General features: G+C 73.8%; 50 protein-coding genes, 1 tRNA gene, 1 other RNA gene and 2 pseudogenes (1 of these 54 only partly in view). 25 read left to right on the top strand and 29 right to left on the bottom strand.

Translation table 11 applies throughout. The annotated features are described in order from the left end of the window. The 8 genes from ABD299_RS04840 to aceE all read right to left on the bottom strand — a co-directional run. Positions 1-610, bottom strand: the beginning of a protein-coding gene (locus tag ABD299_RS04840) for an acyltransferase family protein (protein ID WP_344259118.1). The gene continues 629 nt to the left of window position 1, outside the view; 610 of the gene's 1,239 nt are visible here — the first part of the coding sequence; it begins with the start codon at positions 608-610; the stop codon falls past the left edge of the window. Further along, the gene (locus tag ABD299_RS04835; RefSeq protein WP_344259116.1) at positions 600-1,685 is read right to left on the bottom strand and encodes an alpha/beta hydrolase; all 1,086 of its coding nucleotides are present in this window, start codon (positions 1,683-1,685) and stop codon (positions 600-602) included. Before ABD299_RS04835 ends, ABD299_RS04840 begins: the two co-directional genes overlap by 11 nt. A gap of 157 nt (positions 1,686-1,842) precedes the next feature. Continuing rightward, on the bottom strand, positions 1,843-2,520 hold the full coding sequence (locus ABD299_RS04830) for a response regulator (RefSeq protein ID WP_344259115.1): 678 nt from the start codon (positions 2,518-2,520) through the stop codon (positions 1,843-1,845). Further along, positions 2,517-3,911, bottom strand: coding sequence for a sensor histidine kinase (locus ABD299_RS04825; RefSeq protein ID WP_344259113.1), 1,395 nt, complete (start codon positions 3,909-3,911; stop codon positions 2,517-2,519). Before ABD299_RS04825 ends, ABD299_RS04830 begins: the two co-directional genes overlap by 4 nt. An 88-nt stretch (positions 3,912-3,999) precedes the next feature. Continuing rightward, on the bottom strand, positions 4,000-4,872 hold the full coding sequence (locus ABD299_RS04820) for a DUF4429 domain-containing protein (protein ID WP_344259111.1): 873 nt from the start codon (positions 4,870-4,872) through the stop codon (positions 4,000-4,002). 115 nt (positions 4,873-4,987) lie between these two features. Further along, positions 4,988-6,121, bottom strand: a complete 1,134-nt coding sequence (locus ABD299_RS04815) for an alpha/beta hydrolase (RefSeq protein WP_344259109.1) — start codon at positions 6,119-6,121, stop codon at positions 4,988-4,990. A gap of 196 nt (positions 6,122-6,317) precedes the next feature. Then, complete coding sequence (locus ABD299_RS04810) at positions 6,318-7,145, bottom strand: potassium channel family protein (protein WP_344259107.1); 828 nt, start codon at positions 7,143-7,145, stop codon at positions 6,318-6,320. Positions 7,146-7,279: 134 nt separating this feature from the next. Next, entirely contained in the window at positions 7,280-10,012 is a 2,733-nt protein-coding gene (aceE, locus tag ABD299_RS04805; RefSeq protein ID WP_344259105.1) for a pyruvate dehydrogenase (acetyl-transferring), homodimeric type, read from the bottom strand. Positions 10,013-10,462: 450 nt separating this feature from the next. Here aceE and ABD299_RS04800 point away from each other — a divergent pair, with 450 nt between their 5' ends. The 5 genes from ABD299_RS04800 to ABD299_RS04780 all read left to right on the top strand — a co-directional run bounded on the left by ABD299_RS04800 (position 10,463) and on the right by ABD299_RS04780 (position 14,301). Beyond that, a complete protein-coding gene (locus tag ABD299_RS04800) occupies positions 10,463-10,897 on the top strand; it encodes a DUF3052 domain-containing protein (protein ID WP_344259103.1) in 435 nt (144 codons plus the stop codon). A 108-nt stretch (positions 10,898-11,005) separates the two neighbouring features. Beyond that, complete coding sequence (locus ABD299_RS04795) at positions 11,006-11,464, top strand: peroxiredoxin (RefSeq protein ID WP_344259294.1); 459 nt, start codon at positions 11,006-11,008, stop codon at positions 11,462-11,464. Between the two features lie 100 nt (positions 11,465-11,564). Continuing rightward, positions 11,565-12,149: a TerD family protein gene (locus tag ABD299_RS04790; protein ID WP_344259101.1), complete on the top strand. Its 585-nt coding sequence runs from the start codon at positions 11,565-11,567 to the stop codon at positions 12,147-12,149. A gap of 102 nt (positions 12,150-12,251) precedes the next feature. Further along, positions 12,252-13,397: a DUF475 domain-containing protein gene (locus ABD299_RS04785; RefSeq protein ID WP_344259099.1), complete on the top strand. Its 1,146-nt coding sequence runs from the start codon at positions 12,252-12,254 to the stop codon at positions 13,395-13,397. Between the two features lie 145 nt (positions 13,398-13,542). Continuing rightward, complete coding sequence (locus ABD299_RS04780) at positions 13,543-14,301, top strand: Tellurium resistance (protein WP_344259097.1); 759 nt, start codon at positions 13,543-13,545, stop codon at positions 14,299-14,301. Between the two features lie 16 nt (positions 14,302-14,317). Here the strand turns inward: ABD299_RS04780 and ABD299_RS04775 are convergent, their stop codons facing one another. After that, positions 14,318-15,037, bottom strand: coding sequence for a TerD family protein (locus tag ABD299_RS04775; RefSeq protein WP_344259096.1), 720 nt, complete (start codon positions 15,035-15,037; stop codon positions 14,318-14,320). 104 nt (positions 15,038-15,141) lie between these two features. Here ABD299_RS04775 and ABD299_RS04770 point away from each other — a divergent pair, with 104 nt between their 5' ends. The 3 genes from ABD299_RS04770 to ABD299_RS04760 all read left to right on the top strand — a co-directional run bounded on the left by ABD299_RS04770 (position 15,142) and on the right by ABD299_RS04760 (position 19,666). Beyond that, positions 15,142-16,305, top strand: a complete 1,164-nt coding sequence (locus ABD299_RS04770) for an HpcH/HpaI aldolase/citrate lyase family protein (protein WP_344259094.1) — start codon at positions 15,142-15,144, stop codon at positions 16,303-16,305. A gap of 83 nt (positions 16,306-16,388) precedes the next feature. Beyond that, on the top strand, positions 16,389-18,800 hold the full coding sequence (locus ABD299_RS04765; protein ID WP_344259092.1) for a phosphoribosyltransferase: 2,412 nt from the start codon (positions 16,389-16,391) through the stop codon (positions 18,798-18,800). Continuing rightward, on the top strand, positions 18,797-19,666 hold the full coding sequence (locus tag ABD299_RS04760; protein ID WP_344259090.1) for an HAD family hydrolase: 870 nt from the start codon (positions 18,797-18,799) through the stop codon (positions 19,664-19,666). The genes ABD299_RS04765 and ABD299_RS04760 overlap by 4 nt, the downstream gene beginning before the upstream one ends. Here ABD299_RS04760 and ABD299_RS04755 read toward each other — a convergent pair. From ABD299_RS04755 to ABD299_RS04745, 3 genes are all read right to left on the bottom strand, one after another. Continuing rightward, positions 19,611-20,258: a DUF4383 domain-containing protein gene (locus ABD299_RS04755; protein WP_344259088.1), complete on the bottom strand. Its 648-nt coding sequence runs from the start codon at positions 20,256-20,258 to the stop codon at positions 19,611-19,613. The two genes, ABD299_RS04760 and ABD299_RS04755, sit on opposite strands and share 56 nt — an antisense overlap. Positions 20,259-20,362: 104 nt before the next feature. Beyond that, a complete protein-coding gene (locus ABD299_RS04750) occupies positions 20,363-20,578 on the bottom strand; it encodes an FmdB family zinc ribbon protein (protein ID WP_344259086.1) in 216 nt (71 codons plus the stop codon). Between the two features lie 31 nt (positions 20,579-20,609). Beyond that, the gene (locus ABD299_RS04745) at positions 20,610-21,899 is read right to left on the bottom strand and encodes a hypothetical protein (RefSeq protein WP_344259292.1); all 1,290 of its coding nucleotides are present in this window, start codon (positions 21,897-21,899) and stop codon (positions 20,610-20,612) included. A gap of 179 nt (positions 21,900-22,078) precedes the next feature. Here ABD299_RS04745 and ABD299_RS04740 point away from each other — a divergent pair. Then, positions 22,079-22,150, top strand: a tRNA-Val gene (locus ABD299_RS04740). Positions 22,151-22,346: 196 nt separating this feature from the next. Here the strand turns inward: ABD299_RS04740 and ABD299_RS04735 are convergent. Then, positions 22,347-23,318 (bottom strand): N-acetylmuramoyl-L-alanine amidase, encoded by a 972-nt coding sequence (locus ABD299_RS04735; RefSeq protein ID WP_344259084.1) that lies wholly within the window; start codon positions 23,316-23,318, stop codon positions 22,347-22,349. A 102-nt stretch (positions 23,319-23,420) separates the two neighbouring features. Further along, the gene (locus tag ABD299_RS04730) at positions 23,421-24,038 is read right to left on the bottom strand and encodes a DedA family protein (RefSeq protein WP_344259082.1); all 618 of its coding nucleotides are present in this window, start codon (positions 24,036-24,038) and stop codon (positions 23,421-23,423) included. A gap of 291 nt (positions 24,039-24,329) precedes the next feature. On the opposite strand from ABD299_RS04730, the gene ABD299_RS04725 reads away from it, so the two are divergent. Together ABD299_RS04725 and ABD299_RS04720 are read left to right on the top strand one after the other, a co-directional pair. Beyond that, positions 24,330-24,953, top strand: a complete 624-nt coding sequence (locus ABD299_RS04725; protein WP_344259080.1) for a superoxide dismutase family protein — start codon at positions 24,330-24,332, stop codon at positions 24,951-24,953. 222 nt (positions 24,954-25,175) lie between these two features. Continuing rightward, the gene (locus tag ABD299_RS04720; protein ID WP_344259290.1) at positions 25,176-25,766 is read left to right on the top strand and encodes a TMEM165/GDT1 family protein; all 591 of its coding nucleotides are present in this window, start codon (positions 25,176-25,178) and stop codon (positions 25,764-25,766) included. A gap of 17 nt (positions 25,767-25,783) precedes the next feature. Here ABD299_RS04720 and ABD299_RS04715 read toward each other — a convergent pair whose 3' ends face one another. Beyond that, positions 25,784-27,247: an LVIVD repeat-containing protein gene (locus ABD299_RS04715; protein ID WP_344259288.1), complete on the bottom strand. Its 1,464-nt coding sequence runs from the start codon at positions 27,245-27,247 to the stop codon at positions 25,784-25,786. Between the two features lie 208 nt (positions 27,248-27,455). Here ABD299_RS04715 and ABD299_RS04710 point away from each other — a divergent pair, with 208 nt between their 5' ends. Both ABD299_RS04710 and ABD299_RS04705 read left to right on the top strand, forming a co-directional pair. Then, positions 27,456-28,118, top strand: a complete 663-nt coding sequence (locus ABD299_RS04710; protein ID WP_344259078.1) for a DUF305 domain-containing protein — start codon at positions 27,456-27,458, stop codon at positions 28,116-28,118. 329 nt (positions 28,119-28,447) lie between these two features. Then, the gene (locus ABD299_RS04705; RefSeq protein ID WP_344259076.1) at positions 28,448-29,320 is read left to right on the top strand and encodes a peptidoglycan-binding domain-containing protein; all 873 of its coding nucleotides are present in this window, start codon (positions 28,448-28,450) and stop codon (positions 29,318-29,320) included. A 16-nt stretch (positions 29,321-29,336) separates the two neighbouring features. On the opposite strand, the gene ABD299_RS04700 is transcribed toward ABD299_RS04705, so the two are convergent. From ABD299_RS04700 to ABD299_RS04675, 6 genes are all read right to left on the bottom strand, one after another. Beyond that, positions 29,337-30,173: an ECF transporter S component gene (locus ABD299_RS04700; RefSeq protein ID WP_344259074.1), complete on the bottom strand. Its 837-nt coding sequence runs from the start codon at positions 30,171-30,173 to the stop codon at positions 29,337-29,339. Beyond that, the gene (locus ABD299_RS04695; protein WP_344259072.1) at positions 30,170-31,828 is read right to left on the bottom strand and encodes an ABC transporter ATP-binding protein; all 1,659 of its coding nucleotides are present in this window, start codon (positions 31,826-31,828) and stop codon (positions 30,170-30,172) included. Before ABD299_RS04695 ends, ABD299_RS04700 begins: the two co-directional genes overlap by 4 nt. Next, positions 31,825-33,003: an energy-coupling factor transporter transmembrane component T gene (locus ABD299_RS04690; protein WP_344259070.1), complete on the bottom strand. Its 1,179-nt coding sequence runs from the start codon at positions 33,001-33,003 to the stop codon at positions 31,825-31,827. Before ABD299_RS04690 ends, ABD299_RS04695 begins: the two co-directional genes overlap by 4 nt. 16 nt (positions 33,004-33,019) lie before the next feature. Next, complete coding sequence (locus ABD299_RS04685; protein WP_344259068.1) at positions 33,020-33,724, bottom strand: SCO2322 family protein; 705 nt, start codon at positions 33,722-33,724, stop codon at positions 33,020-33,022. Further along, on the bottom strand, positions 33,724-35,055 hold the full coding sequence (locus tag ABD299_RS04680) for an SCO2321 family membrane protein (protein WP_344259066.1): 1,332 nt from the start codon (positions 35,053-35,055) through the stop codon (positions 33,724-33,726). The genes ABD299_RS04685 and ABD299_RS04680 overlap by 1 nt, the downstream gene beginning before the upstream one ends. A 311-nt stretch (positions 35,056-35,366) precedes the next feature. After that, positions 35,367-36,140 (bottom strand): class I SAM-dependent methyltransferase, encoded by a 774-nt coding sequence (locus ABD299_RS04675; protein WP_344259064.1) that lies wholly within the window; start codon positions 36,138-36,140, stop codon positions 35,367-35,369. 213 nt (positions 36,141-36,353) lie between these two features. Here ABD299_RS04675 and lanKC point away from each other — a divergent pair, with 213 nt between their 5' ends. The 4 genes from lanKC (at position 36,354) to ABD299_RS04655 (ending at position 42,950) form a co-directional block, all read left to right on the top strand. Further along, complete coding sequence (lanKC, locus tag ABD299_RS04670) at positions 36,354-38,996, top strand: class III lanthionine synthetase LanKC (RefSeq protein WP_344259062.1); 2,643 nt, start codon at positions 36,354-36,356, stop codon at positions 38,994-38,996. 20 nt (positions 38,997-39,016) lie between these two features. Then, positions 39,017-39,139 (top strand): SapB/AmfS family lanthipeptide, encoded by a 123-nt coding sequence (locus tag ABD299_RS04665; protein WP_344259286.1) that lies wholly within the window; start codon positions 39,017-39,019, stop codon positions 39,137-39,139. Between the two features lie 174 nt (positions 39,140-39,313). Beyond that, the gene (locus ABD299_RS04660) at positions 39,314-41,014 is read left to right on the top strand and encodes an ATP-binding cassette domain-containing protein (protein WP_344259060.1); all 1,701 of its coding nucleotides are present in this window, start codon (positions 39,314-39,316) and stop codon (positions 41,012-41,014) included. A 1-nt stretch (position 41,015) separates the two neighbouring features. Next, positions 41,016-42,950 carry an ATP-binding cassette domain-containing protein gene (locus tag ABD299_RS04655; protein ID WP_344259059.1) on the top strand — a complete coding sequence of 645 codons (1,935 nt, stop codon included), beginning with the start codon at positions 41,016-41,018 and terminating at the stop codon, positions 42,948-42,950. On the opposite strand, the pseudogene ABD299_RS04650 reads toward ABD299_RS04655, so the two are convergent. Together ABD299_RS04650 and ABD299_RS04645 are read right to left on the bottom strand one after the other, a co-directional pair. Further along, positions 42,876-43,256: pseudogene (locus ABD299_RS04650) on the bottom strand (LuxR C-terminal-related transcriptional regulator); the annotation flags it as partial. The gene ABD299_RS04655 and the pseudogene ABD299_RS04650 sit on opposite strands and share 75 nt — an antisense overlap. 367 nt (positions 43,257-43,623) lie before the next feature. Then, positions 43,624-44,223, bottom strand: a complete 600-nt coding sequence (locus ABD299_RS04645) for a TetR family transcriptional regulator (RefSeq protein WP_344259057.1) — start codon at positions 44,221-44,223, stop codon at positions 43,624-43,626. A 190-nt stretch (positions 44,224-44,413) separates the two neighbouring features. Here ABD299_RS04645 and ABD299_RS04640 point away from each other — a divergent pair, with 190 nt between their 5' ends. The 3 genes from ABD299_RS04640 to ABD299_RS04630 are packed head-to-tail and all read left to right on the top strand — an operon-like array spanning position 44,414 to position 47,582. Continuing rightward, entirely contained in the window at positions 44,414-45,766 is a 1,353-nt protein-coding gene (locus tag ABD299_RS04640) for a glycosyltransferase family 4 protein (RefSeq protein ID WP_425581252.1), read from the top strand. A gap of 5 nt (positions 45,767-45,771) precedes the next feature. Next, positions 45,772-46,503: a class I SAM-dependent methyltransferase gene (locus tag ABD299_RS04635; protein ID WP_344259054.1), complete on the top strand. Its 732-nt coding sequence runs from the start codon at positions 45,772-45,774 to the stop codon at positions 46,501-46,503. Continuing rightward, complete coding sequence (locus tag ABD299_RS04630; RefSeq protein ID WP_344259052.1) at positions 46,500-47,582, top strand: prenyltransferase/squalene oxidase repeat-containing protein; 1,083 nt, start codon at positions 46,500-46,502, stop codon at positions 47,580-47,582. The genes ABD299_RS04635 and ABD299_RS04630 overlap by 4 nt, the downstream gene beginning before the upstream one ends. Before the next feature lie 138 nt (positions 47,583-47,720). Here the strand turns inward: ABD299_RS04630 and ABD299_RS04625 are convergent, their stop codons facing one another. From ABD299_RS04625 to ABD299_RS04615, 3 genes are all read right to left on the bottom strand, one after another. After that, positions 47,721-48,557 (bottom strand): DUF5336 domain-containing protein, encoded by an 837-nt coding sequence (locus tag ABD299_RS04625; RefSeq protein ID WP_344259050.1) that lies wholly within the window; start codon positions 48,555-48,557, stop codon positions 47,721-47,723. A 163-nt stretch (positions 48,558-48,720) separates the two neighbouring features. Beyond that, positions 48,721-49,323, bottom strand: a complete 603-nt coding sequence (locus tag ABD299_RS04620; protein WP_344259284.1) for a class I SAM-dependent methyltransferase — start codon at positions 49,321-49,323, stop codon at positions 48,721-48,723. Positions 49,324-49,496: 173 nt separating this feature from the next. Next, the gene (locus tag ABD299_RS04615; RefSeq protein WP_344259049.1) at positions 49,497-50,696 is read right to left on the bottom strand and encodes a hypothetical protein; all 1,200 of its coding nucleotides are present in this window, start codon (positions 50,694-50,696) and stop codon (positions 49,497-49,499) included. Positions 50,697-50,879: 183 nt separating this feature from the next. On the opposite strand from ABD299_RS04615, the gene ABD299_RS04610 reads away from it, so the two are divergent. From ABD299_RS04610 to ABD299_RS04600, 3 genes are read left to right on the top strand one after another with little or no spacing between them, the layout of a single operon-like run. Continuing rightward, positions 50,880-51,740, top strand: coding sequence for a Nif3-like dinuclear metal center hexameric protein (locus ABD299_RS04610; protein WP_344259047.1), 861 nt, complete (start codon positions 50,880-50,882; stop codon positions 51,738-51,740). Then, complete coding sequence (locus ABD299_RS04605) at positions 51,737-52,480, top strand: zinc ribbon domain-containing protein (RefSeq protein WP_344259282.1); 744 nt, start codon at positions 51,737-51,739, stop codon at positions 52,478-52,480. Before ABD299_RS04610 ends, ABD299_RS04605 begins: the two co-directional genes overlap by 4 nt. Beyond that, the gene (locus ABD299_RS04600; RefSeq protein ID WP_344259046.1) at positions 52,477-53,655 is read left to right on the top strand and encodes a bifunctional RNase H/acid phosphatase; all 1,179 of its coding nucleotides are present in this window, start codon (positions 52,477-52,479) and stop codon (positions 53,653-53,655) included. Before ABD299_RS04605 ends, ABD299_RS04600 begins: the two co-directional genes overlap by 4 nt. Before the next feature lie 23 nt (positions 53,656-53,678). Here ABD299_RS04600 and eda read toward each other — a convergent pair whose 3' ends face one another. Both eda and yaaA read right to left on the bottom strand, forming a co-directional pair. Beyond that, on the bottom strand, positions 53,679-54,335 hold the full coding sequence (eda, locus tag ABD299_RS04595) for a bifunctional 4-hydroxy-2-oxoglutarate aldolase/2-dehydro-3-deoxy-phosphogluconate aldolase (protein ID WP_344259045.1): 657 nt from the start codon (positions 54,333-54,335) through the stop codon (positions 53,679-53,681). 81 nt (positions 54,336-54,416) lie between these two features. Continuing rightward, positions 54,417-55,232, bottom strand: a complete 816-nt coding sequence (gene yaaA, locus ABD299_RS04590) for a peroxide stress protein YaaA (protein WP_344259043.1) — start codon at positions 55,230-55,232, stop codon at positions 54,417-54,419. Positions 55,233-55,337: 105 nt separating this feature from the next. On the opposite strand from yaaA, the gene rnpB reads away from it, so the two are divergent. Next, positions 55,338-55,742, top strand: an RNA gene (gene rnpB, locus ABD299_RS04585) — RNase P RNA component class A. 61 nt (positions 55,743-55,803) lie between these two features. Here rnpB and ABD299_RS04580 read toward each other — a convergent pair. Then, complete coding sequence (locus ABD299_RS04580) at positions 55,804-55,962, bottom strand: ATP-binding protein (protein WP_344259042.1); 159 nt, start codon at positions 55,960-55,962, stop codon at positions 55,804-55,806. A 68-nt stretch (positions 55,963-56,030) separates the two neighbouring features. On the opposite strand from ABD299_RS04580, the pseudogene ABD299_RS04575 reads away from it, so the two are divergent. Beyond that, a pseudogene (locus tag ABD299_RS04575) lies at positions 56,031-56,658 on the top strand (transcriptional regulator); the annotation flags it as partial.

Genomic DNA, 56,658 nt, shown 5'->3' with positions numbered 1-56,658 from the left:
ACGGGCCGTAGCGCAGGAAGTCGACCACCGCCACCGACAGCAGCAGCGGCAGGGCCGACCAGGCCCCGAGCCGGCCGGCCGCCCGCAGGCAGAGCGGGGTGAGCGCGGTGACGGCCGCGTAGACGCCGACGAACCACAGCGGCTGGACGACCAGCACCACCGCGGTGCGCAGCGTCGCGTCCGGGGCCCCGGCGAGGGACAGCAGCGGCAGGAGCACGGCCCACACGGCGGTGACGCCCACCACCGGGCGGCCGAGCCGGGCCAGCCGCGCGCGCAGCCAGTGCGCGGCGCTCTCCCCGCGCCCCGCGGCGCGCCGCCAGGACAGCGCGGAGGAGTAGCCGCCGACCAGGAAGAAGATGCCCAGCAGCTGGAACAGCCAGCTTGCCGGGGCCAGATACTCCAGAGCGGCCAGCGGGCTGGCGTTGTGCAGGGCGGGGAGCGCGGACCCGGAGCCGGCCGCCTCGCCGCCGGTGGCCCCGAGGGTGAAGCCGCCGACCAGCCAGTGGCCCGCCGGTACGGACAGCAGGGCCAGGGCGCGCAGCCCGTCGACGGCCCGGTCGCGGCCGGCCGGGGTGCGGGCCTCGACGGCGCGTATCAGTTCAGTGAGCATCGGCGCACTCCTGGCCGTGCGGGGCGCAGACGACGGCGCCGTGGTCGTTCAGTGCGATGGCCGCGACGTTGCGCAGCGAGTCGGTGCCGGTGTCGAGATAGCCCGAGTGGCCCTCGGCGTCGTCGGCGCTGATCAGCCGGGCGCCGAAGCCGGCCGATGCCGGGTCGGTGCCGTGGCCGAGCCCCAGCAGCCGGACGTTCGGCACGTGGGCGATCCAGTCCGAGGGGCCGCGGGCCGCCCAGACCCGGGCGGGGGTGCGAAGGCCCGCGGTGTCCCGGGCCCCGGTGCCGGGGCTGCCCAGGAGGACGAGGTCGCCGGCGTCCGCCGGGGCCAGGCCGGGGGCTGCCGTGCCGCAGACCACCGAGCCGTAGCTGTGGCACACCAGCGTGGGCGGAGCGCTCCCGGTGGTGACGGCCAGCCCGGTCAGCAGCCGGACCAGGCGGGGTGCCCCGGCGGCGGCCAGCCGGTCGGTGGCCACGTCGGGGCCGTAGCCGTCGGGGGTGGTGTAGCCGACCCAGGAGATGACGGCGGCCGGTGCTCCCCCGGGGTCCCGCGTCATTTCCCGGTGCAGGCGCCGGGCCATGCCGGCCGGGCCGCCGTGGCGGGCGAGGTCGTTGTCCATGCCCGGCACGACGACGGCGGTGTGCCGGGCGGCGGACAGGTCCCCGAACACCTCGGCCAGGGTGCCCCGGCCGCGCGGGTCGAAGGCCAGCAGCTGCCGGCCGGGGGTGGGCGGCGTGCCGGTGTGCCGGGTGTAGGACTCGGCGTTGGCCGCGTACCGCAGGGCGATCGGCGCGCCGTCCAGGTTGCCGACGGTCAGCGGGTGCCGCTCGGTCAGCTCCTGCCGCTGCCGCGGGCTCAGGGCGGCGAAGAACGCGGCGACCTCGTCGGGCGTGGCGTCGGCGGGGTCCGGAGGGACGGTCCCGGTGGAGGTGTCGGCGAGCCAGGCGGCGGCCCCGGGCGGCGGGCCGGTGACGACGGTGGTCCGGGTGCCGTCCGCCCAGCCGCCGGTGCCGGCGACGGCCGCCAGGCTGAGCAGAACGGTGGTCAGGACGCGCGGGACGCGGCGCGGCATGGTGTCTCCCCTCCTGTGGCCGCCGTTTCGGCCGGGCGGCCAGGTGGGAGGAGAGTGCGGGCACGGCTCGGCGCTCCGCGTCACCCCGGGGAGCCAACCGTGGGGTGGTACCGGGGTAGGGGGTGGGTGACGCGGGCGGCCCCCGCCGGCGCGGGGGTCAGTCCTGGCCGGGGGAGACCACGCCGGCCTCGTAGGCCAGGATCACCGCCTGTGCGCGGTCGCGCAGGCCCAGCTTGGCGAAGATGCGGCTGACGTGCGTCTTGACCGTCTGTTCGGCCAGGACGAGGGCGCCGGCGATCTCCGCGTTGGACTGGCCGCGGGCGATCAGCTCCAGGACCTCGGACTCCCGGGCGGTGAGGCCGTTGAGCCGCAGTGCCGGGTCCCGGCGCGGCGCGGGGCGGCGCGCGAAGTCGGCGATGAGCCGGCGGGTGACGGACGGGGCGAGCAGCGCCTGCCCGTCGGCGACCACCCGCACCGCGGAGATCAGGTCGGCCGGCGGGGCGTCCTTGAGCAGGAAGCCGCTGGCACCCGCCCGCAGCGCCTCGTAGACGTAGTCGTCCACGTCGAAGGTGGTCAGCATGAGCACCTTCGGGCGGTGGGTGACGCCGGGCGGGGGATCCTCCAGGAGCCGGCGGGCGGCCTCCAGGCCGTCCATGACGGGCATCCGGACGTCCATCAGGACCACGTCGGGGCGGGTGCGGCGGGCCAGGGCCACGCCGTCTTCTCCGTTGCCGGCCTCTCCCGCGACATCGATGTCGCTCTGGGCGCCGAGCAGGGCGGCGAACCCCGCCCGGACCATGGTCTGGTCATCGACGACGATCACGCGGATGGTCATGTGGCGGCCGGGTCCTTTCCGGACGGGGCGGGGTCGAGGGGGAGAGTGGCGGCGACCTTGAAGCCGCCGCCGGGAACCGGCCCGGTCTCCAGCGTTCCGCCGGCCAGCCGTGCCCGCTCCCGCATGCCGACCAGACCGTGGCCGGTGCCGGAGGTCTCCAGGGGGGCTCCGGGCCCTTCCGGCCGGTCGTTGAGCACTTCCAGGCGCAGAAGGCCGTTCTCGCCGGTGACGGAGATCCGGGCGGTGCTTCCGGGCGCGTGGCGCACCACGTTGGCCAGTGCCTCCTGCACGATGCGGTAGGCGTGCAGGCCGATGGCCTGCGGGAGCCGGGACGGCTGCCCGGTGCGGGTGAGCCGCACCTCGATCCCGGCCCGGACGGCGGACTCGACCAGGGTGTCCAGGTCCTCCAGGCCGGGCTGCGGGGCACGCTCGCCACCGCTCTCCTCGCTGCGCAGCACTCCCAGCAGCCGGCGCATCTCGGACAGCGACTGCCGGGCGGTTCCGGCGATGGCGGAGAACTCCCGGTGGGCCTCCTCTGGGAGGCCGTTGATCCGGTAGGGGGCGCTGTCGGCCTGGACGGTGATCACGGACATGTGGTGGGCGACGACGTCGTGCAGTTCGCGGGCGATCCGGGCGCGTTCCTCCAGCACGGTGCGCCGGGCGCGTTCGGCCTCGCTGATGGTCTCCTGCTCGGCCAGGCGCCGCTGCGCCTCGGAGCGCTCCTGGATCGAGCCGCCCAGGAAGAGCACCGCGGCGCTGACGGACACCATCACCAGGGTGGGGGCGAGGTCCGTGCCGGGAGCCGGCACGGCCAGGGCCAGGCCGGCCAGTGCGGTGGCGACCCAGACGGCGATCAGCACGGAGCGGCGTTCGCGCAGCGAGAGGGCCAGGCACAGCAGCAGGTACCCGACGATGGTCATGGGCGGCCACGGCCAGGGCAGGCCCGCCTCGGTGACGCCGGGCGTGCCCAGCAGGAGCAGGGCCGTCAGGACGCCGGCGGGGAACACGATCCGCCACACCCGCAGGGGGTGGGCGGCGGCGAACAGCAGGGGCGCGGTCTGGGCGGTCCCGAGCAGCGCGGCGAAGGTCCCCGGCAGCCGGTACTCGGTGGCCAGGAACACGATGGTGACCGGCAGCAGAGTGGCGGTGGCCGCCAGTGCCAGGACGTGCGGCAGCAGACGCGCCCACAGCGGACGCGGTCCGGAGGGCCTGGCCGGCGGGGCGGGCGCCGAGGCCAGGGGGCCGGTCAGCCGGCCCACCGCCCTCAGCAGGGCACGGGCGGCGCGCCCGGCCCGGGAGGCGGAAGCCGGTGCCGGGGACGCGGCGGGGCCGTGCGGTGGGGCGGGCGGTGCGGACGGCCGCGGTGGCGGGGGCGTGCTGGGCGGGGTCATGGGTGACGGGAGACCTGGAGGGCACACGGCGGCCGGAGCCGTCCGGACGGGCGGGGGGACGGTAACCGGCGCGCGCCGGGTCGGGGGCTCACAGCAGGGCGAGGAGTTCGGACTTCTTGGAGGTGAACTCCTCGTCGGTGAGGAGCCCGGCGGTGTGCAGTTCACCCAGGTGGCGGATACGGGCGGCGATGTCCGCCGGGTCGAAGCGTTCGCCGCAGCCGTCCCCGGGCACGGCGGGGCCGGCGGCATGCACCGCCTCGAGAACAGCGGCGGCCAGCGGCAGCGACTCGTGCACCATGCCGTAGCCGCGCCCGAACACGACGGAGGCCGGGTCCTCGCCGGGGTCGTCGACCGGGGAGGGCTCGGGCAGGCCGTCGGGGCCGCGGCGGCGAAGCCGCAGGTGGCCCTCGCCGTTCTCCGGTGAGCGCCACTCGATCTCGGCGAGTTCGCCGGCCGTGAAGGACTGGTCGCCTGCTTTCCACTTCGTGGACGGGGCGCCCGTCCACGACCAGCGGAAGGAGACCGTCTCGCCGTCGAAGGAGACCTTGCCGTCGTAGGCCTTGAACTGCAGCGGTGCCTGCGGGGCGGTGACCAGATGGCGCTCGGCCGGGTGGTCCGCCTGCGGGCCGAGCAGGGTCTGGAGCTCGGTGGCGTAGTAGTCCGCCTGGCTCGCGCGCTCGTCGGGCAGCACGAGCCGGTAGGGGTCGGTGGCCTCGCGCAGCTGGCCGCAGGCGGCGTCCAGCAGCGGGTCGGCCCCCGGCCGTGGAACGGCACGCAGCGCCATCGTGCCGCGTCTGGTTCCCGGACCCAGCTGTACGGAGCTCAGCGCCTCGTAGGGGATCCGGCGCTCACCCAGCACGTGGAAGAGCTTCGGCGTGCGTATTCCCCGTTCGAAGCGGATGAGCACGGAGTCGGTGTCGAACTCCCAGGAGGAGTGCATTCCGGCCAGTACATCACCCATACGGGTCATCGTATGCGCCTCGGGCCGTCCGTACAGTCAAGCCGCGTGGGGCGTGCGCGTTCCGGCGGCCGGGGCGCGCTCCCTGCGGGGCGGGGCCGGGAGGCCGCCCGGCGCCTCACACCCGCGCGCCGGCGGTGCACCGGATCGCGCCGATGGCACCGGTGCCGATCTGCGCGAAGCTGGTCAGGCTGCTGGCGCCGGGCTCGAAGTATCCGGCGTGCCCGCGGCTGGTGCCCGCACTGAGCCTGCGCGCGCCGAACTCGGGGGTGACCGGGTCGGTACCGTGGCCGATGGGGCCGAGCGCCAGGTGCGGCACGCCCGAGATCCAGTCGTCCCGGGCCCGCACCGCCCAGACCCGTGCTGAGGTGCCCAGCCGGTCGGCGCTGGACGCCCGCATGCCCGGACTGCCCGCCACCGCGATGTCGGTGACGTGGTCCGGCAGCTCGGCGGCCGCCAGACCGCACACCACCGATCCGTAGGAGTGGCAGAAGAGCGCCACCGGGACCTCGCCGGGCAGCGCGTGCACCGTGCCGGCGAGCCGCCGGGCGCCCTCGGCGGCGAGTTCACCGGTGGCCGCGGACATGCCCAGGCCCTGGGGCGCGGTGTAATCGGCCCAGGCGATCACGGCGGTCCGCAGTCCCGGATCGGCCTTGCGCTGCGTCCGGTACAGGGCCTGGGCCATGCCGACCGGGGCCCGGTACTTCAGCCGGGTCCGTTCGAAGGTGAGCAGCTCGGTGTCCACACCCGGCACCACCACGGAGATCCGCTCGGCGTGGTCGAGGTCGCCGAAGACCTCAGCGGCCCGGCCGCGTCCGGTGGGGTCGAAGGCCAGGATCTGCCGGCCGCTGCGCAGCAGCGAGGTGAACCGGTTCATCCGGCGGCCCGCCTCGTACTGGCCTGCGGGGGTGAGACGCTCGTCGGTCATCCGTTCGCGCTCCGCCTCCCGGGCCTCGGCCAGCGCCAGCCGGTTCGCCCGGTACCGCAGGGTGACGGGAGCGCCGGCGAGGTTGCCGACCACCAGGGGGTACCGCTCGGCCAGCCGTTGCTGCTGGGGGCGGCTGAGCCCGGAGAAGAACCGGGCGACCTCCCGGGGCGGGGAGGAGGGGCCGGGCAGCGGCTGCCCCGCGACAGCGCCGCGCTGCCAGTCCCGCAGCTCGGCCGCGTACACGCCGGGCTCGGGAACGTCGCCGCGGCCCACCCACCCGGAGGTCGCCAGCACGGCGATGACCACTGCCAGCGGGAGCAGCACGCGCCGGGCAGTGGCGGGACATACAGGCGAACGGAGCCTTCGGGTGGTGAACACTACTGACGCATGATAAGAGCACTTCGCCGCAAATCTGGTGATGAGACATCGGACGCGTGACGCGAATCTCATCACGTTCCGTGAGCACCCTGTGGGTCGGATGCTCGCGCGGGCGGGCGGATGCCCGCGCGGCGTGCTCGGTTCAGCCGGACGTGGACGGCTTCGCGCCGGGCGCAGGGGCGGGCGCATCCGCCTGGTCGCCGGTGCCGGACAGCCGTTGCACCTCGGCGCGCAGCAGCCGCACCTCGGCCGTCAGTTCGACCAGGGCGGCCCGCTGCAGTTCGGCGTCGGCCTCCTCCCGTTCGAAGCGCGCGATGAACCAGGCGGCGATGTTGGCCGTCACCACACCCAGCAGAGCGATGCCCGACAGCATCAGGGCGACGGCCAGCACCCGGCCCAGCCCCGTGGTCGGCGCGGTGTCGCCGTAACCGACGGTGGTCATGGTGGTGAACGCCCACCACACGGCGTCGCCCAGGTTGTGGATACCGGAATCCGGGGCGCTCCGCTCCACCTCCAGGACGGCCAGTGAGCCGAACATCAGCAGGCCGGCGCAGCTTCCGGCCACATAGACCGTCACCCTGACCTGGGAAGCGAGCCGGGCCCGGTGGCCGGCCAGCAGCAGCGCGGAGACCAGCCGCAGCAGCCGCAGCGGCTGCAGCAGCGGCAGCACCACCGCCGCCAGCGCGAAGGGGTGACCGCGGATGAACGCCCAGCGGCGCTCCGCCAGATACAGCCGGATGCCGTAGTCCAGGGCGAAGGCCGCCCACACCCCCCACTCCACCGCCTGGCAGGTGTTCCGCACCACCGGGCCCGCCTCCGGCAGCACGATCGGCACGGCGTACGCCACTCCGAAGAGCAGGGCGAGTGCCAGCAGCGGCCCCTGGCTGCGCCGCTCCCACCGTTCGCTTGCGTTGCGCGGGGGTGCCCAGGCGGGCGGGGGAGCGGGGGCGGGTATGGCGTCGCGGCTCATGCGGGCATCGTAGGTACCCAGGCCGGGCCGCGGTCCCGGCGGGGGTGGGCGGCGGCGCACGCGACGGCGCCCCGGAAGGGAACCCTTCCGGGGCGCCGCGGGTCCCGGGCGGCGGCACCGCCCGGGACCGGTGATCAGGCGTCGCCGCCCTCGGGGCCGGGGTCGGCGGCCGTCACGTCGAGCAGCTGGTAGCGGTCGATGGCCTGCTTCAGCACCGACCGGTCGACCTTCTGCTGCTTGGCGAGCTCGGTGAGTACACCGAGGACGATCGACTCGGCGTCGATGTGGAAGAACCGGCGGGCGGCGCCGCGGGTGTCGGCGAAGCCGAAGCCGTCCGCGCCCAGCGACTGGTAGGGCGCGGGCACCCAGCGCGCGATCTGGTCCGGGACCGAACGCATCCAGTCGGAGACGGCCAGGACCGGGCCCTCGCCCTCCTGGAGCTTGCGCGTCACGTAGGGGACGCGCTGCTCCTCCTCCGGGTGGAGCAGGTTGTGCTCCTCGGCGGCGACGGCCTCCCGGCGCAGCTCGTTCCAGGAGGTCGCGGACCACACGTCCGCCCGTACGTCCCACTCCTCGGCCAGGATCTCCTGGGCCCGCAGGGCCCAGGGCACGGCCACACCGGAGGCGAGGATGCGCGCCGGGATCGAGCCCCGCCCGCCCTCCCGGAAGCGGTGCAGACCCTTGAGGATGCCCTCGACGTCGGCGTTCTCCGGCTCGGCCGGATGCTTGACCGGCTCGTTGTAGACGGTGAGGTAGTAGAAGACGTCCTCGGCGTTCTCGCCGTACATCCGGCGCAGGCCGTCACGCACGATGTGCGCGATCTCGAAGCCGAAGGCCGGGTCGTAGGCGACGCACGCCGGGTTGGTGGAGGCCAGCAGCTGGGAGTGGCCGTCGGCGTGCTGCAGGCCCTCGCCGGTCAGCGTGGTGCGGCCGGCGGTCGCGCCCAGTACGAAGCCGCGCGCGAGCTGGTCGCCCATCTGCCAGAACTGGTCGCCGGTGCGCTGGAAGCCGAACATCGAGTAGAAGACGTAGACGGGGATCAGCGGCTCGCCGTGGGTGGCGTAGGCGGATCCGGCGGCGATCAGCGACGCGGTGCAGCCGGCCTCGGTGATGCCGTCGTGCAGCAGCTGCCCGGTCGGCGACTCCTTGTAGGACAGCAGCAGTTCGCGGTCCACCGACTCGTACGTCTGGCCCAGCGGGTTGTAGATCTTCGAGGACGGGAAGAAGGAGTCCATCCCGAAGGTCCGGTACTCGTCCGGGGCGATCGGCACGAAGCGCCTGCCGATCTCCTTGTCCCGCATCAGGTCCTTCAGCAGCCGGACGAACGCCATGGTGGTGGCGATCTCCTGGTTGCCCGAACCCTTGCGGACCGCGGCGTAGGTCTTCTCGCCGGGCAGCGTGAGCGGCTTGGAGCGGTCCACCCGCGTCGGCACGTAGCCGCCCAGCTCGCGCCGGCGGTCGTGCATGTACTGGATCTCCTCGGAGTCCGGGCCCGGGTGGTAGTAGGGCGGCGCGCCCGACTCCAGCTCCTTGTCCGGGATCGGCAGGTGCAGCCGGTCGCGGAACATCTTCAGGTCGTCGACCGTCAGCTTCTTCATCTGGTGGGTCGCGTTGCGGCCCTCGAAGTTGGGGCCGAGCGTCCAGCCCTTGACGGTCTGCGCCAGGATCACGGTGGGCTGGCCCTTGTGTTCCTTGGCCGCCTTGTACGCCGCGTAGACCTTGCGGTGGTCGTGGCCGCCGCGGCCCAGATGCAGGATCTGGTCGTCGGTCATGTCCTCGACCATCTTGCGCAGCCGCTGGTCACTGCCGAAGAAGTGCTCGCGGATGTACGCCCCGGTCTCGGTGGCGTAGGTCTGGAACTGGCCGTCCGGGGTGGTGTTGAGCTTGTTGACCAGCAGGCCGTCCCGGTCCTGGGCCAGCAGCGGGTCCCAGGAGCGGTCCCACACCAGCTTGATCACGTTCCAGCCGGCGCCGCGGAAGGCGGACTCCAGCTCCTGGATGATCTTGCCGTTGCCGCGCACCGGGCCGTCGAGCCGCTGGAGGTTGCAGTTGACCACGAAGGTCAGGTTGTCCAGACCCTCCCGGGCCGCGATGGACAGCTGGCCCAGCGACTCGGGCTCGTCCATCTCGCCGTCGCCCAGGAACGCCCAGACGTGGGAGCGGGAGGTGTCGGCGATGCCGCGCGCCTCCAGGTAGCGGTTCATCCGCGCCTGGTAGATCGCGCCGATCGGGCCCAGGCCCATCGACACGGTGGGGAACTCCCAGAAGTCCGGCATCAGCCGCGGGTGCGGGTAGCTGGGCAGCCCGTAGGGCGCCTTGGACTTCTCCTGCCGGAAGCCGTCCAGGTGGGCCTCGGTCAGCCGGTCCAGCAGGAACGCGCGGGCGTAGACGCCCGGTGAGGCGTGCCCCTGGAAGAAGATCTGGTCGCCGCCGTCGCCCTGGTCCTTGCCCCGGAAGAAGTGGTTGAAGCCCACGTCGTACAGGGAGGCCGAGGAGGCGAACGTCGCGATGTGCCCGCCGACCCCGATGCCGGGGCGCTGCGCGCGGGAAACCATGACGGCCGCGTTCCACCGGGTGGCGTTGAGGATCTTGCGTTCGATCTCCTCATTGCCGGGGAAGAACGGCTCGTCCTTGGTGGCGATGGTGTTGACGTAGTCGCTGCTGCGCATCTCGGGGACCGCGACGCGCTTCTCGCGGGCGCGCTCGATCAGCCGGAGCATGAGGTAGCGAGCTCGTTCCCGCCCCCGCTCGTCGACGGCCGCGTCGAGCGAGTCGAGCCATTCCCGGGTCTCCTCGGGATCGAAATCCGGGACCTGGCTGGGAAGGCCGCCAATGATGATCGGGTTGCGATCGGATCCGGAAGCCACGCTGTTCCTTCGCTTGAGGTGTGTGCTGGTGTCGCGCCGCCTTCCATCGTGTACTGCCGGCGGCGATACGTCATCTCTACTCAGCGGTAACGGCCACGTCGTGAGACGGTCTCTCCGGGCGGACGCCACCGGGCGGACGTCTGGGGCCGGGCACCGTTGCCATACCGGCCGACCGGCAACCCTACGCCCACCTGGCCGCGCCCCGGCGCACATCCGTTCGGGGCGACGGGGTACCCGGTAGGCCATGAACCGTGGACAGCGGGCACGAACCGCGCGAAAATGTGACACAGATCACGCAACCGAGGGTGTTGCGGGGCTGGACGTCAACGCACGGACCGGCGCGAGCGCCGGGTACTTGCGCGAACGGGCCCGCCCGTGTGGACTACGGCCCAAGCCGCGTGCACGCGCGGACCGACCCGTACTCTCCCCATACAGGACAGGAGGCCATCCGTGAGCGCGACCGCGGACCACGCGGAGGAGCGGACCAACCCGGCCGCGAGGCTGGGTTTCCAGCCCGGGCAGGTGGTCCAGGAGCTCGGCTACGACGAGGACACCGAGCAGGAACTCCGCGAGGGAATCGAGGCCATCACGGGCCAGGAGCTCGTCGGTGAGGACCATGACGACGTGGCCGATGCGGTGGTGCTGTGGTTCCGCGAGGACGACGGCGATCTGACCGACGCGCTGGTGGATGCCACCACGATGATCGATCCAGGAGCACCGGTCTGGCTGCTGACCCCCAAGACCGGCCGGGACGGGTACGTCGAGCCCAGTGAGATCGGCGAGGCGGCACAGACCGCCGGCCTGGCCCAGACCAGCAGTGTCAACGCCGGGAAGGACTGGTCGGGCAGCCGTCTGGTCACCCCGAAGACGGCGGGCAAGAAGTAGCCCGCCGCGCATTATGCGCACCCGGTCCCCGGATGGCCCCCCGGCCGCCGGGGACCGCGTCGTAGGCTGGACGCCGTACTGTCCGCCGAGGAACGGATGCGCATTCCCATGGCCATCGAGCCGGGTACCAAGGCCCCCGATGTCGAACTCAGGAACCAGCACGGCGAGCTGATCAGGCTGTCGGACTTCCGGGACCGGAAGAACGTCGTCCTCGTCTTCTACCCGTTCGCCTTCACCGGCGTCTGCACCGGCGAGCTGGCGGCCCTGCGCGACCAGCTGCCCGCCCTCCAGAACGATGACGTCCAGCTTCTGGCGGTCTCCACCGACCCGATGCCGGCCCTGCGGATCTTCGCGGAGAAGGAAGGGCTGGAGTTCCCTCTGCTGTCGGACTTCTGGCCGCACGGAGCCGTGGCCCGCGCGTACGGCGTGCTGGACGAGGAGAAGGGCTGTGCGCTGCGCGGCACCTTCGTCATCGACGCCGGGGGCACCGTCCGCTGGTCGGTCGTCAACGGCCTGCCGGAGGCGCGCGACGTCAAGGAGTACCTGAAGGCCCTCGACGCCCTGTGAGCCGCCCCGCCGGTGTCCGGCACCGGTCACCCGGCAGGGGAGCCCGACCACCGCAATGACATATTGGGGCCGACCGAGCCCCTGGAGAACTGGAGGACCCGTGGGAGTCAGCCTCACCAAAGGCGGTAACGTCTCGCTCACGAAGGAAGCCCCGAACCTGACGGCGGTGACCGTGGGTCTGGGCTGGCAGGCGCGCACCACCACCGGCGCGGACTTCGACCTGGACGCCAGCGCCCTGCTCACCAACGCGCAGGGCAAGGTCCTGAGCGACCAGCACTTCGTCTTCTTCAACAACCTCAAGAGCCCCGACGGCTCGGTCGAGCACATGGGTGACGAACTCGTCGGCGGGGCCGGCGGCGACGACCAGGACGAGGAAGAGATCAAGGTGGACCTCGCCGGGCTGCCGGCGGAGGTCGACAAGGTCGTCTTCCCGGTGTCGATCTACGACGCCGAGAACCGGCAGCAGAGCTTCGGCCAGGTCAGCAACGCCTACATCCGCATCATCAACCAGGCCGACGGCAACGAGCTGGCCCGTTACGACCTCACCGAGGACGCCTCCACCGAGACGGCCATGGTCTTCGGCGAGCTGTACCGGCACGGCGGCGAGTGGAAGTTCCGGGCCATCGGCCAGGGCTACGCCTCCGGCCTGCGGGGCATCGCCCTCGATTTCGGCGTCAACGTCTGATCCGACACCCGCCGCGGTACGTCGCGCGCCCCCGGAGAACGGGGGCGCGCGACGTCTGCGGCACCACAGCCCCGCCGCCACGCGCGCAGGACAGGACACCTCGTGATTCTCAAGACCTTCGGCTGGTCCTTCGGCGTGACCGTCGCCGGACTCGCCGCTGCCTACGCCTTCTGGGGCTGGCAGGGCTTCGCCATCGTGGCGATCCTCTCCGTCCTGGAGATATCGCTGTCCTTCGACAACGCGGTGGTCAACGCCGGAATCCTGAAGAAGATGAACGCCTTCTGGCAGAAGATCTTCCTCACCATCGGCATCCTCATCGCCGTCTTCGGCATGCGCCTGGTCTTCCCCGTGGTCATCGTCGCGGTCAGCGCGAAGACCGGCCCGATGGAGGCCGTCCGGCTGGCCATGAACGAGCCGGAGACCTACGCCCGGATGGTGACCGACGCGCATCCGTCGATCGCGGCCTTCGGCGGGATGTTCCTGCTGATGATCTTCCTGAACTTCATCTTCCAGGAGCGCGAGGTCACCTGGCTGGCCTGGCTCGAGCGCCCGCTGGCCAAGCTCGGCAAGATCGACTCGTTCGCCGTCGGCGTCGCCCTGGCCGCCCTGCTGCTGACCGCCAGCACCATCGCCACCAGCGCCTACCAGTACGGCGGGACGCACGTGGACGCCTCCTCCACCGTCATGCTGGCCGGCATCGCGGGACTGCTGACCTACCTGCTGGTCGGCGGCCTGTCCGGGTACTTCGAGAACCGGCTGGAGGAGGACGAGGAGCGCGAGCACGTCGCCGAGGAGGCCGCCCAGCGGGCCGGCCGGAAGACCGGCACCGTCGGCCTGGCGGGCAAGGCCGCCTTCTTCCTCTTCCTCTACCTGGAAGTGCTGGACGCCTCGTTCTCCTTCGACGGTGTCATCGGCGCGTTCGCCATCACCAACCACATCTTCTGGATGGCCCTGGGGCTGGGCATCGGCGCCATGTACGTCCGCTCGCTGACCATCTACCTGGTCCGCGAGGGCACCCTGGACGAGTACCGGTACCTGGAGCACGGCGCGCACTACGCCATCGGCGCGCTCGCCGTGATGCTGCTGATCAGCATCCGCTGGCACCTGCCCGAGGTCGTCACCGGCCTGTTCGGCGTCGGACTGATCGCCCTCGCGTTCTGGTCCTCACTGCGCCACAACCGCTTCTACGGGCGTGGCACACCGCGCGAGGACAGCCCCGACCAGTCCTCGGTGTCCTCGGGGGTGTGAGCGCACCCGTTCCGAGGGAAGTCTCTGTAGCGGGGCGGCCGCCCCGCTACAGGCGGTGGCCCGCCCCGCCACGTGAAGCGGCCACACCGAGCAGTCACCCGGCGCCGGTCCGTCCGGCCACAACGGCAAGAGGGGTGGGAGGACCTTGGTCTCCCTGTGGGATTACGCGCGCCGCGCAAAGACGCCCAAGCAGAAGTTCGACACCGTCGGCGGCGCGTCCAGCTACGCCCTCGAACTGACCAAACGCACCCCCCAGGTCTCGCTGACCAAGGAGGGCGGCACCTCCGGAACACTGCGGATCGGACTGTCCTGGCGGATGCGCACCACCGACCTGGACCGCAGCGGCCACCGCAAGCTGAACGCCTGGCGGCACCCTTTACAGCTGCTGAAGCCCGCCGAGGTGGTCGGGCACACCCAGGGTCTGGTGAATGTGGACTTCGACCTGGCCTGCCTGTACGAGCTGAAGGACGGCACCAAGGGGGTCGTCCAGCCGCTGGGCGGGCTGCACGGCGACTTCGGCTCACCGCCCTACCTCAAGCTGAGCGGCGACGACCGGTTCGGCACCGGCAGCGGCGAGACGATCTACGTCAACCTCGACAAGTCCGACGAGTTCAAGCGGCTGCTGGTGTTCGTCTACATCTACGACGGCACACCGGCCTTCGCCCGCGCCGACGTCGTGGTCACGCTGGTGACAGGTGACAACACGCACATCGAGATCGGGCTCACCGACCCGGTGCCCCAGGCCCGTTCGTGCGCGGTGGCGATGATCGAGCACGAGCGCGGGGAGCTGATCGCCCGGCGCGAGGTGCGCTACGTCTACGGATTCCAGTCCGAGATCGACCGGCTCTACGGCTGGGGCATGGCCTGGGGCCGCGGCTTCAAGGACGGCCCCGTCCGCGCCTGAGCGCGTGCCGCCCCGGTCAGCGGGGCGGCGCTCCCTCCGCCGACGGCAGGAACTGCGGGCCCTGCGGGGGAAGAACGAAGTGATCCGGATCCCCGGCCGGCGGGCGGCCGTACTCCGCCCGCCGTGGATCCGCCGCGCCCGCGCGGCCTGCCGCGGCCGGGCGCGGCAGGGAACCGGCGCCGGGCCGGGCCGGGGCGGGCAGCGGCCCGCGGAACGCCCCCGGGTCCCCCTCGGGTCCGCCGTCGAACGCGCGGCCCGAGGCGCGGAACTCCCAGCCCGAGTCCGACCGGTTCAGCTCCCCGCACACCACTGCCGTGTCACCGGTGGACTCCGGGGCGAACGGGAAGACGGCCAGCGCGTCCTGGCCGTCCGCGTCGTGCAGGACCAGCCGGGGCGTCCCCGCCCGGGCGAGCACCCCCGCGGGCGCAGACGCCGCCAGCACGACAGGTCCGTCCGCCGCGTCCAGCCGGGCCAGCGAGATCTGGAGCGCCTGCGAAGGCCCGTGCGAGGCGGGTTTCTCCCCCGGCGCGGCCGGGAGCCACCGCACCAGCCCGGCGGGGTGCCGGGGCCTGCCGCGGAAGACGATGGTGTCCTCGGGCCGTATCCGCCGGCCGGGTCCCGGGAACAGGGCCGAGAGAGCCGGCGGGGAACTCTCCTCGTGCGTCCAGCGGAGCACGGCCAGCAGCCGCGTCACCGGGAGCCGGACGGTGCCCCCCGTCGTCAACACGCGCGTCATGCGGGCATCCTGCCTGCCGTCGCACTCCCGAAACAATCTCGAACGTACGATTGCCGCTGGATCCGACGCCTCCGGAGGGTCCGCGAGAGACACGGGGAGAGACCATGCGGCACTACGGGCACCTGACAGCCGCGGAACGCGGCAGGCTGTTCCACCGCGAACCCGCGGAGTTCTCTCTCGACTCCCCGGTGCAGACTCTGGGCCTCGCGCTGGGCGCGACCCTCTACTGCCCCGCCTCCCGCCCCCGCCTGGCGGCCGACATCCGCAAGCAGGCAGGACGCGGCGTGGTGTCGATGGTGCTGTGCCTGGAGGACTCCATCAGCGACGCGGAGGTGCCCGGCGCCGAGGAGAACGTGATCCGGCAGTTCCTGCGGCTGGAACGCGAGGTCCCGTCCGGGGACGTGCCGCTGCTCTTCATCCGGGTCCGCACACCCGCGCAGATCACCGGCCTCACCGAACGGCTCGGCAGCGCCTGCCGCCTGCTGGCCGGCTTCGCCCTGCCCAAGTTCACCGCCGCCAGCGGACCGGGCTACCTGGAGGCGCTCACCGCGGCGGAGGTCATGTGCGGCCGGCGGCTGCTCGCCATGCCGATCCTGGAGTCGCCGGAACTGCTGCACCTGGAGACCCGCGCCGCCGAACTGGCCGCCGCGGCACGGCTGGCCGACAAGTACCGGGACCGGATACCCGCCCTGCGACTGGGGGTCACCGACTTCTGCGCGGCCTACGGCCTGCGGCGGACCCCGGTCATGACCGCCTACGACGTGCGGCTGGTCGCCTCGGCCATCGCCGACGTCGTCAACGTCTTCGGCCGCGCGGACGGCACCGGATACACCGTCAGCGGACCTGTGTGGGAGTACTTCCGCTCCCAGGAGCGGATGTTCCGCCCGCAACTGCGCCACAGCCTCTTCCGCGGGCGCGCCGAGGAGCTGCGAGCCGACCTGATCGAACGGGACATGGACGGGCTGCTCCAGGAGATCGAACTGGACAGGGCCAATGGCCTGCAGGGAAAGACCTGCATCCACCCCTCCCACGTGGCTCCCGTGCACGCGCTGTCCGTCGTCACCCACGAGGAGTTCAGCGACGCCGCCGACATCCTGCGGAGCGGCCCGGCCGGTGGCGGGGTGCTGCGCTCGGCCTACACCAACAAGATGAACGAGGTGAAGCCGCACCGGGCCTGGGCCGAACGGACCATGCGGCGTGCCGAGGTGTTCGGTGTGGCCCGGGCCGGGGTCGACTTCGTGGACCTGCTGGCGGCGGGCGCGGGGTGAACGGCAACGGCACGGCGCACGACGGCAGCACGGATGGCACGGACAGCGCGGCACGGCGCGAGGCAGAGGGGACGGACCGGGCGATGACCGGTGACGGGACGACGGGCGCGGTACCGGTGGCAGCGGGGGAGGAGGCCACCTGGTCCGGCGCGTGGGTCGAGCGGCGGCTCGGCGTGGAACTGCGCGGCACGCGCCTGCGTGAGACGCTCGGGCTGGCCCTGCGGCGCAACCCCCGGCGGGCCCATCTGCTGGTCTCCCGCGTGCTGGGCAAGCACATACCGCAGAGTCCGCGGCTGGTGCTCTCGACCGGTACCGGCCTGGGCGCACGCGTCCGCGAGGTGCTGGGCGCCGATGCCGGACGGGCCGTGGTGCTGGGTTACGCCGAGACCGCCACCGCTCTGGGGCACTGCGTGGCAGACGGCATCGGCGACGTGCCCTGCCTGCACTCCACGCGGCGGCCGGCCCCCGGAGTCGCGCCGGCCGGCGGGTTCGAGGAGGAGCACAGCCACGCCACCTCCCACCTGCTGCTGCCCGCGGACCCGGAACTGCTGGCCGGGGACGGCCCGCTGGTCCTCGTCGACGACGAGCTCTCCACCGGCCGCACCGTGCGCAACACCATCGAGACCCTGCACCGCCACCGGCCGCGCCGGCGCTACGTCGTCGCCGCACTCAGCGACCTGCGCACCCCGCAGGACGCCGGAGAACTGGACAAGGCCGCCGCCGAACTCGGTGCCTCGGTGGAGGTGGTGGCCCTGGCGACGGGCAGGGTCACGCTGCCTCCCGGCGTTCTGGCCCGTGGAACGGCCTTGGTCTCCGGCCATCCCGAGCCCGCCCCGGGCCCGGCCGGCGACCCGGCCTGCGCCCACCGTGTCCGTCTCGGCTGGCCGGACGCCCTGCCCGACGGAGGCCGGCACGGCTTCACCCCTGCCCACCGCAGGCGGCTGGAGCGCGCCCTGCCCGCCATGGCCGGACGCCTCGCCGCCGCCCTGCCCGAGGGGGCGCGCCGGGTTCTGGTGCTGGGCACCGAAGAACTCATGTACGTGCCGCTGCGACTGGCCGCCGCCCTGGAGGACCTGCTCGGGGACACCGCCCGGGTGCGTTTCTCCTCCTCCACCCGCTCGCCCGTACTCCCGGTGGACGACCCCGGCTACGCGATCCGTACCCGGCTGGCCTTCCCCGCCCACGACGCACCGCCGGACGGACCGGGGCCCCGCTACGCCTACAACGTGGCCGGCGGCGGCTGGGACGCCATCGCCGTGATCACCGACACCGCCGGGGACACCCCGGCGCTGCACGCCCCCGACGGGCTGCTGGCCCGGCTGGCCGCCCACACCCCGCGCCTGCTCCTGGCCACTGTCCCCTCGGCGTCCCCCGGCCTGCCCGCACCGCTGCGCGGACCAGGGTTCTCCTCCTACGCCGCGCCGGAGGCAGGCTGGCTGCTCCAGGACCTGTCCGGCGTCACGCTGGAGGCCCCGACCGAGGAGCGCGAGGAGGCCATCCAGAGCGGCGGCGCGCACTACGCCGAGTCGCTGCCCGTGGAGTACCAGCCCAGCGCCGCCTACCAGCGGCTCTTCCACCAGGCGCTGGAGACCTCCGCCCGCCGCATCGCGGAAGCCGTCGCCACGGTGACCGAGACCGTCCTGGCCGAGCGCGGCCCCCGCCCGGTGCTGGCCTCCCTGGCCCGCGCGGGCACCCCCGTCGGCATCCTCATGCGCCGCTGGGCCCGGCACGCCCACGGGCTGGAGCTCCCGCACTACGCGGTGTCCATCGTGCGCGGCCGGGGCATCGACACCACCGCCCTGCGCTGGCTGGCCGCCCACCACGAGCCGGGCGACGTCGTCTTCGTCGACGGCTGGACCGGCAAGGGCGCCATCACCCGGGAACTGGCCGCGGCCCTGGAGCCGTTCCCCGGCTTCGACCCGGCCCTGGCCGTCCTGGCCGACCCGGGCGGGTGCGTGACCACCTACGGAACCCGCGAGGACTTCCTGATCCCCTCGGCGTGCCTCAACTCCACTGTCTCCGGGCTGATCTCCCGCACCGTGCTGCGCGCCGACCTGGTCGGCCCGGACGACTTCCACGGCGCCAAGTTCTACCGCGAGCTCGCCTCCGCCGACCTGTCCGGGCACTTCCTGGACGCCGTCACGGCCCACTTCCCGGAGGTCACCCCCCGGCCGCCGGACGCCCCGGCCGGCCGCGAGCCCACCTGGGAGGGGCTGCGGGCCGTGCGGGAGATCAGTGACGCCTACGGCATCGGCGACGCCAACCTCGTCAAGCCCGGGGTCGGGGAGACCACCCGGGTGCTGCTGCGCCGGGTGCCCTGGCGGGTGCTCGCCCGCCCGGGCGCCGGCGCCGAACTGGACCATGTGCGGCTGCTGGCCGAGCAGCGCGGAGTCCCCGTCGAGGAGACCGACACGCTGCCCTACAACTGCGTCGGCCTGATCCACCCCCACTACACCCGTGCCGCCACCGGCGCGGACGGAAAGGCCGTGCGATGACCGCCCCGAGGACAGCGCCGGCCCGTCCCTCGGCGGCCACGGGCGCCGACTCGCGCGGACCGGTCCTGGCGGCCTGCGACCTGGACCGCACACTCATCTACTCGGCCGCCGCCCTGGCCCTCGGCGTACCCGACGCCGACGCGCCGCGGCTGCTCTGCGTGGAGGTCTACGACGCCAAGCCGCTGTCCTACCTCACCGAGACCGCCGCCGCGCTGCTCACGGAGCTGGCCGGGCGGGCCGTCTTCGTTCCGGCCACCACCCGCACCCGGGAGCAGTACCGGCGGGTCCGGCTTCCCGGGCCGCCGCCGCGCTACGCCGTGTGCGCCAACGGGGGACATCTGCTGGTGGACGGCGAGAGCGACCCCGGCTGGCACGCGGCGGTGCGCCGGGCGCTGGCCGCGGACTGCGCGCCGCTCGCCGAGGTACGCGAGCGGATGCGGTCCACCGCGGACGCCGGGTGGCTGCTCAAGGAACGCACGGCGGAAGACCTCTTCGCCTACCTGGTGGTGGACCGCGCGCGGTTCCCCGCCGCGTGGGCCGGCGAACTGGCGGACTGGGCGGAGCCGCGCGGCTGGACCGTCTCCCTCCAGGGACGCAAGCTGTACGCGGTGCCCCGGCCGCTCACCAAGAGCTCCGCCGTGGCGGAGATCGCCCGCAGGACCGGCGCCGCCGAGATCCTCGCCGCGGGCGACTCCCTCCTCGACACCGACCTGCTGCTCGCCGCCGACCACGCCTGGCGCCCGGGCCACGGCGAACTCGCCGACACCGGCTGGAGCGCGCCGCACGTCACGGCGCTCACCGCCCGGGGCGTCAGTTGCGGGGAGGAGATACTCCGCGCTCTCGCCGCCCGTGCCGCGCGTCCATGAGTTCCCGCTGCCGTTCCCTGGCCTCGTGGCGCAGCCGCTGCTCCTGCTCGGCCTGCCCCGGGTGGCGCGCCTGCCAGTACGGGTTGTCGTGCGGCAGCCGGCCGCTCACCCTGCCGTACATCCCGAACGTGAGCAGCGCGACACCGACCGCGAAGCTGAAGATCACGTTGGAGATGCGGAAGTTCAGGATGTTCCAGCCGGTCTCCAGCACCGCCAGGTGCACGAAGCCGCTCAGCACGAAGCCCACCCCCAGTGCGATGTTCAGGGTGGACGCGAAGTTCCCGCCCCTGATCATGCCGGCGAACAGGGCCAGGCCCACCACGATGGACAGGAAACTGAGCGCGCCATTGGTGTTCAGACCGAAGACGGTGTTCTCCTCGGTCGTCCAGAACGCGATCTGCGCGGTCAGCCCGAGCACGCCGAAGACCACCAGGAAGATTCCCATCAGCCCGGCACCGATCCGGTAGACGAGACTCAGCCGGTGGTCCGCGGGAAGATGCTCGTCGAGCTTGGCCTGCCGCAACAGGCCGCGCGGCCCGGCGTCGGGGACCCGGGGTTCCTTCCGGGAGTACCGGGAGTACGAGGTTGTCATCAGCGACCTCCTCAGTGTCTCGCTCCGCGAATGGTGAATATCCGCGGGTACCCGGCACCGGGCACGTCACACATCCGGACGCCGGGCATGCCTAGGGGCCCGGCTCAGCCGCAGCAGCCGCCCCCGCAGCAGCCCCCGCCCCCACCCCCGCCGGCGGCGCGGGGTGCGGTGGCGGCCCCGCCCACCGCCACGGTGGACAGCAGCTTCACGGTGTCGTCGTGCCCCGCCGGACAGCTCGCCGGGGCACCGGACTCGGCCATCGGACGGTTCAGCTCGAACTGGCTGCCGCAGCTGCGGCACCGGTACTCATAACGAGGCATGGCAGCAGGGTAGCGGGCCCCGCAGCGGACCTCACCGCCCGCTGCGGATGTTCTCCACCACCGCCGCGACCATGCCGCGCACCGCCTCGGTCTCGGTCAGGAACCGCCAGTAGTCCGGATTGCGCCCGCCCCCTTCCAGGGCGGACACCGCCTGGTCCAGGCGTTCCACCGCCGCGTCCAGCGGCTGCGCGTGCCGCGGCTCGGGTACCGCCCGGCCGCTCATCGCCAGCCGCTGCGCGTCCCGGACGGCGAACCGGGTGCGTTCGATCTCCTTGCGCGGGTCGAACGACACCTCGTTCAGCCGCCGCAGCCGCTCCCCGGCCGCCGAGACCGCCTCGTCCGTGCGGCCCAGCAGCGAGTGGACCGTGGACAGCTTGGCCGTGGCGTCGCTCCAGCGCTGCTCGTCCCGCGCCCGCTGCGCCTCCCGCAGGGTCTCCTGGGCCTGCCGGACCGACTGCGCGGCCTGCTCCGGAACCCGCTGGAGGTCCTGCCAGCAGGCCGCGCTGAACCGCCGCCGCAGCTCGCTGAGGACCGGTTCCACCTGACCGGCGCGGGTGGTGATCGCCTCCGCCCGGGTGCGCAGCGAGGACAGCCGGCGGTCGATCTCGGCGGCCCTCTTCGGCAGCTGCTCGGCCTCGGCGCGCAGGGCCTCCGCCCGGCGCCGCACCTCCTCCGCCCGCTGCACGGTCGCCTTCACCCCGTGCCGGGCGGCTCCCTCGTTGAGCCGCTTGAGGTCGGGTGCGAGGGCGGCGAGGGAGGCCGCGAGACCGTCGGCCCGCAGCCGGGCCGCGCGGGCCGCGTCCAGCGCCCGGGTGGCGGCCAGCAGGCTCTGCCTGGCCCGCTCCACTGCGGGCGCCACCTGCGCGAGCTGGGTCTCGGCCCGTTCCAGCAGGGAGCCCAGGCTGTGCCCGAAGCGCTCCAGGTCGACCCGGGTGCGCTCCAGCTCCTCCCGTATCCGGGTGAGGTCGTGGCGGGCCCGCGAGGCGGCGGTGGCGTCCAGCGAGCCGCTGTCCAGATCGTGGGCGTCCATCACCCCGATGTAGGACCGGCTGACCTGGTCGATGCGCTCGCCGAAGGCGGCGAAGTCCACCCCGGCCTTGGCCGCCGCCGGGGAGTCGTCGGCAGCGGTGATCGTCTCGATGGAGATCCGCAGATCGCGCTGGGCGGTGTCGAGCTCGTAGAACGCGGCGGCGGCGGAGTCCTTCGCCTCCTGGGCCTCGGCCCGCAGATCCTCCACCCGGCCGCGCCCCCAGCGCCGGGTGCCGCCCCCGGTGAACGCGCCGGGCAGCACCGTGACGGCGGCCAGCAGCGGCAGCACCATCACAGTGGCGAGATCCTTCGCGGTACGCGTCCCTGTCACGTGGTCCCTCTCCCGCCTGCGGTGCCCGGTGAACTCCCGGAGTCATTCTTCCATCCGGGACCTCCGCTCAGCACGGAGCGGTGAATCGTTCGCCGGACCGCCGGGACGAGCCGGGCATGTAAGCTGTCTGCTCGTTCCCCGGGTGCATAGCTCAGCGGTAGAGCGCCGCCCTTACAAGGCGGATGTCGGCGGTTCGAACCCGTCTGCACCCACCGATGCCCGACGCGGTCCACCACCGCCGGCCGGCCGCCGCGAGGCGCCCTGCGAGCCCGTCCGGGCCTGTGCACCGGCCCGTGGTCTTCGCTGAGGCGGACCGTGCGCGCTTTTCCGTACCGTACTGGCCTTCGCAACGGTGATTCCACCAGGCCCGGTCCGTCACAGAAGCGGGCCTGCGGCCTCGGGGCGGGGTCAGGCGGGCCAGTAGAGGGATTCGGCGCGGGCGTAGTCGACGGTGACCGGGTCCTTGCCGTGGTGCATCACCTGGGCGCGCACCCGTCCCTTGCGGGACGCGGAGATGAAGCCGTTCCAGGTGTAGACGAAGTGGCCGCTGCCCCCGTCGTGGACGGGGGAGTGGATCGGCATTCCGCCCACGTTCTCGTATCCGCCGTCGGCCAGCTGCCGGAAGTGGGCGACGCGGATCTGGAACTCCTGGCCGCGCTGGAGCCCTTTCACACGGACGGCGACCGAGGCGGAGTAGTAGCAGGGGCCGAAGACGAACGAGGGTTCGGCCTCCTTCTCGGTCCACCTGCTGCCGTCGTGGCGGCGGTTGAAGTTCAGCGAGGTCCACTGGCCGGGCGGGACGCGGCGTTCGTAGTCGGTGGTGCCGTACAGGGTGCGTCGGGGCATGTCGTCCTCCGGGGGCGTGGGGCTGCCGCCGCGCAGGGCTTGGGCGCGGCGCACGATCTCGGCGCGCTGGGCGATGATGCGGCTTCCGGGGCAGGCGGTCACTCCCCAGGACGGGTCCATGCTGTGGTAGGACAGGCCGGATCCGGAGACCGAGTCGTTGACCCGCAGCGCGATGGAGTGGGTGCGGCCCGCCCACTCCAGGATTCTGGCGTTCGCCTGCAGCTGGGCGGCGGTGAGCGCGTCACCGGTGGTGCCCTCGTTCTCCACCGAGACCGAGTAGGAGTTCGCCGAGCGATTGGCCCAGGCGGTGTCGGCGGTGTCGACCCACTGCAGGACGCGTCCGTCCCGGCCGACGCCGAAGTGTGAGCTGACCCGGGCGTCGGGGTTGCGGAACCAGGAGTCGGCTCCCATCAGGGTGCCGACGATGATGTGGGTGATCTGGACGCGGGGCCGGTTCCCGCCCTTGGTGTGGTTGACCGGCAGAGGCCGCCACTCGGCGCCGGGCATCCGGGGCATCGGCGTCTCCTCGCTCACGGGGACAGCGTCACGGAGAAGCTACCCTGAGTGAGCGATCGTTACTGTCGAGTTTTCGTGAAGGTCCCGGAACGCGACCGAGGGGGAGGGGCCGGAGACCGCTCAGACGGCGGAGCGGGGGCGCCGCAGCAGCCGGCCGGCCACGACGCCGGAGAGCGCCAGGGCGAGGACGGAGAGCCCGGTGCTGATCCAGCCCGCGCCGAACAGCTGGCCGCCGAGGTATCCCACGCCGACGCTGTATCCGGCCCAGGTCACGGCGGCCAGTGCCGACCAGGGCAGGAAGTCCTTGGCGCGGCGGTGGGTGGCGCCCGAGCCCAGGCTCACCACGGCCCGCCCGGCGGGCGCGAAGCGGGCCAGGACGACCAGGAATCCGCCGCCCCGGGCGAGGGCGGTACCGAGGTGCTGGTGGGCGGCGGACAGCCGCCGGGACCGGGCGATCGTGCTGCCGAACCGGCGTCCGCCCCGGCGGGCCAGCCGGTAGGCGGCGAGGTCCCCGACGATGGAGGCCGTGGCGGCGCACAGCAGCAGGAGGAAGAGCTCGGGAAGGCGCGCACCGGCGTAGGGGCCGGGGAAACCGGCCACGTCGGCGGCGGTGCCGGCGGCGACGGTGGCCGACGCGACCAGCACGGCTCCGCTGGGCAGTACCGGCACGAACACGTCGGACAGCACGAACAGCACGACCACCAGATAGATCCAGGGGGCGTAGAGAAGAGTCCCCAAGGCTTCCAGCACAGTGTTCCCCGATTCCCGGTGGTGGTCCTGTGGTCCCGGTCGAGAAGGGACCGCATTCCGGTTCTTCGGCGTTCCCGTTCCGCCGTACAGCCTACGCCCGGATCGCCCGCGCGGAGCATTCAGGTGTGTGCGGAAGTCCTGTTCCCCGGCGGCGGCGGCAAGGTGGTGGCCGCCGTCCCCGGCGGGGAGGGCGCTGCCGCGGGTGTGCGGCACGCAAGGGTGCGGGAGGGCCGGGCGGGTTTCCCCGCGATCGGCCATTCGAGGGAACGGAGCGCAGGAATGAAGGCAGTGGCCACGACCGCGGCGGTGCTGGTGGCGGTCCTCGCGGCCGCGGTGCCGCCGGGGGCGGCGCAGGAGGGGGCACAGTCAGGGGCAGTGCAGGCGGGGAGCGCGCACGACTCCTGGCAGCGGCAGTGGGGGGTTTTCGCGCCGCCCGGTCTCTCTGCCGGCGGGCGGGCGCTGACCTACGACACGGATCTGGTGCCTTCCGGCGCGCGGGTCCTGGTGACCGAGCGGGTGCGGGAGGGGAGGACGGTGGTCGGGCTGACGGTCCGGGGCGTGCGGCCGGGGCACACCTTCGGCACCCATGTGCACACCCGCCCGTGCGGCCCGGATCCGGCGCAGGCCGGACCGCACTACCAGCACCGGGAGAGCGGCCACCCGCGGGCGGCGAACCCGTGGAACGAGGTGTGGCTGGACTTCACGGCCGACGCCTCGGGCGACGGCCGCGCCGTGGCGAAGCAGGACTGGACGTTCCGCGCGGGGCAGGCGCGTTCGGTGGTGCTCCACGAGCTGCCGACCTCCGCCGGCCACCACGGCCGGGAGCCGGGCGACGCCGGGCCCCGGGCGGCCTGTCTGACCGTTCCGTTCGGGGCGTCGGAGGCCACCGGAGACGGTCGCTGAGTGCGGTCGCGTAGAGTGGAGGTGTCTGAAGGGGAGTAGCTCTTCGCCGGACCGTCGACATACTGGCCCCGCCCGTCACGGGCAGGGCCCGGCGCCCGGAGCGGACGGCCCGCCGCCCGCCGGCGAGACCTTCGGCCGCAGTGTCCTGGACGCTGCCGTGCCGAAGTGTGCGCTCCCGCGGATCGACCGGCACGGCCCTACCGAGGGGATTCTCCTCCCGTGCTGATCGACTTCGCTGCCGCCGCCGTGGTGTTCGGTCTGGTGGTCGTGGCCGAGCTGCCCGACAAGACGACTCTGGCCGGGCTGGTGCTGAGCACCCGCTTCCGGCCCTCCCACGTCTTCGCCGGTGCCGCCGCCGCCTTCGCCCTGCACGTCGGCCTCGCGGTCGGCGCGGGCAGTCTGCTCACCCTGCTGCCCGGGCGGCTGCTGCAGGTGGTGGTGGGGGCGCTGTTCCTGACCGGAGCGGCGCTGCTGCTGTTCCGGCGGGAAGAGGCGCAGGAGGACGCCGGTGAGCAGCGGGCACCGGCCGGACAGTCCTTCCGGAGGGTGGCCGGCACGAGTTTCATGATCATTCTGATCGCCGAGTTCGGCGACATGTCGCAGATCATGATGGCCAACTTCACGGCCCACTACGAGGACCCGCTCTCGGTGGCGGTCGGCTCGGTACTGGCGCTGTGGCTGGTGGCCGCGCTGGGCATCCTGGGCGGGCGGGCGCTGCTGCGGGTCGTCCCGCTCACCTTGCTCACCAGGATCGCGGCGGCGGCGATGCTGGTGATGGCCGCGATCAACATCGTCGAGGCCGTACGGGGCTGACAGCGCCCCCGGCCGGCTCAGCGGTAGGTGGGCTGGGTCTGCGCGTTCAGTTCGCGCAGACGTACCCCGCGTGCGCTGTCGGTCCTGCGGTCGTCGATGCGCAGGACGTCGAGGCCCTTCTGGTCGTTGGAGTAGATGTGGCCGTTGTACCAGTACGCGGACCAGGTGCCGCCGAAGGTCAGCGCCTCGGTGCTCAGCGGCCCGCGGTCGAAGTAGCCGATCTCCCTCGGATTGGCGGAGTCGGTGAACTCCCACACGGAGACGCCGCCCTGGTACCAGGACTGGACCATGATGTCGCGGCCGCGGACGGGTATCAGGGACCCGTTGTGCGCCACGCAGTTCTCGGTGTCGGCCTGGTGCCGCGGGATCTTGTAGTAGCTCTGGAACTCCAGCTTCCGGTCGTCGCCGTGGCCGGTGATGTGGTAGATGCCGTTGGCGCCGAACTCCGGTCCGGTCCGCTCGTTGCAGGTGGCGCCGCCGCCTCCGCCGAGCTCGTCGGTGAAGACGACCTTGCTGCCGTCCTGGCTGAAGGTCGCCGAGTGCCAGAAGGCGAAGTGCTCGGCGTCCTGCACCTGGTCGATGACCCGCGGTTTCGCGGGCACGGAGATGTCCATCAGGATGCCGTCGCCCATGCAGGCGCCGGCGGCCAGCTTCAGCGCGGGGTACGCGGTGATGTCGTGGCAGCCGGTGGTGGCGGCGCCGGTGGAGTCACCGGGGAAGCCGCCGTCGGGGAAGAGCACCTCGAAGCTGGAGACCGCCGCCTTGTGAGGGGCGTGACGCGGCACCTTGACGACGGAGATGCCGTCGTGCGGCGGCTGGCAGTCCGGGAAGGCCGCGTTGGGGGAGTAGGAGGAGACGTAGACGTAGATGTCGCGCCGGTCGGGCACCAGGGTGTGGGTGTGCGACCCGCAGGCGGTCTCCACCGCGGCGACGTAGCGCGGGTTCTTCTTGTCCGAGATGTCGAAGACACGGATGCCCTCCCAGGAGTCCTTCTCCGTCGCAGGCTGCGAGGTGCTGGAGCAGGAGTCGTCGCTGCGCGAGGAGTCCACGGACAGGAAGAGCAGGTTCCCGGAGACCGAGATGTCGTTCTGCGCGCCGGGGCAGAGCACCTGGCTGACGATCTTCGGCTTGCGCGGGTTGGCGATGTCGTAGACGACGAAGCCGTCGTAGTTGCCCGCGAAGGCGTAACGGCCCTGGAAGGCCAGATCCGAGTTGGTGCCCCGGAGCGCCGACTTGGGGACGTTGGCCAGGTGGGTCATGTTGTCGCTGTGCACGATCTCGTCCACGCCGGGTATCTCGTCGCCGGCGATGGCCGACTCGACCTCGGCCTGCTCCCGGGGGCTGATGCTCTCCGGGGCGAGGGGTTCGTCCCCTGGGTCGGGGGTGGCTGCTGCCGTGCCGCCGGTGAAGAGTGTGGCGAGCAGGATGGACACGGCCGTCGCCGCGGCCGGCCATCTGCGTGCCGTGCGCCTTGTGGGCACCGCTGTCACTGCGTCCTCCTCGGGGATCCGCGTGTGCGGTCAGGGATGGATGATCCGGTGCCGGATCGTTTCATCCCTACCCCTGCATGTACATATCAATGAAGGGGCCGGCATCTCCGCCGGTCCGCGATCGCGACACGCCCCGGAGGACCGCATGACGCAACGCCCGGCCGGCCGATCCCGGCCAGGACGCGCCGCACTGGCCGCTGTGACGCTCGTCGGACTGCTGGCGGTGGGCTGCGCGGGGGAGACGGCACCGGCCGCCGAGGGCGAACCGCCGGTCATCGCGCCGGGCAGGCCGGGCGAGGAGGCCCGCACCCTGGCGCCCGAGGAGGCGCGGGAGGCCGGCAGCCGCGCGGAAGGTGAAGCCGGCGAGGCGGACTTCGCCTTCATGCGGATGATGATCCTCCATCACGAACAGGCCCTGGTGATGACCGATCTGGCCGCGGAGCACGCCGAGGACGCGAAGGTGGGGCGGCTCTCGGAGCGCGTCGCCGCGGCCCAGGGCCCGGAGATCGAGGTCATGAAGGCCTGGCTGGTCCGCCACGGTGAGGACGCCGGGAAGGAGGACGGCGGTCACCACGACCACGGCCATCACGACGCGGAGGGTTCCGGAGCGGCGGCCATGCCGGGAATGGCCGCCGGGGAAGAGCTGGCGGAACTGCATGCGGCCCGCGGGAAGGAGTTCGACCTGCTCTTCCTTGATCTGATGATCGCTCATCACGAGGGTGCGGTGGCCATGGCGGCGGACCTGCTGGCGGAGAGCACCGATGTGGAGGCCGGTGAGATGGCCACCAAGATGATCGCGGAGCAGACGGTGGAGATCGGCCGGATGAAGGGGCTGCGCGCCCCGTTGGCCGGGGGCGGCTGACCGGCGGCGAAGGTGTTTCCGCACGTGGGAAGCCAGTGGCTCCGCCCGCGGGGTCGGGGAGCGGGCGGAGGCCACTTTGTTCGACCACGATACAAAATCTGGGCCCGGCGTGCCACTCCTTCCCGTTCCTCCTTTCCCTTTCCGCTTCTCCTCTCTTCGCGCCGGGAGGACTGGACAGGCGGCTGACGGGTATGCGGACGGCCGGCGACGGGTGCCCGGCCCGTTCCGCACCGCCACGGCAAGGACCTGCCGTTGTGGGGCGAGTGGCCGTTGTCACTCGTTCGAGTGGTGCATAATTCCGACCAGTCGACCGGGTGAGGGGAGGCGTGGTGACCCAGGGGCTGGAGTGTCTGGTGTGCGGCCGACCGATGCTGCCGACCGGCGAGCCCGCGTGTGACTGCCTGACACATTCGCTGTCCAGACCGGTGGCCACGGTCTCCGAGGGTCCCGACCCCGCCGATGTGGCTCTCTTCCCCCTCGAACCGCCCCCGCCCGAACCGCCGCGCACCCCGCGCTCGCACCGCAAGCCCAAGAACCGCGGACGGGCGGCCCTGGCGGCCGGCGGTACGGTCGCCGCCGTGGTGGGCTGCACGGCCCTGGCGGCCTCGCTGTTCGGCGGCCAGCAGCGCTCCGAAGAGGCCCTGGAGGAAACCCGTCCCGGTCCCAGCCTCGGCGTCCCCGACGGAGACCCGGAACCGGACACGGGTCGTGAGAACCACCACGACGCCCGCCCCGCCCCGCAGCCGACGGACCACGCCGGCCCCCCGGCACGGGACACCGGCCGGGACCCGGACGCGCCGGGCAACCGTGAACCCGCCCCCCCGGTGGACACGTCCGAGCCCCCGGCGGACACCACGGAACCGTCCCGGAGGACGGACCCGCCGCCGGTGACCGAACCGCCGCCCCCGCACCTCCCGCCGGACACCGGCGAGCCCTCCGCGACCGTCGATCCGCCCCCCGTGGAGGACGAGGAACCCGTGGTGCTCATGGAGGGGGACGAAGGACCGGAAGTGGCGGAACTTCAGTACCGCCTGGGCCAGTTGCGCTGGGTCTACGACGGCGAGGCGCACGGGCGGTTCGACGGCCGGACCCGCGCGGCCGTGGTCCGCTTCCAGGTGGGGTACGGCGTGGAGGGCGACCGCCGCGGCGTCTACGGGCCGTACACCCGCCAGGTGCTGGAAGCCCACACCCAGCAGCCGTGAGGCGCCGTTCCGGCGGTCAGCTCCCGGGCGGTCCCGCGGTGAAGCGCGCCGGGGCGTCGAAGGCCGCCCGGCGGGTGGCCCGCCGCAGTGCCCGCAGCACACTGCCGCCCACGGCGAGGATCAGCCCGGCGGTCAGAACCGCCCTGGGAATGTCCCAGCCCAGTGAGGTGGCCAGCACATAAGTCACGTAGCGGGCGAGATTCTCCGCCGGCGGGTCCCCCGGCACGAACGAGATGCCGGTGCTCAGCCCCGCGATGTACGGCCAGCCCTGCAGATTCATCACCAGGCCGTACAGCACGGAGGAGACCACCCCGTACCCGGCGAGCATCAGCAGTTCGCCGCGGCCGCGCAGGGTGTGCTGACCGGGCAGCAGCCCGGCACCCATCGTCACCCACCCCATGCACAGCATCTGGAACGGCATCCACGGCCCCACCCCGCCGGTCAGCAGCGCCGACGCGAACATGGTGAGTGCGCCCAGGACGAAGCCGAAGCCGGGGCCCAGCACCCGGCCGGAGAGCACCATCAGGAAGAACATCGGCTGAAGGCCGGCGGTACCCGCGCCCAGCGGGCGCAGCGCGGCGCCCGCCGCGGCCAGTACGCCCAGCATCGCGACGGCCTTGGCGTCCAGACCCGTGTCGGCGACGGTGGCCACCGCCACCGCCAGCAGCAGCGGCAGCAGCAGCGCGAACAGCCAGGGCGCGTCGCCGGAATGCGCCAGACCGGACTCGGGGGCGGCCAGCAGCGGCCAGCCGAAAGCGGCCACCCCGATGACCGAGACCAGGGCCAGCACCGCGGCCGACCGGGGCCCCAGCCGCACCGGCCGCGCGGGACGGGCCGCCGTGCCGCCGGTCACGGGGCGCCCACCGGGGCGGCCAGCGCCCGCCTGACCTGCGAGACCGTCAGCCACCGCTGCGGCGCAAGGATCTTCGCCACCTGAGGGGCGAACGAGGGCGAGGAGACCACCACGTCGGCCGTGGGTCCGTCGGCGACCACCTCGCCGTCGGCGAGAATCACCACGCGGTCCGCGACCTCGGCGGCCAGTTCCACGTCGTGGGTGGCCAGTACGGTGGCGCGGCCGTCGGCGGCCAGTTCCCGCAGGATGTCCACCAGCCGGCTCTTGGCGGCGTAGTCCAGGCCGCGGGTCGGCTCGTCGAGCAGGAGCAGTGGCGGGTCCGCCGTGAGCACCACCGCGAGCGCCAGGACCAGCCGCTGGCCCTCCGACAGATCGCGCGGATGCGCCTCCCCGGGGATGCCCGGCAACAGCCTGCTCACCAGCGCCCGGCAGGTGCCCGGGGAGGCGGAGGCGTCCGCGTCCGCCGCGGCGCACTCGGCGGTGACGGTGGCCGCGTACAGCAGGTCTCGCGGATCCTGCGGTACCATGCCCGCGTGGCGCAGCAGCTCGCCGGGGGGCGTGCGGTGCGGTGTCACCCCGCTCAGCCGGACGCGCCCGGCGGCGGGTTCGTGCATCCCCATCAGGGTCCGCAGCAAGGTGGACTTCCCGGCGCCGTTGCGGCCCATCAGGGCCACGGTCTCGCCGCGGCGGACGGTGAGACCGAGCCCGTGCAGCACCTCCGTGCGCCCCCGGCGCACCGCGAGATCCCGGACCTCGGCCGGGTGGTCCTTCCCTCCGCCGGCCGCCCCGCCGGCGGGGGCCGGTGCCGGGAGGCGCCCGGGAGGGCCCTGTGGATACCGCTCGGCCAGCGTGGTGCGCAGACCGGCGGCACGCCTCCGGGCGTCGCGCACCGACAGAGGCAGCGGTGACCAGCCGGCCGCCTCGCCCAGTGACACGACCGGCGGCTGCACGGGGGAGCGCGCCATGACCTCCGCCGGGTCGCCGGCCACCGGGGGGCGCCCGCCGCCCGGCAGCAGCAGCACCCGGTCCGCGTACTGCACGACCCGCTCCAGCCGGTGCTCGGCCATCAGCACGGTGGTGCCCAGGTCGTGCACCAGCCGCTGGAGCACTGCCAGTACCTCCTCCGCGGCCCCCGGATCCAGGGCGGAGGTCGGCTCGTCCAGCACCAGCACCCGGGGGTGCGGGGTCAGCACGGAGCCGATCGCCACCCGCTGCTGCTGGCCGCCGGAGAGCGTGGCCAGCGGGCGGTCCCGCAGCTCGGCCAGGCCCAGCAGGTCCAGAGTCTCCTCGACCCGGCGGCGCATGGTGCCCGGGTCCAGGCCCATCGACTCCATTCCGTAGGCCAGTTCGTCCTCGACGGTGTCGGTGACGAAGTGCGCCCGCGGGTCCTGGCCCACCGTGCCGACGGCATCGGCCAGTTCGCGCGGCCGGTGGGTGCGGGTGTCCCGGCCGTCGACGGTGACCCGGCCGTGCAGCGTGCCGCCGGTGAAGTGCGGCACCAGGCCCGACACGGCCCCCAGCAGTGTGGACTTGCCCGAGCCGGAAGGGCCCACCAGCAGGCACAGCTCGCCTTCGGCGACGGTGAGGTCGACGCCCGGCAGGGCGGGCCCGGGCGCGTCCGGATAGGTGACCGAGACCTGGTCGAACGTGATCATGGACTGGTGTCTCCGGAACGGCGGGGAACGGGGGCGACGACGGCGGGGAGCAGACCCGTCAGCACGGCGGCGACGGCTGCCGGGGGGAACCCGGGGGCGGACAGCGGGACGACGGACGGGTGCAGGACGGACGGATCGGCGGCACCGGCGTGGATCAGCCAGGCGGCCGCCACGGCCCCGGAGCCGGAGACGAGCCAGGCGCGCGCGCCGAAGCGGTCGGGCCGGTACCGGGTGCGGACACTGCGCCGCCCGCCCAGCCACAGCCCGCCCATGGCCAGCAGCACGCCACCGGCCATCAGCGGGGCGCCGAACCCGGCGCCCTCGGCGGCCAGCAGCCCGTAGGTGCCGGCGCAGATGCCCAGCAGGCCCCCCAGGGTCAGGGCCGTGGTGGTGCGGCGCACCGCCGGGGGCACCGCGGCGGTGCGGCCGTAGCCGCGGGCATCCATCGCGGCGGCCAGGGCGACCGAGCGCTCCAGCGCACCCTCCAGCACCGGCATGGCCACCGCCAGCACCGAGCGGATCCCCTTGTCGGAACGGCCGCGCAGCCGCCGGGCCGACCGCAGCCGCAGCAGGTCGGCGATCAGCTGCGGGGCGAAGGTCAGGGCGACGACGACCGCCACGCCCGCCTCGTACAGCGCGCCGGGCAGGGACTTCAGCAGCCGGGCCGGGTTGGCCAGCGCGTTCGCGGCCCCCAGGCAGATCAGCAGGGTCGCCAGCCGCAGACCGTCGTAGGCGGCGAACAGCAGGCCCTCGGCGGTCACCCGGCCGCCGATGCGCACACCCTGGGCCCACTCCGGCAGCGGCACCTCCGGGAGGGTGAACAGCACCGTGGTGCCCCCGACCGGGGAGCCGAGGAGCAGCGCGAACACCACCCGCACGACCACCACCACCGCGCCCAGGACCAGGAAGAAGCGGAACGCCCTCGCCCAGGGGGCATCGGTGCGCCGGGCGGCCACCACATAGCCGGCCACCGTGACGATCAGGGCCAGCAGCAGGGGGTTGGTGGTCCGGGAGGCCGCGGTGGCCAGCCCCAGCGCCCACAGCCACCAGGCCCCGGAGTGCAGGGCGTTGGCCCGGGTGGCCTCGGGCGCGCGCAGCCACCGGCCGCGGACCGCGGCCGGTGCCGCGCCACTGCCGGGCGCGGGGGCCACGGTGCCGCTCGGGGTCCGGTTCATGCCGTCTCCCGCCGGCTCAGAGGTCCCGGCGCCGGGACCGCCACCAGGCGGCTCCGGCGAGCACGACGACCACGGTGACGCCGGCGATCACCGCGACCGGCCCGCCGCCCGGATCCGGGGCGGCGCCCGTGTCGTCCGTGCCGTCGTCGTCGCTGCCGGCCCCGGTCACCTGCTCGCCGCAGCCGCGCGCCGGGTAGTCCGCGATGGCGCACAGCAGCGCGTCGGTGTTGTAGCGCAGCGGACCGGCGCTCGCCGCCAGGGCCTCCGCCGCGGTGGCGTCCACGGGGACGACGGAGCACTCGGTCCGCCCGCCGGGCGGCCGTTCGCCCGCCGGGGCGTCCTCCGGGGTGCCGAAGTCGATGACCCAGGCGATCCGCTTGGAGCCGTCGTCCGGCTCGGTCCCGCCGCAGATCTCCTCGAAACGGGTCTCTCCGCGCGGCCGGTGGGCGTCGGCGGCGTTGGTCTGGACGGCGAACCGGAAGCCGAGCACGGAACCGTCCGCGGGGCGGAGCGTGCCCGGGCCCTGAGTGGCGTAGCGCCACCGGCCGTCGTCGCTCTCCTGCTGCCAGAAGGACCAGTAGCGGTAGCCGGCCGGTGCCTCCTCCCCGGCGTGCGCCGGCGGGGCCGCGGCCGACACGGCCGCGGCGCCCAGGAGCGAGGCCGCGAGGAGGCCGGCGGCTGTCCGCCGCGATCCGCCGCCGGCAGGAGAGCGACGGCGCATCAGCTGTCCCGCTTCTTCCTGCGCTGGGTCAGCAGCACACCGATGACGACACCCGCGAGGAGGCCCAGACCCAGGATCCACAGGAGCACGCCGCTGCCGGTGGCCTCCTCGTTCTCCTCCTCGCCGGCGCCGTCCGCCGCGCCGTCCTCGTCCTGCTCCGGTGCCGGGCCGAGGGCGTTGAGCTGCCCGATCAGGTCGGTGCCGCCGAAGTCGGCCGGATCGGCGCCCCCGGCGTGCGCGGCGAGCACCAGCTGGCCCAGCGCGGCCGGGGAGGACTCCAGCCCGTCCCACGCGGTGTGGTTGGCCTCCAGCCACTCCAGCGGGCCCCGCACGGCGTCCCCGTGGCCGCCCGCGGCCAGGGCGAGCACGGCCTTGGAGGTGCCGCCGAAGTCCGGCTGGTCCTCCGCGCCGGGCAGCGAGGAGACCAGGTGGTTGTCCCCTTCCGCGAGCAGCGCGGCCAGGTGTGCGGCGCCCGCGGCGGCGGACTGCCCCGCGGTCGGTTCCCGGCCGCCGGACTCGTCCTCGCCGTTCTCCTCCGTGGAGTCCTCGGCGTCCTCGCCCTCGGTGTCCGGCGTGTCCTCGTCCCCGTCCTCGTCCCCGCAGTCCAGCGGGGAGACGGGCACCGGGTCGCCCTCCACGTCCGGGGACACGACCAGGCCGCTGCCGTAGGCGGCGAGTACCGCGTCCACCGTCGAGGCGGGGTTGGCGAACAGGTCACCGGTGGTCTCGTCGGGCTGCCAGGCGAACGCGCCGCGCTCCTCCTGGTCCGCCTCGCAGCCCAGCTGGAGGGCGGCCAGTGCCTCGTAGGGGGACGCGTCGTCCCGGCGTACCCCGTCCGGGTCCTGTCCGGCGGCAGCCAGGGCACCGATCACCACGGCCGTGGAGTTGGAGTCGGTGGCGCCGCCGGGGCTGTAGCCCCAGCCGCCGTCCTCGTTCTGCATGCTCCGCAGCCACTCGTCGGCGGCGGCAACGGCCTCGTCCTGTCCGCCCACGGCCGCCAGCGCCTGCACGGCCAGTGCGGTGGCATTGGTGTCGGCCGCCGTGACGTCCTCGCAGGGCACGCCGGTGTCGGCGCGGAAGGAGAGGAAGGAGCCGTCCTCGCACTGCTGCCCGGCCAGCCATTCGACGGCCTCGGGCGCCGGTGTGTACCCGCTGGTGTCCTGCGCCAGCAGGGCCAGGGACTGCCGCCACACCCCGTCGAAGCTGGGGTCGCCCTCCCCGTAGAGCTCCTCGGGGGCCGGCGGGGGATCCTCGGCCAGGACGGCCGGGGCCGCCGTGATCACAAGGAGGGCGGCACCTCCCAGGGCGGTCGCGCTGCGGCGCAGGTTCATCGGATGCCTTTCGCTGTGCTGGTCAGCCGGGCGCGGCTGACCACCACAGCGTTCGTGCTGCGGCGGCACCGGGCTCAGCTCCGTATACCTCGACGGTGCCGGGGGCCGGCCGGCCGACGGGCGGCACGGTCCGGCTCCGGGAGCCAGTGCGCTCCCGCGGTCAGGTGCTCCGGCTCGCGGGCCCCGGCGGAGGCCGGGCCCGCTCACGGTTGCGGGTCAGCGCCGGAATCGCACCGGCTTCCCCTGGTCGCGGAAGTACTGCTGGGGGTCACTGTAGCCGCCGCCCTCCGGCCGGCCTCCGGGCCCTGCCCTCAGCCGCGGTCCTGCCCGGCGGGCCGCTCACCGGTGATGAAGGCGAAGCGGTCGTCGAAGGCCAGCTCACCGGCTGGGTACCGCTCGGCGATCTCCCGGAGCCCGGCGTCCAGTTCACCGTCGGGGAAGGAGGACAGCACGGACATCCAGCGCCCCGCGACCAGCTTCAGCCACTCCTCGCGGTCGATCCGCACCGGATAGGCGTCCGTCTCCAGGACGGTGCGCAGGCCCGCCTGCTCCAGGGCGCCGGCGATCTGTGCCGGCTCGGGCTGTCTTGCGGCGAACCGGTCCCGGGCCGCCGCGAACAGGGGGTAGCCCGTTTTCGGCGGAAGGGTGACGACGACGATCCGGCCGCCGGGTACGAGCAGCCGGGCCAGCCCGGCCAGGGTGCGGTCCAGCGCGGAGAAGTGGTGCACCGCCTCCTTGATCACGATTCCGTCGAGGGCCGGCCACGGCAGCCCCACCGTGCCCGTGGCGAGCTCCTCGGCCGTGGCCCGGACCGGGAGCAGCCTGGGGTCCGACGGAAGCCGGCCGAGCATGGCGGGGGAGGGGTCGGCACACACCACCGGGGTGTCCTGGGAGGCGTGCCGCATCAGCCGGCGCAGGAACAGACCGGTGCCGGCCCCGATGTCGGCGATGCGCAGTCCGGGCCGCAGGGCCAGCCGCCGGTGGATGCGGTGTTCCATCCAGTCGAGGTAGTCGGGGCGGTGGCCCCAGGTGGTGTCGTAGGAGTCGGCGCGGTGTGCGTAGTGGTTCGCCAGCTGCTCGTCCACGGATTCGCGGTCCCTTCTCGCCCACGGCTGTCACCGTGCGCTGCCGGTCGGATGCGGTCTGCCGTCCGCCCGGGTCATACCCTCCTCCGGCCGCCCGCACCTCCGTCACCGCGAGGAACCATGCGTAACGCATGTCCAGGTCGTGACAACTGCGACTGTTCCCTTTCCCCGGTCACGTGGAATCGTCGGTTCCGGTCACCCGAAGGGGGAGGAATGGACAAGCGGTACGAAGCCTTCTGTCTCGTGGACAAGAATTTCTACGAGACGCCGCAGCGGTGGTCCGCCGCGGAAAAGGAATCGCGGCGGCGCGAGGCGCTGCTGGACACCGCGCGGCGTTCCGTCCCGGCCGGCTGGAGCAGCGGCCGCAGCGGGGACTGGCTGCAGATCACCCCTGATGCCGGCACGCTTCCCCGGCAGGGCTGGAAGATTCACGCCTCGGCGTGCCTGGACAACGCGGACACGGTCGCGGCGAAAATCTGGGACTACTGCGTGCCCCGGGGCATCGCATTCAAATTCGTGCCCAGCCGGAATCTGCTGTACCTGCGGAATTCCAAGTACGCCGGACGGGACAGCAGCGGAAAATTCGCCACCATATACCCGGCGGGCGAGGAGCAGCTGCACACCGTCCTCACCGAGCTGGGTCACGCCCTCGCCGGGGAGCCGGGTCCGTACATCCTGACCGATCTGCGCTGGCAGGGCGGCCCGCTGTTCGTGCGCTACGGCGCGTTCGCCCGGCGCCTGTGCGACGACGGCTCGGGGAACCTGGTGCCCGCCATCGAGAACGCCGACGGCGAGCTGGTGCCCGATCTGCGGGCGCCCACCTTCTCCGTCCCTCCGTGGGTGCCCCTGCCGGAGTTCCTGAAGCCGCAACTGGACGCCCGCAACGCCACCACCACGTCGGACCTTCCCTACCGGATCGAGCGTGCCCTGCACTTCTCGAACGGCGGGGGCGTCTACACCGGCACCGACACCCGGACCGGTGAGCGGGTGGTGCTCAAGGAGGCCCGCCCGTATGCCGGCCTGGCCGCCGACGGCGTGGACGCCATCAGCAGGCTGGAACGGGAGAAGGGCGCGCTGGAGCGGCTGGCCGGCCTGCCGGTGGTGCCCGGGGTGCGGGACTGGTTCGCGCTGGGCGACCACCAGTTCCTGGTGATGGACCACCTGCCGGGCCGGACCCTCAACTCCTTCTTCGCCGAGCGGCACCCGCTGATATCCGAGACCCCCGACCCTGCCGCACTGGCCTCCTACACCCGCTGGGCACTGGACATGCACCGGGCGGTGGAGGAGGCCGTGGCGGCCCTGCACGAGCGCGACGTCGTCTTCAACGACCTGCACATGTTCAACATCATGGTCGCGCCCGACGAGAAGTCCGTGGCGCTGCTGGACTTCGAGTCCGCCTCGTACCCGGGCAACGAGACCCGGCAGATCGTCGCCCACCCCGGCTATCTGGCGCCCGCCGGGCGCATCGGCAAGGAGGTCGACCGCTACGCCCTGGCGTGCCTGAGGCTGTCGCTGTTCCTGCCGCTGACCACGCTGCTGGCCATCGACCGCGGCAAGGCCGCACATCTCGCCGGCCTCGCCGCCGCGCAGTTCCCCGACGTGCCGCGGGAGTTCCTCGACGAGGCGGTCGCCGAGATCGAGGGCCGCGACGTCCGGCCGGCCGGTGCCCGCCCGGCCGGGAAGCAGCGGTCCGCGGCGGACGGCCCGGCACCGGTGGAGCCCGGGGACTGGCCGCGCAGCCGCGACGCGATGGTCCGCGCCATCCTGGCCTCCGCCACCCCCGAGCGGGACGACCGGCTCTTCCCCGGCGACATCGCCCAGTTCTCGGAAGGCGGCGGACTCGGCCTGGCGCACGGCGCCGCCGGCGTGCTGTACGCCCTGGCGGAAACCGGGGCCGAACGCTTCCCGGAGGGCGAGCAGTGGCTGCTGCGGCAGGCCGCCGAACCGCCGCGGGCCACCCCCGTCGGTCTGTACGACGGCCTGCTCGGCGTCGCCTGGACCCTGGACCGGCTCGGCCACACCGACCGGGCTCTGGACCTGGCCGAGCGGCTGCCGGAGGGCAGCTGGCGGCACCTGCCGGAGGAGCTGTTCGGCGGGCTCGCCGGCATCGGGCTGGTCCTCGACCACCTCGCGGGGACCACCGGCGACTCCTCGCTGCGGGCCCGCGCCCTGTCCGCCGCCGAACTGGCCGCCGCCCGGATCACACGTGGCGGCAGCAGCGGGCGGGCCGGCCTCCTGCACGGTGCCGCCGGGCCGGCCCTGCTGATGGTGCGCCTGTACGAGCGCACCGGGGACACCGCGCTGCTCGACCTGGCGGCCACCGCCCTGCGCCAGGACCTGGCCCGCTGCGTCGCAGACCGGCACGGCACCCTGCTGGTGGACGAGAAGACCCGCCGGATGCCGTACGTCGGGGAGGGCAGCGTCGGTATCGGCATGGTCATCGACGACTTCCTCGCCCACCGCGCCGACGAGGAACTGGCCGCGGCCCGCGACGCGATTCTGCCCGCCGCCCGCTCCCGCTTCTACGCCCAGCCGGGCCTCTTCCGGGGCCGGGCAGGGATGATCCTGCACCTGAGCCGCACCACCGCCCCCGGGGCGACCCCGGGTCACCTCGACGCCCAGATCGCCGACCTGGCCTGGTACACGCTGCCCTACGGCGGCGGACTGGCCTTCCCCGGCGACCAGATGATGCGGCTGTCGATGGACCTGGCCACGGGGACGGCGGGCTGCCTGCTGGCGCTCGGCGCCGCCCGGCGGCCCGGCACCGTGCGACTCCCCTTCCTGCCGCCTCCGGCAGCCCCAGAGCCACCCTCGCGCCACGAGGGTGAACAAGTGAATATCCCGGTCACCTCATGAGAATCCGAAAGGACATCACCATGGCTCTTCTCGACCTGCAGACGATGGACACCTCCGAGGAGTACGGCGGCGGCGGCTCCAACCCGAGCTACGCCAGCCTCCTCCTGTGCGGCGACAGCGGTCTGAGCGTCATCACCTGCTGATCCATCCGCAGGCCCGGCCCGCGGTCCCGTGCGGTCACACCGCACGCGGGCCGCGGGCTCCGCGCGTCCACCGGGCCACCGCCCGCCACCGCACCGCCGTGCCGGACAACCGCACCCGCTGCCGGCCGCACCGAGCGCACCGGCCGCCCGCGGGGCCCGGCCGGAGGAGGAGACATGCCGCACCCGGCACGCCCCGCCGACCGGCTGCTGCTGTCAGCCGCCCGGCACAGCACCGCGAGGGCCGCCGCCCTGTGCCTGCTGACCACGGCCGGAGCCGCCGTCGCCCTGGCACTGCCCGCCGCGCTCGGCCGGACCCTGGACCTGCTGCTGGCAGGGGGCGACGCGGCCGGATCCACCACCCGCTGGACCCTGGTCTGCGCCGCCCTGATCTGCGCGAGCGTCGCACTGGACGCGGTCCGCACCGTCCTCACCGGCACCACCGACGCCCGGACCACCGCCTGGCTGCGCGGCCTGCTGACCGGCCGGGTGCTGGCCATCGGCCCGGCCGGCGCCGCCCGCTTCACCCACGGGGACCTGGTGACCCGCGCGACCGTCAACGCCGGTCACGCCGGCGCCGGACCGGCCGCCGCGGCCACCACCGTCGCCGCCGTGCTCACCCCGCTGGGCGGCATCGCCGCACTGGCCCTGATCGACTACCGGCTGGCCCTCGCCTTCCTCGCCGGCGCGCCGCTGCTCGCCCTGCTGCTGCGGTCCTTCGCCCGCTCCACCGCCGACTGCGTCGCCCGCTACCAGCGCGTCCAGGGCGATCTGGCCGGCCGGCTGGTGGAGGCGCTGGCCGGCGCCCGGACCGTCGCGGCCGCCGGTACCGAGGAGCGCGAGCGGCGGCGGGTGCTGGAACCGCTGGCCGGGCTGAGCGATCACGGGCACCGGCTGTGGCGGGTGCAGGGCAGGGCCAGTGCCCAGGCCGCCGCCCTCGTGCCGCTGCTGCTGCTTGTCGTGGTCGCCGTCGGCGGACTGCTGCTGACCGCGGGAGCGCTGAGCGTGGGCGCCCTGCTGGCGGCGACCCGCTACGCGGCACTGGCCGCCGGGGCGGGCGCGCTGGTCGGCCACCTGGGGGCCCTCGTCCGCAGCCGGCAGGCCGCCGGGCGGATCGCCGAGGTGCTCCAGGTGCCCCCCGTCCGGTACGGCGACCGGGAGACGCCACCCGGAACCGGCCGGCTGGAACTGCGCGGCGTCACCGTGCGGCGCGGCGGACGCGCGGTGCTGCGCGACCTCTGCCTGACCGTTCCCGCCGGCACCACCGTGGCGGTGGTGGGCCGCTCGGGCTCCGGCAAGTCCCTGCTGGCCTCCGTCGCCGGCCGGCTGGCCGACCCGGACGCGGGGGAGGTGCTGCTGGACGGCGTCCCGCTGCGGGAACTGGACCGGGCGGCGCTGCGCCGCGAGATCGGCTACGCCTTCGCCCGCCCCGCGCTGCTGGGCGGCACGATCGGCGGCACCATCGGCTTCGGGCCGGCCCCGGCATCGCCGGAACGCGTCACCGCCGCGGCCCGCGCGGCCTGCGCGGACGGCTTCGTCCGGACCCTCCCCGAGGGATACGACACCCCCTGCGCGCGGGCACCGCTGTCCGGGGGTGAGGAACAGCGCCTCGGCCTGGCGCGGGCCTTCGCCCACCGCGGGCGGCTGCTGATCCTGGACGACGCCACCTCCAGCCTGGACACGGTCACCGAACTGCGGGTCGGGCGCGCCCTGTCGCGGGACAGCGGCGACCGGACCCGGCTGGTGATCGCGCACCGCCCGGCCACCGCGGACCGCGCCGACCTGGTGGCCTGGCTCGACGACGGCGGGATCCGGGCCGTGGGGCCGCACCGCGAGCTGTGGCGGCGCGCGGACTACCGAGCGGTGTGGAGGAACTGACATGGCCACAGGTGCCGACCATCCCTCCCTGGCCCGCGCGGGACTGCGCTTCCTGCGGCGCCGGCCGCGCGCCGTGCTGGCGGTGGCGGGCTGGTCGCTGCTGGAATCCGCGCAGGCGTTCCTGCTCGGCTACGGGCTGGCCCGGGCGCTGGACGACGGGTTCCTGGCCGGCGACGCTCCGGCCGGGCTGGCCTGGCTGGGCGTGGCCGCACTGGGCGTGCTGGCCGGCGCGGTCGGCTCCGGCCGGGTGTTCCGGGCGGTGGCCGCCCTGGCCGAACCCCTGCGGGACAGCCTGGTGCGCCAGGTCGCCACGCGGGCGCTGCGCCAGGCGGTGAGCGGCGCCCGGCCGGACGGCACCGCGGTCGTCTCCCGGGTGACCCACCAGGTGGAGATCGCCCGGGACAGCTTCGCCGGGCTGATCCTGATCGCACAGAACTTCCTGTTCACGGCCGCCGGGGCGCTCGCGGGGCTGCTGTGGCTGGCCCCGGTGCTGCTGCTCGTGGTGCTGCCGCCGCTGCTGGCCGGCCTGGCGGTCTTCGCCTGGTCGCTGCGCCCGCTGGCCCGCAGGCAGCGGGCGTATCTCGTGGCGGACGAGGAGATCGCGGCCGCTCTGGGGGAGACGGCGGCCGGTCTGCGGGACATCACCGCCGCCGGGGCCGAGGACCGGATGAACGAGCGGGCCCGGCGGCGGATCGAGCGCGGGCACCGCACGCACCGGGCGCTGGCCCGCTGGACGGTCACCCGGGTGGCCGCGCTGGCACTCGGAGGCTGGATGCCGGTGCTGCTTCTCCTGCTGGCGTCCCCGTGGCTGCTGTCCCGGGGCGTCACCGCCGGAGCCCTGGTCGGGGCGCTGACCTATCTGACGCAGTCGCTGCTGCCGGCCCTGCAGAGCCTGGTGCACGGTCTGGGCGGGGCCGGTGCCCGGCTGGCGGTGGTGATCGGCCGGCTCCGTGACCATCCGCCCGGCCCCGGAGTACTCCCGCTGGTCGCCGCGCCGCCCGCGGCACCGCCCCCGGGAGGCCCGCTCCGGCGGGCGACGGTACCTTGCCCGGTTTCGGACGGACCCGGTGCACTGGAGTTCCGGCGGGTCACCTTCGGCTACGGCGGCCGTGCCGAACCGGTCCTCCGCGCCCTGGATCTCACCGTGGCACAGGGCGGCCATCTGGCGGTGGTGGGCCCCAGTGGCACCGGGAAATCCACGCTGGCCCAGCTCGCGGCCGGGCTGCTGGTCCCCCAGGAGGGGCAGGTGCGCCTGTGCGGCGTCCCGCTCGCCGCAGCCGGAGCGCGGGAGCTGGTGCGGCTGCGTGCCCTGGTGCCGCAGGAGGCGTACGTGTTCTCCGGCACGGTGTGCGAGAACCTGGTCTACTTGTGCCCCGCCGGTCGCCCGGTGCCCGGGGAGGCCCTGACGGCGGCGGCCGCGGCGGTCGGAGCGGACGAACTCATCCGGCGGCTGGGCGGCCCGGACGCGCGGGTCGATCCGGCCGCCCTGTCCGCGGGCGAACGCCAGCTTCTCGCCCTTGCGCGGACCTATCTCTCACCGGCCCCGGTGATCGTCCTGGACGAGGCGACCTGCCATCTGGATCCGGTGGCCGAGGCCCGCGCGGAACAGGCGTTCGCCGCCAGGCCCGGCACCACGCTCGTTGTCGTCGCCCACCGTGTGGGGTCCGCCCGGCGGGCCGGCCACGTCCTGCTGCTGGACGGCCCGCGGGTGGCATACGGCAGACACGATGAGCTGCTGCGCGAGTGCGACAGCTACCGGGAACTGGCGGGCGGCCACTCACAGCCAGCCGGCGCGCTGGGAGATGCGGATGGCGTCGATCCGGTTGCGGGCACCGGTCTTGCGGGTGATGGCGGCCATGTAGTTGCGCACCGTGCCGCGGGTCAGGTGCAGGGTGCGGGCGATCTCGGGGACGGGAGCCCCCTCGGCCGCCAGTGACAGCACGGTCAGTTCCCGGGGGGTGAGCGGTACCTCCGCCGCGTGCAGGAAGTCCACCGCGAGGGTTTCGTCCACGTACCGGTGGCCGGAGGCGACCTGCCGTATCGCGGTCAGCAGCCGGTCCCGGGAGGCGTCCTTGCTGACATATCCCAGGGCCTTGGCCGAGACCGCCTTTCGCAGCAGCCCCGGCTTGCCGGCCTGCGCCAGCACGACCAGTGATCCGTCCCCCCCCGCCGTCCACCCCGGTGCCGCGGACGGCGGAGAGGCGTTCGAGTCCGTCCCCCTCCGCGTCCGCCATGCAGACATCCACCCCCTGGAAGCCCTTCTCGTCGAGTGCGCCGCGCCAGGATGTCGCCTCGATCTTGATGTCCTGCTCGCCCTCCAGCAGCGACACCAGGGCAGATCTCAGCAAGTGCGCGTCGTGTATCAGAAGTAAGCGGATCACTTCTCTCCCTTTGTCGGCCCGAGCCCCCGCACGCCCAGCTGACCGGGTACCCGGAGTTCCCCGATCCATCGTGAACGCACCAGGGCCGGATGGTGCCGAGTTGGCGCATCTCGGCGAATGCACGGGAGCGCGGAGGGGGCGCTGCGAACGGCTCGTGCGCACTTGTGGGGCCCGCGGGGATCATGTACCCGACGGGAGTGGAAAGGGGGCGGGTTGCGGACCTGGCCGTCAGGGGGCGCGGGAGACCAGTCCGCAGGCGGTCTCGATATCGGCCTGGGCCTCGGCGAGAGTGGAATGCCCGCTCAGCCAGCTCAGCAGAGTGGAATGCCAGGTGTGCCGTATGACCCGGATCGCGCTCAGCCGCCGGTCCGCCTCCTCCGCGGGCAGTCCGGACGCGTCGATCAGGAGGGCCGTCGTCAGCCGGGTCACCGCCACCACCTCCCGCTGCACGGAGCGGTCGGCGAACAGCAGGGCCCGCATCATCGCCTCCGCCAGCCGGGGGTCGCGCCGGTGCGCCCGGAACGCCCGCCGCAGCGTCCGCACGAGACGGTCCGCCGGGTCGTGCTCCTCCAGAGGACGCTCCCGCAGCGTGGCGTGCAACTGCTCGAGCTGGTCGTGCAGCACCGCGACCAGCAGGTGGATCTTGGAGGGGAAATAGCGGTAGAGCGTGCCGAGAGCCACCTGGGAGGATTCCGCGACCTCTCGCATCTGGACCGCGTCGAAGCCGCCGGCCGAGGCCAGCTGCGCGGTGGAGTCGAGGATGCGCCGCCGCCGTTCCCGCTGACGCGCGGTCCGGACCGGTGCGGCGTCCTGGTGCTGTGTGGTCATCGGGGCCGCTCCGCAACCAGAGACTGAAACACGTTGCAGCCTAGCGTGTACCGTGGCGGGAATCACCCGTCCCGGGCGATGCCGCGGGAGACCGGCAGGATATCTTCGGTACTCATCGGTAGCAGGGCGCGTGGTGGCTCCGTACAGGGAACCGGTCCCCGGCGGGACGAGCGGTTGCGCTCCGGCGCACATGGTGAGGAAGGGGCTGTGCGTGACCGCTGAGGCCGGCCTGGACAGACCGCTGAGAATCGCCCTGCTCAGCTACCGGGGCAACCCGTTCTGCGGTGGCCAGGGCGTCTACGTCCGTCACCTGTCCCGCGAACTCACCCGGCTCGGTCACCGGGTCGAGGTCATCGGTGCCCAGCCCTACCCCGTACTGGACGACGGGGTCACGCTGACCGAACTGCCGAGTCTGGACCTCTACCGCGAGCCCGACCCCTTCCGCACCCCCGCGCTGAGCGAACACCGGGACTGGATCGACGTCCTGGAGACCGCCACGATGTGGACCGGCGGCTTCCCCGAGCCCCTGACCTTCTCGCTGCGCGCCCGCCGCCTGCTGGCGGCCCGGCGCGGCGACTTCGACATCGTCCACGACAACCAGACCCTGGGGTACGGACTGCTGGGCACCTCGCGCCCGGATCTGCCGCTGATCACCACCATCCACCACCCCATCACCGTCGACCGCCGTCTGGAACTGGCCTCGGCCACCACGGCCCGCCGCCGGATGTCGGTGCGCCGCTGGTACGGCTTCACCCGGATGCAGAAGCGGGTCGCCCGCCGCCTGCCGACCGTGCTGACCGTCTCCGGCACGTCCCGCCGCGAGATCGTGGAGGACCTCGGTGTCCCGGCCCGCCGGATCCACGTGGTCCCGATCGGCGCCGACACCCGGATCTTCCACCCGGACCCCGCCGTCCCCGAGGTGCCCGGGCGCATCGTCACCACCTCCAGCGCCGACGTCCCGCTCAAGGGCCTGATCCACCTCGTCGAGGCCCTGGCCAAGCTGCGCACCGAGCAGCCGGACGCGCACCTCGTCGTCGTCGGAACCAGGCCCTCCCGCGGCCCTGTCGCCGACGCCCTGCGGCGCTTCGGCCTCGGCGAGGGGACCGCCGAGGACACCGGGGACGGCAGCGGCCGGCCCGCCGTCCGGTTCGTCAAGGGCATCAGCGACAGCGAACTGGCGGATCTGGTGCGCAGCGCGCAGGTCGCCTGCGTGCCCTCCCTGTACGAGGGTTTCTCCCTCCCGGCCGCCGAGGCCATGGCCACTGGCACCGCCCTGGTGGCCACCACCGGTGGAGCCACCCCCGAGGTGGCGGGCCCGGACGGCGAGACGTGCCTGGCCGTGCCCCCCGGCGACTCCGGCGCCCTGGCCGCCGCCCTGGGCCGGCTGCTGGCCGACCCGGCACTGCGCGCCCGGCTCGCGGCGGCCGGCCGGGAGCGCGTGCTGAGCCGCTTCACCTGGGAGCAGGCCGCCCGCGACACCGCCGGACACTACCGCGCCGCCCTCGCCGAACACGCCGCGCACCCCGGAACCGCGAAAGGCTGACCGCCGTGCTCACCGTCGATTTCACCCGCTTCCCGATCGCCCCGGGGGACCGCGTCCTCGACCTGGGCTGCGGCGCCGGCCGGCACGCCTTCGAGTGCTACCGGCGCGGCGCCCGCGTCGTGGCACTGGACCGCAACGGCGAGGAGATCCGCGAGGTCGCCGGCTGGTTCGCCGCCATGGAGGAGGCCGGCGAGGCACCGGCCGGCGCGAGCGCCACCGCCCTGGAGGGGGACGCGCTCGCCCTGCCCTTCGCCGACGACAGCTTCGACGTCGTCATCATCTCCGAGGTCATGGAACACATCCCCGACGACAAGGGCGTCCTCGCCGAGATGGTCCGTGTGCTGCGCCCCGGCGGGCGGCTGGCCGTCACCGTCCCCCGCTACGGCCCGGAGAAGATCTGCTGGGCCCTCAGCGACGCCTACCACGAGGTGGAGGGCGGCCACATCCGCATCTACCGCGCCCACGAACTGCTCGGCATACTGCGCGGAGCCGGCCTGCGCCCCTACGGCACGCACCACGCCCACGCACTGCACTCCCCGTACTGGTGGCTCAAGTGCGCCTTCGGGGTGGACAACGACAGGGCCCTCCCGGTGCGCGCCTACCACAAGCTGCTGGTCTGGGACATCATGAAGAAGCCCCTGGCCACCCGCGTCACCGAACGCGCCCTCGACCCGCTGATCGGCAAGAGCTTTGTGGCCTACGCCACCAAGCCCCACCTGCCGAGGACCGGCGGGTGACCCTCCCGCGCCGCACCGGGCGGCTGGAGAGGCTCACCCTGCCCGGTGTGCTCACCACGGAACAGGCGGCCCGGACCGTCGCGGGCATCGCCGCCGTGCAGCGCCCCGACGGCGCCATCCCCTGGTTCCGCGGACACCACCTCGATCCCTGGGACCACGTCGAGGCGGCCATGGCCCTGGACACCGCAGGAGAACACGAGTGCGCCGAGGCCGCCTACCGCTGGCTGGCCGACCATCAGAACCCCGACGGCTCCTGGTACGCCGCCTACCACGACGGGGACGCCGCCCGGCCCACCGACCGCGGCAAGGAGACCAACTTCTGCGCCTACCTCGCGGTCGGTGTCCTGCACCACTACCTGACCACCGGCGACGAGGTGTTCCGCGAGCGCATGTGGCCCGTGGTGGCCGATGCCGTGGAGTTCGTCCTGGAACTCCAGCAGGAGGGCGGCGAGATCGGCTGGAAGCGGGAGCCCGACGGCACCCCGCTCACCGAGGCGCTGCTCACCGGCTCCTCGTCCGTCTACCAGGCACTGCGCTGCGCGCTGGCCCTCGCCGAACTGCAGGACGCTCCGCAGCCGGACTGGGAACTGGCGGCCGGTGCCCTGGGCCACGCCATCCGCAGCCACCCCGAGCGCTTCGCCGACAAGTCCCGCTACTCCATGGACTGGTACTACCCGGTGCTGGCCGGTGCGGTGCGCGGTCCCGCGGCCCTGGCCCGGCTCGACGAACGCTGGGACGAGTTCGTCGTCCCCGGCCTCGGCGTCCGCTGCGTGACCCCCAACCCCTGGGTGACCGGCGGCGAGAGCGCCGAACTGGCCCTCGCCCTGTGGGCGGTGGGCGACCGGGAGCGTGCCGCCCGGATCCTGAGCTGGATCGGTCACCTGCGCGCCGACGACGGGCTCTACTGGACCGGTTACGTCTTCGCGGACAAGGCCGTCTGGCCCGAGGAACTCACCGCCTGGACGGCGGGCGCCGTGCTGCTGGCCGTGGCGGCGCTCAACGGTGACGAGCCCACCTGCGCCGTCTTCGGCGGCGCGGAACTGCCGCGCGGCCTGGAGCCCGACTGCTGCCGTCCCTGACCGGCGGCCCGCCGTCCGCGACGTGCCGGCCGGAGGTCCGCGGAGGCGCCGACGCCGAGGGGCCGGAAGGAAGGGGGGACGTCCCCCCCGCCTCCCGGCCCCTCGGCGCAGCCCGGCGACCGGGCCCGCGGCCGGCGGTCAGCCGCGCTGGATGCCGCTGGTGTCCTGAAGCACCCCGCGGCGGCCGTCCTGGGTCTGCGCCACCAGCGTCTGGCCGCGCTGCTCCACAGCCAGGTACCAGGTGCCCGGGGCGAGTTCGGCGACCGGAGCGGGCGAGCCGTCCTCGCCGTACAGCGGGCGGGTGGCCGGCACCGCGAACCAGAACGGCTGGAAGTCGGGGTCGGGCTGGGGCGGCGCGGGCTGCGCGGCCTGCTGGGGCTCCATGCCCGGCTGCATTCCCTGCTGAGGCTGCGCGCCGTAGGGCTGCGCGCCCGGCTGACCGCCGTACTGCTGCTGGCCGCCACCCGGGTAGCCGTACCCGGGCTGTCCCGGCTGCCCGGGCTGCCCGGGCTGTCCCGGCTGCGCAGCGGGCTTGGGGGACTTGCTGACCAGCGGCGCCTTCAGAGCGGGCACCAGCGGGGTGGCCACCGCACCGCCGGCCAGCACGAGTGTGGCGATGAAGCCCAGGATCTGCCCCGGGCCGGTGTCCAGACTGCTCGGGCCGCCGATCAGGGTCCAGAACGCGCTCCACAGCGAGAAGACGGCCAGGGCGATACCCCACTGCTCCAGCTTCAGACCCGCGAACTCCTTGTCGCTCTGCGGCAGGAACCGGGATCCGACGATCAGACCGGCCGCGATCAGACCGGCCAGGAAGATCGAGGGCAGGACCGGAAAGAAGTCGCTCGACCAGCCGGTGTCCGTCGAAGTGCTTCCGAAGCTCGAGAACTTGTAGAAGTCGAGGAAAGAGGAGATGAAGAGCAGTACCGCTGCTCCGATCACCACTGCGTCGCCTCGTGTGAGCGAGCGGTTGTTCACGTCAGGTCCTTGTCGGTTCGTCGTCGTAGTCATGGTCTTGTCAGGCGCGGCCCCATCGTACGGATGCGGCAGGGCGCGGGTCCGGCAGGTCGGCTTACTGTTTCCCAGGCGACACGCTTGTGATGAGGCCGTGATACTCGGCGCCGGGGCCCGCGAGGCACCGTCAGCAGCCCGGCCCCGTCCGGCGCAGCACCCGCAGCGAGTCGCACCGGGCGTGCTCGGCGAAGGCGCCGGAGTCCAGCGCCCGCCGCCAGATCCGGAACGGGGCCTGCCCGCCGTCGGCCGGATCCGGGAACACGTCGTGGATGACCAGCAGCCCGCCCTCGGCGAGCTGAGGCACCCAGCTCACGTAGTCGGCCGCGGCGTGCTCGTCGGTGTGGCCGCCGTCGACGAAGACCAGGCCGTACCGGCCGCCGCCGCCCCCGCCCAGCGCCGCTGCCGCCTGCGGCGACCTTCCCACCACGGCCACCACGTGGTCCTCCAGCCCGGCGGCGGCCAGGGTCCGGCGGAAGAACGGCAGCGTGTCCATCCGGCCGTCGCCGTCCGGGGCCACCAGCTCGGGGTCGTGGTACTCCCACCCGGGCTGCTGCTCCTCGCTGCCCCGGTGGTGGTCCACGGTGACGACCACCGTGCCGGCCCGCCGGGCCGCGTCGGCGAGCAGCAGCGTGGAGCGCCCGCAGTAGCTGCCGATCTCCAGCAGCGGCAGCTCCAGGCGGGCCGCCTCCGTCGCCGCCGCGTGCAGCGCGAGCCCTTCGGCGAGGGGCATGAAGCCCCTGGCCGCCTCGAAGGCCGCGAGGGTGTCCTCCTGCGGTCCCGGCGTGCTCCCCACTCTTCCCCCTGCGTCCCCGTGGCGGCACCCGTCGTGCGGGATGCCCGTGTTTCCTGGCTCCTCATGCTGCCGCATGGCACGGACACCCGCGCACCGGGGTCCGCGCCGGGTCAGGACTGCCGGGCCAGCGGGGCCTGCTGGAGCGGTATGGGCGTGCACACGCCCATCGCACCCCGCACCGGCCCGCCGGCTGCCTCCGGCCCGCCGGCCGCCCCGGGGGCCGGAGCGGAACCGGCCGGGGACGAGGGCGGCGTTCCGTCCGGGAACCCGCTGCCGCCCGGCCCGCCCGACGGCAGCGGCTCCGCCGCCCGCGGAACCGGCTCCGGCGCGGCGGCGGGCTCGGGCACGGCGGCCCGGAACAGCCCGCAGGGGGCCTGGGCGGAGGAGTACGGCAGCAGCAGCTCGCCGCCGGGCGTCCACCGGCCGGAGCCCGCCAGCCACCCCTCGGGGGCGGCCGCGTGACGCAGCTCCCGGTCCTGCGGCCGCCAGACCGCCACCCACTCGTGCTCCGGGCCGATCATCCTCAGCGCCACCGCACACTCCTCGGGCAGCAGCACCTGGCCCGGCTGGGCCGCGAACGGGGACAGACTGACCCCTTCGGGGTGCAGCGCCTCGGGGAAGCGCACCGGACGGTGGCTGCCCAGCACCGCCCAGCCCAGCCGGTCGGTGCCCGGCGCGTCGGAACGCACGATCAGCAGCCCGCTGTCCGGATCGGCCAGCATCAGCCGGTCGTTGCTGTCCTCCGCGATGCGCAGCAGCTCGGCGGCCTCTCCGCCGTGCCGGACGTCCACGGTGACCGTACGGGTGATCCCGGTGGCGTCGGTGCGGTCCAGCGCCAGCACGGCACCGTCCCGGTCCAGCCAGGCTCCCCCCGAGCACCAGCCGGACACCCGGGTCACCAGCTGCGGTCCGTACCCGCCGCCGCACACCTCCCACAGCGCCGTGCCACCGGGCTCGGGGACCAGGGCGTACACCCGGGTACTGCCGTCGGGGACCGGCGGCAGCAGCGACAACTGCTCGCACTCCACCGAGCCCAGCGCCAGCTCCCCGGTGTCGGGACCGGAGGGATACAGCAGCGCGAAGTGCCGGCAGCCCTCGCCCGGGCGGCTGATCAGCACCCTGCCGTCGGCCAGTGGCTGCACCTCGCTCAGCGGATCCTCGGGGTGCTCCCCCGGCAGTGGCACCGCGTACGGCTCGGGTCCGCCCAGCGTCCACCGCTCCGGGTAGCACCCGGCGCCGCCGGTCGCGGTGACGAGCCGGGCGGCATAGGAGCCGTCGGCAGTGAGGGTCAGTGTGCCACCGTCCGTCATCGATCGCTCACCTCCAGTCGAGGACGCTAGGTTTTTGCGCGGCCGGGGACAATGCGACCGCGCACGCTTCACGCTCAAGAGTGACGCCCGGGCGATTCCGTTGATCAACCGGGGTCGGTTGTGCTGTCCCTCCCGGCGGAACGGGCCGCAACCGGCCCCCGCCCGGACAGGTAGCCTGACCCCGTGCCCGTACTCTCCGAACTCACCGACGCGCTCGACACCCTCTGGCCGCGCGAACGCGCCGAGTCCTGGGATGCCGTGGGTCCGGTCTGCGGCGACCCCGGGGCCCACGTCGACCGGGTGCTGATCGCCGTCGACCCGGTCCAGGAGACCGCCGACGAGGCGGTGCGGCTCGGCGCCCAGCTGCTGCTCGTCCACCACCCGCTCTATCTGCGCGGCACCACATCGGTCGCGGCCGACCACCCCAAGGGCAAGGTGGTGCACACCCTCATCCGCAGCGGCGTCGCCCTGCACGTGGCGCACACCAACGCCGACCGCGCCGATCCCGGCGTCTCCGACGCCCTGGCCGGAGCACTCGGGCTGCGCGTCACCGGGCCGCTGGTACCCGACCCGGACGACCCCTCCGGGCGCCGCGGACTGGGCCGCATCGGCGAACTCGACGCACCGATGGACCTGGCCTCCTTCGCCGCACATGCCGCAGCCGCCCTGCCCGCCACTGCCCAGGGCGTCAGGGCCGCCGGGGACCCGGGACGCCCGGTGCGCACCGTGGCGGTGTGCGGCGGCTCCGGCGACAGTCTCCTCGCGCGGGCCCGTGCCGCCGGCGTCGACGCCTTCCTCACCGCCGACCTGCGGCACCACCCGGCCTCCGAGGCCGTCCAGGAGGCGCCCGTGGCGCTGCTGGACGCCGCGCACTGGGCCACCGAATGGCCCTGGTGCGAGCAGGCCGCCGCCCAGCTGGACGCCGTCTCCGAACGGCACGGCTGGGGACTGCGGGTGCACGTCTCGCACCGCGTCACCGACCCCTGGACCGCCCACGCGGCGTCCGTGCCCGCCTTTGACACCACCTCGGGAGCCCCCAACTGAACGCCGAGCCCGCCGATCAGATCCGCCTGCTCGACGTCCAGGCCCTGGACGTCCGGCTGACCCAGCTCGCGCACCGGCGCGACAACCTGCCCGAGCACGCCGAACTGCGCTCGCTGGAGAGCGAGTTGACCCAGCAGCGCGACCTGCTGGTCGCCGCCCGCACCGAGGCGGGTGACACCGGCCGGGAGCAGACCAAGGCCGAGCAGGACGTCGAGCAGGTCCGCAGCCGTGCCGAACGGGACCGCAGGCGCCTGGAATCCGGCATGGTCACCAGCCCCAAGGACCTGGAGAGCCTGCAGAGCGAGATCGCCTCCCTCGCCAAGCGCCAGGACGACCTGGAGACCGTGGTGCTGGAGATCATGGAGCGCCACGAGGCGGCGCAGGCACGCGCGGAGGAACTGGACGCCTCGGTCCAGGAGATCGGCGCCCGCGTCGAGGAGACCGCCGCCCGCCGGGACGCCGCCACCCGGGAGATCGACGCCGAGGCCGACCGCGTCCGCAAGGAGCGCGAGGTCATTGCCGGTTCGGTGCCCGAAGCCCTCCTCAAGCTGTACGACAAGCTGTGTGCCCAGCACGGCGGTGTGGGCGCGGCCCGGCTCTACCAGAAGAGCTGCGAGGGATGCCGTCTGGAGCTGAACGTCACCGAGCTCGGCGAGGTCAGGGCCGCTCCGCCCAACGAGGTGCTGCGCTGCGAGAACTGCCGCCGCATCCTGGTCCGCACCCCCGAGTCCGGGCTGTGACGCGGAAGTTCGTCGTCGAGGCCGACGGGGGATCGCGGGGGAACCCGGGCCCGGCGGGCTACGGTGCCGTGGTCCGCGACGCCGTCACGGGCGAGGTGCTCGCCGAACGGGCCGAGTACCTGGGCACGGCGACCAACAACGTCGCGGAGTACCGGGGGCTGATCGCCGGGCTCCGGGCGGCCCGCGAGCTGGACCCGGAGGCCACGGTGCTGGCCCGCCTCGACTCCAAGCTGGTCGTCGAGCAGATGACCGGGCGCTGGAAGATCAAGCACCCGGCGATGCGTCCCCTGGCCTCCCAGGCCCGCGAGATCCTCCCCGAGGGTGCCGTCCGCTACGAGTGGATCCCCCGGGAGAAGAACAAGCACGCCGACCGGCTCGCCAACGAGGCCATGGACGCCGGCCGGCGCGGGGAGCGCTGGGAGCCGTCGGCCCCGCCCGCCGGGCCGGTGCCCGCGGACACCCCGTCCGCCGGGGAGTCCCCGCCCGGCACGAGTCCCGCCGGGCGGGAGCAGCCGCCGCCCGCGCCCACCGGCTGGGGGCCGGCCGACCAGGGGCCGCCCACCACCCTGGTCCTGCTCCGGCACGGCGAGACCGCCCTCACCCCGCAGAAGCGGTTCAGCGGAAGCGGCGGCGAGGACCTTCCGCTGTCGCCCGCCGGTCTCCAGCAGGCCGAAGCCGCGGCCCGGGTGCTGGCCGCCCGCGGCACGGTCGACGCCGTCGTCAGCTCACCGCTGGCGCGCTGCCGGCAGACGGCCCAGGTGATCGCCGCCCGGCTGGGGGCGGAACCACGGATCGACGAGGGCTGGCGGGAGACCGACTTCGGGGCCTGGGACGGGCTGACCTTCGGCGAGGTGCGCGAGCGCCACCCGGAGGATCTGGACGCGTGGCTGCGGTCGCCGGAGGCCCGGCCCACCGGCGGCGGGGAGAGCTTCGCGGAGGTCGCCCGCCGCGTGGCGCTGGCCCGGGACAAGACGATCGCCCGGTACGCCGGCCGGACGGTCCTGGTGGTCACCCATGTCACCCCGGTCAAGACGCTGCTGCGGCTCGCCCTGGACGCGCCACCCGAGGCCCTGTTCCGCATGGAGCTGTCGGCTGCGTCGCTGTCCGCGATCGCCTACTACCGCGACGGCGGTGTCACCGTGCGGCTGTTCAACGACACCGCCCACCTGCGCTGACCCCCGGTGCCCGGGCCGCCGTGCTATTCCGCGCTGCGCGGGGCGGCCTGGGCCAGCCGGGTGACCCGGGCCCAGTCACGGGCCGCCAGCGCGTCCGGTGGCATCATCCAGCTCCCGCCCACGCAGGCCACGTTGGGCAGCGCCAGGTAGGCGAGCGCGGACTCGTTCGTCACCCCGCCGGTGGGGCAGAACCGGGCGGCGGACAGGGGGCCCGCCAGTGAGCGCAGATACGGCACTCCGCCCGCGGGCTCGGCCGGGAAGAACTTCATGTCCGTGATGCCGTGCTCCAGCAGCGTCATCACCTCCGACGCGGTGGCCGCCCCGGGCAGGAACGGCACGCCGGCCGCGCTCAGCCCGGCCAGCAGCCCGCCGGTCGAGCCGGGACTGACCAGGAACCGGGCGCCGGCCGCGACGGCCTCCTCGGCCTGCTCCGGGGTCAGGACGCTGCCCGCACCCACGACGGCGTCCGGCACCTCGTCGGCGACCGCCCGGATCGCGTCCAGCGCGGCGGGGGTGCGCAGCGCCACCTCGACGGCCGGGAGCCCGCCGTCCACCAGCGCGTTCGCCAGCGGCACCGCGTCGGCGGCCTCCTCGACCGTCACCACGGGCAGCACCGGCGCGAGATCCAGGACCGGCCCCACGGTGTCCGGAGCCGGGGTCTCCTCAGCAGAACCTTCCATGCTCCGACCATGCCGGGCCCCGGCCCGGCCCACAACCCGGGTTGCGCCCACCGCAACCGGGCCGCCGCCGGGCCGGGCCGCTCACAGCTCGGAGACCACCACGTCCAGCTGCCGGGCCCGGCCGGGCCGCTCCGGCCCCTCCTCCACCCGGTACCCCAGTGCGCGCAGCTCCTCGGCCAGTTCCTCCGGTGTGCCCGGGCGGGTGCCCGCCTCCAGCAGGTCACGGACCAGGCGGCCCTTGGTGGCCTTGTTGAAGTGGCTGACCACCGAGCGACGTTCGACGCCGTCCACCGTCCGTGAGTGCAGTACCCGCACGGTGGCGATGCGGGAGGCCACCTCACCGGCGGGCTTCCACATCCCTGCGTACGCCGTGGACCGCAGGTCCAGTACCAGACCGCCGTCACCGCTTCCGGCGGCCTCCCGCACCGCCCCCGGCATGACCTCGCCGAGCGCCGGCCGCCAGAAGGCGCCCAGTGGGCCGATGCCGGGCAGCTTCGTGCCGCCGGACAGCCGGTAGGCGGGGATCGGGTCCGTCACCCGCACCGCGCCCCACAGCGCGGAGAACACCAGCAGCGACCGCCCGGCCCGCTCCCGGCCCTCCGGGCTCAGCGTCGCCAGGCCCAGCGCGTCGTACAGCACGCCGGTGTAGATCTCCCCGGCGGGCCGGGCCGGGGCGGTGAGCAGCGCCGCGTTCCGCGTCACCTCGTCCCGCAGGCGTTCGCCCAGCCCCAGCACCTCGCGGGCCTTGTCCGGGTCGGAGGAGCACAGGGCGACCAGCTCCGCCAGGACTGTCTCGCGCGCCGCTGTCAGCCCGGGCAGCGAGAGTCCGGGCAGATCGACGGGCGGCCCGGAGGCCGCCTGCGCCTTCCCCTCGGACGGTGGCAGCAGCACCAGCACGTTCGGTTCTCCTCTTCTCACCCGCGGTGCCCGGGCGGTCGTTCGTCCGGACACCGGCAGCGTACGGCGCCGGTCACGGCACCGGTACGATGGGGGAGCGGCAGACGAGTCGCGCGGGCGGCCGCGTCGGGGTCCTGTGGGATCCCGCCGAGGAACGTCCGGGCTCCGCAGGGCAGGGTGGTAGGTAACGCCTACCTGGGGCGACCCACGGGACAGTGCCACAGAAAACAGACCGCCGGACGGCACTGCCGGCCGGTAAGGGTGAAACGGTGGTGTAAGAGACCACCAGCGCCCAGGGTGACCTGGGCGGCTCGGTAAACCCCACCTGGAGCAAGGTCAAGAGGAGCCGTCGGACGACGGCTCTGCGCGGACGACCGAGGGCTGCCCGCCCGAGTCCGCGGGTAGACCGCTGGAGGCTGCCGGCGACGGCAGCCGTAGATGGATGGCCGTCGCCCGCCGGACCGCGAGGACCGGCGGGAACAGAACCCGGCGTACAGCGCGACTCGTCTGCCGCTCGAGGCACGCCCGGCACGTCCGGGCGTGCACGCCCGCTGCGGGGCCGCTCACCACGTCACTCCGTGCGCGACTCGGCCCACACCCGCTTTCCCCGGCCCAGCAGGTCCGTTCCCCACCGCTCCGAGAGCGCCTCCACGATCTCCAGGCCGCGCCCTCCCGTGTCGGTGGAGGCGGCTGTACACGGGACGGGCCGGGCGCGGGACTTGTCCTCCACCTCGATCCGGACGCGGTCCGTGGAGGAGGTCCGCCGAGCAGTGGCCGCCAGCGGCCGGTATCGCAGACTTGTGTCAGCATCGGTACTACCGGAAGACCAGGAGGGCCGCCGAACCGTGGGGGAGGCTCGCCGCCGCAGTCGTCGGTCCCGACGTGGACAGCGGCGTCACCGACGATCTGGTGAGGGCCACAGCCGACCTGTTCGTCAGCGAACATCACATTCCCGCGCGGCTGCTGGCCGAACGCCTGGGCACCCACCTGGAGACCCTGACAGCGCTGATCCACCGCCCCGGTCCTCACCGTCGGGCGCTCATGGTGGCCGCGGGAGAGACCGCTGCCCTGGCGGGCTGGTCAGCCTGCGATCTGGGCGCCATGGCCACCGCGCGAAACTACGACGAGACGGCGGCGCTGGCCGGCCGGGAGGCCGGACACCCGGCTGTCGTCGCCCTGACCATGGGTTACGCCTCATACGCGGTGGCCCCGGACAAGGCCCGGGAGATGCTGGCCGCAGCGCAGGAGCACGTACGCGGGGCCGGATCCGCCACCGCCCGGTCCTGGCCGGCTGCCCGCGAAGCCGAGATGGCCGCCGCGACCGGTGACCGGGAGGGCACGCTGCGCTCGCTGGACCGGGCCACCACAGCGTTCGACTACGCCAGCCGTCAACTTGACCCGGCCCTGAAGGGCCGGGCTTGGAGGT

The sequence above is a fragment of the Streptomyces sodiiphilus genome (assembly GCF_039529215.1).
GTDB classification, from domain to species: domain Bacteria; phylum Actinomycetota; class Actinomycetes; order Streptomycetales; family Streptomycetaceae; genus Streptomyces; species Streptomyces sodiiphilus.
Note: the sequence above shows the minus strand (reverse complement) of the source record. Positions and strands in the feature narration are given on the sequence as shown.

Bases quoted from the DNA above. Each gene is read 5' to 3' on its own strand.
- ABD299_RS04645 (WP_344259057.1), bottom strand. From the start codon at position 44,223: ATGACCACACAGCACCAGGACGCCGCACCGGTCCGGACCGCGCGTCAG.
- ABD299_RS04620 (WP_344259284.1), bottom strand. From the start codon at position 49,323: ATGCCCCTCGCCGAAGGGCTCGCGCTGCACGCGGCGGCGACGGAGGCG.
- ABD299_RS04770 (WP_344259094.1), top strand. From the start codon at position 15,142: ATGCGGCACTACGGGCACCTGACAGCCGCGGAACGCGGCAGGCTGTTC.
- ABD299_RS04615 (WP_344259049.1), bottom strand. From the start codon at position 50,696: ATGACGGACGGTGGCACACTGACCCTCACTGCCGACGGCTCCTATGCC.
- ABD299_RS04665 (WP_344259286.1), top strand. From the start codon at position 39,017: ATGGCTCTTCTCGACCTGCAGACGATGGACACCTCCGAGGAGTACGGC.
- ABD299_RS04820 (WP_344259111.1), bottom strand. From the start codon at position 4,872: ATGGGTGATGTACTGGCCGGAATGCACTCCTCCTGGGAGTTCGACACC.
- ABD299_RS04695 (WP_344259072.1), bottom strand. From the start codon at position 31,828: ATGATCACGTTCGACCAGGTCTCGGTCACCTATCCGGACGCGCCCGGG.
- ABD299_RS04725 (WP_344259080.1), top strand. From the start codon at position 24,330: ATGAAGGCAGTGGCCACGACCGCGGCGGTGCTGGTGGCGGTCCTCGCG.
- ABD299_RS04660 (WP_344259060.1), top strand. From the start codon at position 39,314: ATGCCGCACCCGGCACGCCCCGCCGACCGGCTGCTGCTGTCAGCCGCC.
- ABD299_RS04655 (WP_344259059.1), top strand. From the start codon at position 41,016: ATGGCCACAGGTGCCGACCATCCCTCCCTGGCCCGCGCGGGACTGCGC.
- lanKC (WP_344259062.1), top strand. From the start codon at position 36,354: ATGGACAAGCGGTACGAAGCCTTCTGTCTCGTGGACAAGAATTTCTAC.
- ABD299_RS04685 (WP_344259068.1), bottom strand. From the start codon at position 33,724: ATGCGCCGTCGCTCTCCTGCCGGCGGCGGATCGCGGCGGACAGCCGCC.
- ABD299_RS04795 (WP_344259294.1), top strand. From the start codon at position 11,006: ATGGCCATCGAGCCGGGTACCAAGGCCCCCGATGTCGAACTCAGGAAC.
- ABD299_RS04775 (WP_344259096.1), bottom strand. From the start codon at position 15,037: ATGACGCGCGTGTTGACGACGGGGGGCACCGTCCGGCTCCCGGTGACG.
- eda (WP_344259045.1), bottom strand. From the start codon at position 54,335: ATGGAAGGTTCTGCTGAGGAGACCCCGGCTCCGGACACCGTGGGGCCG.
- ABD299_RS04760 (WP_344259090.1), top strand. From the start codon at position 18,797: ATGACCGCCCCGAGGACAGCGCCGGCCCGTCCCTCGGCGGCCACGGGC.
- ABD299_RS04750 (WP_344259086.1), bottom strand. From the start codon at position 20,578: ATGCCTCGTTATGAGTACCGGTGCCGCAGCTGCGGCAGCCAGTTCGAG.
- ABD299_RS04830 (WP_344259115.1), bottom strand. From the start codon at position 2,520: ATGACCATCCGCGTGATCGTCGTCGATGACCAGACCATGGTCCGGGCG.
- ABD299_RS04745 (WP_344259292.1), bottom strand. From the start codon at position 21,899: ATGGTGCTGCCGCTGCTGGCCGCCGTCACGGTGCTGCCCGGCGCGTTC.
- ABD299_RS04765 (WP_344259092.1), top strand. From the start codon at position 16,389: ATGACCGGTGACGGGACGACGGGCGCGGTACCGGTGGCAGCGGGGGAG.
- ABD299_RS04810 (WP_344259107.1), bottom strand. From the start codon at position 7,145: ATGAGCCGCGACGCCATACCCGCCCCCGCTCCCCCGCCCGCCTGGGCA.
- ABD299_RS04680 (WP_344259066.1), bottom strand. From the start codon at position 35,055: ATGAACCTGCGCCGCAGCGCGACCGCCCTGGGAGGTGCCGCCCTCCTT.
- ABD299_RS04825 (WP_344259113.1), bottom strand. From the start codon at position 3,911: ATGACCCCGCCCAGCACGCCCCCGCCACCGCGGCCGTCCGCACCGCCC.
- ABD299_RS04755 (WP_344259088.1), bottom strand. From the start codon at position 20,258: ATGACAACCTCGTACTCCCGGTACTCCCGGAAGGAACCCCGGGTCCCC.
- ABD299_RS04640 (WP_425581252.1), top strand. From the start codon at position 44,414: ATGGTGAGGAAGGGGCTGTGCGTGACCGCTGAGGCCGGCCTGGACAGA.
- ABD299_RS04835 (WP_344259116.1), bottom strand. From the start codon at position 1,685: ATGCCGCGCCGCGTCCCGCGCGTCCTGACCACCGTTCTGCTCAGCCTG.
- ABD299_RS04690 (WP_344259070.1), bottom strand. From the start codon at position 33,003: ATGAACCGGACCCCGAGCGGCACCGTGGCCCCCGCGCCCGGCAGTGGC.